At 66.9% G+C, this 57,671-nt stretch carries 50 protein-coding genes and 2 pseudogenes (2 of these 52 only partly in view); 28 read left to right on the forward strand and 24 right to left on the reverse strand.

The features are described 5' to 3' along the window. The 8 genes and pseudogenes from D3H54_RS10065 to iolC all read right to left on the reverse strand — a co-directional run. A protein-coding gene (locus D3H54_RS10065) for a dienelactone hydrolase family protein (protein WP_149378914.1) crosses the window boundary here: on the reverse strand, positions 1-457 show its 5' portion. Its footprint begins 242 nt before the window's first position; 457 of the gene's 699 nt are visible here — the first part of the coding sequence; its start codon is at positions 455-457; the stop codon falls past the left edge of the window. Between the two features lie 25 nt (positions 458-482). After that, the gene (locus tag D3H54_RS10070) at positions 483-1,250 is read right to left on the reverse strand and encodes an SDR family oxidoreductase (protein ID WP_149378915.1); all 768 of its coding nucleotides are present in this window, start codon (positions 1,248-1,250) and stop codon (positions 483-485) included. Positions 1,251-1,328: 78 nt separating this feature from the next. Next, positions 1,329-2,360, reverse strand: coding sequence for a Gfo/Idh/MocA family protein (locus D3H54_RS10075; protein WP_149378916.1), 1,032 nt, complete (start codon positions 2,358-2,360; stop codon positions 1,329-1,331). A gap of 16 nt (positions 2,361-2,376) precedes the next feature. Further along, a complete protein-coding gene (locus D3H54_RS10080) occupies positions 2,377-3,294 on the reverse strand; it encodes a sugar phosphate isomerase/epimerase family protein (protein WP_149378917.1) in 918 nt (305 codons plus the stop codon). Positions 3,295-3,307: 13 nt separating this feature from the next. Beyond that, entirely contained in the window at positions 3,308-5,257 is a 1,950-nt protein-coding gene (gene iolD, locus D3H54_RS10085) for a 3D-(3,5/4)-trihydroxycyclohexane-1,2-dione acylhydrolase (decyclizing) (protein WP_149378918.1), read from the reverse strand. A gap of 2 nt (positions 5,258-5,259) precedes the next feature. Then, positions 5,260-6,166 (reverse strand): annotated as a pseudogene (gene iolB, locus D3H54_RS10090) (5-deoxy-glucuronate isomerase). Positions 6,167-6,172: 6 nt separating this feature from the next. After that, complete coding sequence (locus D3H54_RS10095) at positions 6,173-7,051, reverse strand: Cgl0159 family (beta/alpha)8-fold protein (RefSeq protein WP_149378919.1); 879 nt, start codon at positions 7,049-7,051, stop codon at positions 6,173-6,175. Beyond that, entirely contained in the window at positions 7,044-8,045 is a 1,002-nt protein-coding gene (iolC, locus tag D3H54_RS10100) for a 5-dehydro-2-deoxygluconokinase (RefSeq protein ID WP_149378920.1), read from the reverse strand. Before iolC ends, D3H54_RS10095 begins: the two co-directional genes overlap by 8 nt. 103 nt (positions 8,046-8,148) lie before the next feature. Here iolC and D3H54_RS10105 point away from each other — a divergent pair, with 103 nt between their 5' ends. The 3 genes from D3H54_RS10105 (at position 8,149) to D3H54_RS10115 (ending at position 11,331) form a co-directional block, all read left to right on the forward strand. Next, the gene (locus D3H54_RS10105; protein WP_286199196.1) at positions 8,149-8,931 is read left to right on the forward strand and encodes a GntR family transcriptional regulator; all 783 of its coding nucleotides are present in this window, start codon (positions 8,149-8,151) and stop codon (positions 8,929-8,931) included. Positions 8,932-9,163: 232 nt separating this feature from the next. Beyond that, on the forward strand, positions 9,164-10,579 hold the full coding sequence (locus D3H54_RS10110; protein ID WP_286199197.1) for a DHA2 family efflux MFS transporter permease subunit: 1,416 nt from the start codon (positions 9,164-9,166) through the stop codon (positions 10,577-10,579). Continuing rightward, positions 10,576-11,331 (forward strand): dihydrofolate reductase family protein, encoded by a 756-nt coding sequence (locus D3H54_RS10115; protein ID WP_149378921.1) that lies wholly within the window; start codon positions 10,576-10,578, stop codon positions 11,329-11,331. Before D3H54_RS10110 ends, D3H54_RS10115 begins: the two co-directional genes overlap by 4 nt. Positions 11,332-11,342: 11 nt before the next feature. Here the strand turns inward: D3H54_RS10115 and D3H54_RS10120 are convergent, their stop codons facing one another. Next, complete coding sequence (locus tag D3H54_RS10120; protein ID WP_210419666.1) at positions 11,343-12,116, reverse strand: TIM barrel protein; 774 nt, start codon at positions 12,114-12,116, stop codon at positions 11,343-11,345. 132 nt (positions 12,117-12,248) lie between these two features. On the opposite strand from D3H54_RS10120, the gene D3H54_RS10125 reads away from it, so the two are divergent. Genes D3H54_RS10125 through D3H54_RS10135 form a run of 3 tightly spaced genes read left to right on the forward strand, consistent with a single transcriptional unit; the run spans position 12,249 to position 15,111 of the window. Continuing rightward, complete coding sequence (locus D3H54_RS10125) at positions 12,249-13,235, forward strand: substrate-binding domain-containing protein (protein ID WP_149378922.1); 987 nt, start codon at positions 12,249-12,251, stop codon at positions 13,233-13,235. Further along, complete coding sequence (locus D3H54_RS10130; RefSeq protein WP_149378923.1) at positions 13,235-14,290, forward strand: ABC transporter permease; 1,056 nt, start codon at positions 13,235-13,237, stop codon at positions 14,288-14,290. Before D3H54_RS10125 ends, D3H54_RS10130 begins: the two co-directional genes overlap by 1 nt. 17 nt (positions 14,291-14,307) lie before the next feature. Beyond that, complete coding sequence (locus D3H54_RS10135) at positions 14,308-15,111, forward strand: ATP-binding cassette domain-containing protein (RefSeq protein ID WP_432246582.1); 804 nt, start codon at positions 14,308-14,310, stop codon at positions 15,109-15,111. A gap of 1 nt (position 15,112) precedes the next feature. Here D3H54_RS10135 and D3H54_RS10140 read toward each other — a convergent pair whose 3' ends face one another. From D3H54_RS10140 to D3H54_RS10165, 6 genes are all read right to left on the reverse strand, one after another. After that, entirely contained in the window at positions 15,113-16,099 is a 987-nt protein-coding gene (locus D3H54_RS10140) for an IS481 family transposase (RefSeq protein WP_149378248.1), read from the reverse strand. Between the two features lie 109 nt (positions 16,100-16,208). After that, positions 16,209-16,715, reverse strand: a complete 507-nt coding sequence (locus tag D3H54_RS10145; RefSeq protein ID WP_210419667.1) for a nitroreductase family deazaflavin-dependent oxidoreductase — start codon at positions 16,713-16,715, stop codon at positions 16,209-16,211. Positions 16,716-16,756: 41 nt separating this feature from the next. Then, positions 16,757-17,734 (reverse strand): Gfo/Idh/MocA family protein, encoded by a 978-nt coding sequence (locus tag D3H54_RS10150; RefSeq protein WP_149378926.1) that lies wholly within the window; start codon positions 17,732-17,734, stop codon positions 16,757-16,759. Beyond that, the gene (locus tag D3H54_RS10155) at positions 17,731-18,603 is read right to left on the reverse strand and encodes a sugar phosphate isomerase/epimerase family protein (protein WP_149378927.1); all 873 of its coding nucleotides are present in this window, start codon (positions 18,601-18,603) and stop codon (positions 17,731-17,733) included. Before D3H54_RS10155 ends, D3H54_RS10150 begins: the two co-directional genes overlap by 4 nt. Continuing rightward, positions 18,600-19,604, reverse strand: a complete 1,005-nt coding sequence (locus D3H54_RS10160; RefSeq protein ID WP_149378928.1) for a Gfo/Idh/MocA family protein — start codon at positions 19,602-19,604, stop codon at positions 18,600-18,602. The genes D3H54_RS10155 and D3H54_RS10160 overlap by 4 nt, the downstream gene beginning before the upstream one ends. Then, positions 19,601-20,761: a phytanoyl-CoA dioxygenase family protein gene (locus D3H54_RS10165; protein WP_149378929.1), complete on the reverse strand. Its 1,161-nt coding sequence runs from the start codon at positions 20,759-20,761 to the stop codon at positions 19,601-19,603. Before D3H54_RS10165 ends, D3H54_RS10160 begins: the two co-directional genes overlap by 4 nt. Before the next feature lie 82 nt (positions 20,762-20,843). Here D3H54_RS10165 and D3H54_RS10170 point away from each other — a divergent pair, with 82 nt between their 5' ends. The 7 genes and pseudogenes from D3H54_RS10170 to D3H54_RS10200 form a co-directional block, all read left to right on the forward strand. Beyond that, positions 20,844-21,848, forward strand: a complete 1,005-nt coding sequence (locus D3H54_RS10170) for a LacI family DNA-binding transcriptional regulator (RefSeq protein ID WP_149378930.1) — start codon at positions 20,844-20,846, stop codon at positions 21,846-21,848. 100 nt (positions 21,849-21,948) lie between these two features. Then, on the forward strand, positions 21,949-22,797 hold the full coding sequence (locus D3H54_RS10175) for a PfkB family carbohydrate kinase (protein ID WP_286199198.1): 849 nt from the start codon (positions 21,949-21,951) through the stop codon (positions 22,795-22,797). A 281-nt stretch (positions 22,798-23,078) separates the two neighbouring features. Continuing rightward, positions 23,079-25,025, forward strand: a complete 1,947-nt coding sequence (locus tag D3H54_RS10180) for a 2-oxoacid:acceptor oxidoreductase subunit alpha (RefSeq protein ID WP_149378931.1) — start codon at positions 23,079-23,081, stop codon at positions 25,023-25,025. Continuing rightward, positions 25,022-26,098, forward strand: coding sequence for a 2-oxoacid:ferredoxin oxidoreductase subunit beta (locus D3H54_RS10185; protein WP_149378932.1), 1,077 nt, complete (start codon positions 25,022-25,024; stop codon positions 26,096-26,098). Before D3H54_RS10180 ends, D3H54_RS10185 begins: the two co-directional genes overlap by 4 nt. Before the next feature lie 8 nt (positions 26,099-26,106). Beyond that, a complete protein-coding gene (gene mobA, locus D3H54_RS10190; RefSeq protein ID WP_149378933.1) occupies positions 26,107-26,685 on the forward strand; it encodes a molybdenum cofactor guanylyltransferase in 579 nt (192 codons plus the stop codon). 763 nt (positions 26,686-27,448) lie between these two features. After that, complete coding sequence (locus D3H54_RS31755) at positions 27,449-27,784, forward strand: transglycosylase family protein (protein WP_149378934.1); 336 nt, start codon at positions 27,449-27,451, stop codon at positions 27,782-27,784. Positions 27,785-28,067: 283 nt separating this feature from the next. Then, positions 28,068-28,457 (forward strand): annotated as a pseudogene (locus tag D3H54_RS10200) (transglycosylase family protein); the annotation flags it as partial. A gap of 26 nt (positions 28,458-28,483) precedes the next feature. Here D3H54_RS10200 and D3H54_RS10205 read toward each other — a convergent pair. Further along, positions 28,484-29,650 carry an FAD-dependent oxidoreductase gene (locus D3H54_RS10205; protein WP_149378936.1) on the reverse strand — a complete coding sequence of 389 codons (1,167 nt, stop codon included), beginning with the start codon at positions 29,648-29,650 and terminating at the stop codon, positions 28,484-28,486. Positions 29,651-29,686: 36 nt separating this feature from the next. Between D3H54_RS10205 and D3H54_RS10210 the strand changes: the two genes are divergently transcribed. The 12 genes from D3H54_RS10210 (at position 29,687) to proB (ending at position 45,261) form a co-directional block, all read left to right on the forward strand. Further along, positions 29,687-31,675 carry a S9 family peptidase gene (locus D3H54_RS10210; RefSeq protein ID WP_149378937.1) on the forward strand — a complete coding sequence of 663 codons (1,989 nt, stop codon included), beginning with the start codon at positions 29,687-29,689 and terminating at the stop codon, positions 31,673-31,675. A gap of 24 nt (positions 31,676-31,699) precedes the next feature. After that, entirely contained in the window at positions 31,700-32,959 is a 1,260-nt protein-coding gene (locus tag D3H54_RS10215) for a saccharopine dehydrogenase family protein (RefSeq protein ID WP_149378938.1), read from the forward strand. Between the two features lie 44 nt (positions 32,960-33,003). Beyond that, positions 33,004-33,597 (forward strand): DUF937 domain-containing protein, encoded by a 594-nt coding sequence (locus D3H54_RS10220; RefSeq protein WP_149378939.1) that lies wholly within the window; start codon positions 33,004-33,006, stop codon positions 33,595-33,597. A 62-nt stretch (positions 33,598-33,659) separates the two neighbouring features. After that, positions 33,660-36,311 (forward strand): valine--tRNA ligase, encoded by a 2,652-nt coding sequence (locus D3H54_RS10225; protein ID WP_149378940.1) that lies wholly within the window; start codon positions 33,660-33,662, stop codon positions 36,309-36,311. Further along, positions 36,308-37,738, forward strand: a complete 1,431-nt coding sequence (gene folC, locus D3H54_RS10230) for a bifunctional tetrahydrofolate synthase/dihydrofolate synthase (RefSeq protein ID WP_149378941.1) — start codon at positions 36,308-36,310, stop codon at positions 37,736-37,738. Before D3H54_RS10225 ends, folC begins: the two co-directional genes overlap by 4 nt. Then, a complete protein-coding gene (locus tag D3H54_RS10235; protein WP_115320726.1) occupies positions 37,735-38,127 on the forward strand; it encodes a DUF4233 domain-containing protein in 393 nt (130 codons plus the stop codon). The genes folC and D3H54_RS10235 overlap by 4 nt, the downstream gene beginning before the upstream one ends. A gap of 70 nt (positions 38,128-38,197) precedes the next feature. Next, positions 38,198-38,611 (forward strand): nucleoside-diphosphate kinase, encoded by a 414-nt coding sequence (gene ndk, locus D3H54_RS10240; RefSeq protein WP_102805783.1) that lies wholly within the window; start codon positions 38,198-38,200, stop codon positions 38,609-38,611. A gap of 285 nt (positions 38,612-38,896) precedes the next feature. Next, complete coding sequence (rne, locus tag D3H54_RS10245; RefSeq protein WP_149378942.1) at positions 38,897-41,863, forward strand: ribonuclease E; 2,967 nt, start codon at positions 38,897-38,899, stop codon at positions 41,861-41,863. 159 nt (positions 41,864-42,022) lie between these two features. Beyond that, entirely contained in the window at positions 42,023-42,346 is a 324-nt protein-coding gene (gene rplU / locus D3H54_RS10250) for a 50S ribosomal protein L21 (RefSeq protein ID WP_036344397.1), read from the forward strand. Positions 42,347-42,365: 19 nt separating this feature from the next. Continuing rightward, positions 42,366-42,629 carry a 50S ribosomal protein L27 gene (gene rpmA / locus D3H54_RS10255; RefSeq protein ID WP_036344398.1) on the forward strand — a complete coding sequence of 88 codons (264 nt, stop codon included), beginning with the start codon at positions 42,366-42,368 and terminating at the stop codon, positions 42,627-42,629. An 86-nt stretch (positions 42,630-42,715) separates the two neighbouring features. Further along, entirely contained in the window at positions 42,716-44,164 is a 1,449-nt protein-coding gene (gene obgE / locus D3H54_RS10260) for a GTPase ObgE (RefSeq protein WP_149378943.1), read from the forward strand. Further along, on the forward strand, positions 44,161-45,261 hold the full coding sequence (gene proB, locus D3H54_RS10265) for a glutamate 5-kinase (protein ID WP_149378944.1): 1,101 nt from the start codon (positions 44,161-44,163) through the stop codon (positions 45,259-45,261). Before obgE ends, proB begins: the two co-directional genes overlap by 4 nt. Here the strand turns inward: proB and D3H54_RS10270 are convergent. From D3H54_RS10270 to D3H54_RS10285, 4 genes are all read right to left on the reverse strand, one after another. Further along, positions 45,258-46,094, reverse strand: coding sequence for an NAD-dependent protein deacetylase (locus D3H54_RS10270; RefSeq protein ID WP_149378945.1), 837 nt, complete (start codon positions 46,092-46,094; stop codon positions 45,258-45,260). The genes proB and D3H54_RS10270 overlap by 4 nt on opposite strands. Before the next feature lie 19 nt (positions 46,095-46,113). After that, complete coding sequence (locus D3H54_RS10275) at positions 46,114-46,689, reverse strand: YdcF family protein (RefSeq protein ID WP_149378946.1); 576 nt, start codon at positions 46,687-46,689, stop codon at positions 46,114-46,116. Positions 46,690-46,765: 76 nt separating this feature from the next. Next, a complete protein-coding gene (locus D3H54_RS10280; protein ID WP_149378947.1) occupies positions 46,766-46,960 on the reverse strand; it encodes a hypothetical protein in 195 nt (64 codons plus the stop codon). A gap of 225 nt (positions 46,961-47,185) precedes the next feature. Next, positions 47,186-47,725: a cysteine hydrolase family protein gene (locus tag D3H54_RS10285; protein ID WP_149378948.1), complete on the reverse strand. Its 540-nt coding sequence runs from the start codon at positions 47,723-47,725 to the stop codon at positions 47,186-47,188. Positions 47,726-47,824: 99 nt separating this feature from the next. Here D3H54_RS10285 and D3H54_RS10290 point away from each other — a divergent pair, with 99 nt between their 5' ends. Then, positions 47,825-49,867, forward strand: a complete 2,043-nt coding sequence (locus D3H54_RS10290; protein ID WP_149378949.1) for an NAD(+) synthase — start codon at positions 47,825-47,827, stop codon at positions 49,865-49,867. Here the strand turns inward: D3H54_RS10290 and D3H54_RS10295 are convergent, their stop codons facing one another. The 4 genes from D3H54_RS10295 to D3H54_RS10310 are packed head-to-tail and all read right to left on the reverse strand — an operon-like array spanning position 49,868 to position 52,554. Next, on the reverse strand, positions 49,868-50,482 hold the full coding sequence (locus D3H54_RS10295) for a cation efflux transmembrane domain-containing protein (RefSeq protein WP_149378950.1): 615 nt from the start codon (positions 50,480-50,482) through the stop codon (positions 49,868-49,870). Further along, entirely contained in the window at positions 50,482-50,805 is a 324-nt protein-coding gene (locus D3H54_RS10300) for an ArsR/SmtB family transcription factor (RefSeq protein WP_149378951.1), read from the reverse strand. Before D3H54_RS10300 ends, D3H54_RS10295 begins: the two co-directional genes overlap by 1 nt. Before the next feature lie 42 nt (positions 50,806-50,847). Next, positions 50,848-51,669 (reverse strand): enoyl-CoA hydratase/isomerase family protein, encoded by an 822-nt coding sequence (locus tag D3H54_RS10305; RefSeq protein ID WP_149378952.1) that lies wholly within the window; start codon positions 51,667-51,669, stop codon positions 50,848-50,850. A gap of 33 nt (positions 51,670-51,702) precedes the next feature. Continuing rightward, positions 51,703-52,554, reverse strand: a complete 852-nt coding sequence (locus D3H54_RS10310) for a ribokinase (protein WP_149378953.1) — start codon at positions 52,552-52,554, stop codon at positions 51,703-51,705. 214 nt (positions 52,555-52,768) lie between these two features. Here D3H54_RS10310 and D3H54_RS31470 point away from each other — a divergent pair, with 214 nt between their 5' ends. Both D3H54_RS31470 and D3H54_RS31180 read left to right on the forward strand, forming a co-directional pair. Next, positions 52,769-57,595 carry a beta strand repeat-containing protein gene (locus tag D3H54_RS31470; RefSeq protein WP_149378954.1) on the forward strand — a complete coding sequence of 1,609 codons (4,827 nt, stop codon included), beginning with the start codon at positions 52,769-52,771 and terminating at the stop codon, positions 57,593-57,595. 20 nt (positions 57,596-57,615) lie between these two features. Continuing rightward, positions 57,616-57,671, forward strand: the start of a protein-coding gene (locus D3H54_RS31180) for a beta strand repeat-containing protein (protein ID WP_502707761.1). 4,231 nt of this gene lie beyond the right edge of the window; only the first 56 of its 4,287 coding nucleotides appear in the window; the start codon lies at positions 57,616-57,618; the stop codon falls past the right edge of the window.

The following is a 57,671-nucleotide window of genomic DNA, read 5'->3' on the forward strand; positions in this document are numbered from 1 at the left end:
AACTCGCCACCGTCGGGCACGAGTTCGGGATCGCGGAGATGTCCGAGGGCCATTCCCCGTAATTGGGAGCCGCTGCATCGAAGTGTCCGGTCGGTGCCAGCACGAGGCAGAACCCACCGCCCATACAGAACCCGATGATGCCGACTTTCCCGCTGCACGCCGGATCGGCTGCCAGGTGATCGCGGGCGGCGATGAGGTCGTCGACGGCGGTTCCCTTGCCCTTCTTGAACGCCTGCAAGGTGCGCACCACGCAGAGCAGCCGATTGCCCCGGTGATACAGCGCCGGAGTGATCGCGAGGTAGCCGTTCTCGGCGAACCGGTCGGTGATGCGTTTGATGTCACCCGTCATGCCCATCGCGTCGTGCACGATCACCACCCCGGGCCACGGTCCGTCACCGGCCGGCCGTGCTTGATAGGCCGGCAGCGGGCCCGCTGGAGCGGGAAACGTGGTGTCCATGGAACGGCATCTTGCCGTTAGGTGATCAACTCCGCCAGGGGTTGTTGCCGGCGTCCCAGGCTTTCTGGATGTCCGGGTAGATCGATGTCTGATCGGTGGGCACCGAATTCTTCGTCATCCGGGTGCGCTCGTCGGCCAGGACTTCGGGCGCACCACTTTCGATGGCGTCCATCGTCTGGGCCGCGACATCCTCGGGTGAGATCTTCGGGCCGTCGATCACCGCGGCCATATCGGTGTCGATGAAGCCGGCGTGCACACCGACGACATGCGTGCCCTGGCCGTGCAGTTCGATGCGCAGAGCGTTGGTCAGCGCCCACTCGGCGGCCTTGGAAGCCCCGTAGGACGCGTTGAAGGGGGAGACGAAGAAGCTGACCACCGACAGCATGTTCACCAGTGCACTGCCACCTGACTGTGCGGCCAGGACGGGCGCGAACGCGCGAGCCATCGCCAGCGTGCCGAAGTAGTTGGTCTCCATTTCGACGCGGGCGGCATCGGGATCCTCGACGGTCAGGAATGGCGACTGCAGCATGGCGCCGGCGTTGTTGATCAACACCGACACGTCGGTGCAGGCCTGGGCCGCGGCGCGCACGGCGTCAGCATCGGTGATGTCCAGGACTATCGGTACCACTCGCGAATCGTCGAACGCGACGCTGTCAGGGTTGCGGGCGGCGGCGTAGACCTTGGTGGCGCCGCGGTCCAGCAGTGCCTGGGTGAACGCCCGGCCGAGGCCGCGGTTGGCGCCTGTGACCAGTGCGATGCTGCCGTCGATGGCTTTGCCGTTGGTTGCGGCCATGGTCTGCTCCTCGGTGTCGGGTTCACCGAGATCAACATCTACTCGCAGCGGCGATATTTCGCGACGTGGTCCGTCATCTCAGGCGCCCGCGATCGAATCCCGCGACACCATCGCGACCTCGACGGGCCGACCGCTACCCAGCGACTGCACGCCGGCCTCGCACACCGCTGCGGCGGCGTAGCCGTCCCACGCCGAGGGACCGTCTGTGTAATCTCCGGTTCGGTGTCCTCGCTGAACAGCGTCCACCCAGCGCTGGAACTCGGTGTCGTAGGCCTGGCCGAAGCGTTCCCGGAAGCCGGGGGTGATCTGGCCGCCCCAGTTACCGGGTGCGGTCTTACGGATCAGGCCGACGTCCAAACCGATCATCGCGCTGCCCTTTTCGGCAACAACCTCGGTGCGCACCTCGTAGGCGACGCCGGTGGTGACGAACAGTTCGACGTCGACATGCTTGCCGGAGGCGGTCCGCATGATGGCGATCTGCGGGTCGGCCACCCCTTCGGGCGCACCCGGGTTGGCCGACGGCGTGATGATCTGGATGGAGACGATCTCCTCGTCGAACAGGAAGCGCGTCACGTCGACCTCATGCACCAGCGAGTCACGCACGATCATCGCGCTGTCGAACGACGGCGGCACCGCGGGGTTGCGGTGCGCGCAGTGCATTACCAGGGGGCGTCCCAGCTCGCCCGAGCCCAGCATCGCCTTCAGCGCGACGTACTCGTGGTCGAAGCGGCGCATGAAACCGACTTGGATGAGCCGCTTTCCGAGCTCGGCCTCACGCTTGACCACCTCCAACGAGGTATCCGCATCGGTGGTCAGCGGCTTCTCGCACAGCACCGGCTTACCGTGTTCGAGGCACGCCAGCAGTTGCTTCTCATGGGTAGGTCCCGGCGTCGCCAGCACGACGGCGTCGACATCCGGGTCGGCGATGGCGTCCAGCGGATCGGCGGCCACGCGGCACCCCGGGATACCTGCGGCGATCTGCTCGGCCTTCTCGGTCAGGTAGTCGTTGACGATGGCTACGTGGGCGCCGGAGATCTTCGACGTGAGACGGGCGACATGGTCGGCGCCCATGATGCCGACACCGAGTACGGCGACACGAAGGTCAGACATGGCGGGATCTCCTGAACTAGAACCGGACGGACGGGACCCCGCAGGACCCGAGATAGGCGCGGGTGCGTGTGGCGATGGGCAGCGGAGCGTCGACGTCGCACGGATACATGTCTTGCTCGACGATCGCGAACACGTCGATGCCGAGCTTCTCGATCTCGGCGAGAAGCGGTGGCATGTCCGGGATTCCGCGCGGCGGCTCGGTCATCGCGCCGAGCTTGACGGCCTCACCGAACGGCAGGTCCTCGGCTTCGACCTTGGCCCGCACTTCTGGATCGACCTGCTTGAGGTGCAGGTAACCGATGCGCTCGGGTGCGCGGCGGATGATCGCGATGTTGTCGCCGCCGCAGTAGGAGATGTGACCGGTGTCCAGACACAGGTTCACGAACTCGCCGTCGGTGCCGTCGAGAAAGCGGTAGACGTTCTCTTCGGTGTCGACGTGACTGTCGGCGTGGGGGTGATACTGCGCCCGAACCCCGTACTGCTCGAACATCGCCTTGCCCAGTTCGTTCATGCCCTGGGTCTTCCTGCGCCACTGCTCAGGGGTCAGCGTGCGGTCTTCGAGCACCGCGCCGGACGATGGGTCGCGCCACATCTCGGGAATCACCACGACATGCTTACCGCCCACGGCGGCAGTCAGTTTCGCGACGTCCTCGATCTGCTTCCACACTGAGTCCCAATTTTCAGCCGCAGGAGCTCCGTCTTGGTGCAGGTGCTCGAACACCGTGCCCGCAGACAACTTCAGGTTGCGGGCCGCCAGCTCATCGGAGAGCTGCGTGGGATCGGTCGGCAGGTAGCCGAACGGGCCCAGCTCGATCCACTGATAGCCGGATGCCGCGACCTCGTCGAGGAAGCGGGTGTAAGGGGTTTGTTGCGGATCGTCAGGGAACCACACGCCCCACGAGTCCGGTGCCGACCCGACGAGAATAGTGCTCACGGGTGAAGTCCTTCTAGCGATCTGAGGGGTTGACAAGGGGGCGTTGGACTTTCTTCCAATCCGCATACCGCTGATAGGCCGTCTGGGTGGACTCCAGGCTGGAGACCTCGCTGACCGGCACGTCCCACCAGCTCTGGCTGTCGGGCGCATAGATCAACGGGTCAGTCTCCACATGAATGACGGTGGTGCGCTCACTTGCCTTGGCGACCTTGACCGCGTCGGTGAACTCCGCGGCGGTGCCGACCTTGATGACGTCGGCGCCCAGGCTGGCGGCATTGGCGGCCAGGTCGACCGGCAGCGTGTCGCCGTCGAGCCGGCCGTCGTCGCCCCGGTACCGGTAGGCGGTACCGAACCGCTGCGAACCCAGCGATTCCGAAAGCCCACCGATGGAGGCGAATCCGTGATTCTGCACCAGGACCGGGATGACCTTGATGCCCTCCTGGACGGCGGTCACCAGCTCGGTTGCCATCATCAGGTAGGAGCCGTCGCCGACCATGATGAACACGTCGCGGTCGTCGTCAGCCATCCGCACGCCGATACCGCCCGCGATCTCGTAACCCATGCACGAGTAGCCGTATTCGACGTGATAGCCCTTGCGGTCGCGGGTGCGCCAGAGCTTGTGCAAGTCCCCGGGCATCGACCCGGCCGCGCACACCACCACGTCACGGGGATCTGACAGTGTGTTGACCAGGCCGATGACCTGATTCTGGTTGAGCGGAGCACCGTCTTCGCAGGTGTACGCCGACGACACGGTGTCCTCCCACTCGGCGGCCAGTTCGGTTACCCGGGAGCGGTATTCGGCACTGACGGTGTAGCCCTTGAGTGCGGAACCCAGCGCTTCGAGGGCTTCCCGCGCATCCGACACCACACTGACGCCGCCCTGTTTCACCGAATCCAGCGAGGCGACATTGATGTTGACGAATCGGACATCGGGGTTGTTGAACGCGGTGCGCGATGCCGAGGTGAAATCGCTGTAGCGGGTGCCGATCCCGATGATCACATCAGCCTGCGCGGCCAGTGCGTTCGCCGCGGTCGTTCCCGTCGAGCCGACAGCTCCGACCGATTGCGGATGATCGAAACGCAGTGACCCCTTGCCGGCTTGGCTTTCGGAGACCGGGATTCCGGTCTGGTCGCAGAACGCGGCCAGGGCGTCTTCGGCTTCCGAGTAGTGCACACCGCCCCCGGCGATGATCAGCGGCTTGGCTGCGGCGGCGATGATCTCGGCGGCGCGGGTGATCACCGCATGTTCCGGCAAAGGGCGGGCGATGTGCCATGTGCGTTCGGCGAACAGCGATTCCGGCCAGTCGTGTGCCTGTGCCTGCACATCCTGGGGGATCGACACGGTGGCTGCTCCGGTTTCGACCGGGTCGGTCAGCACGCGCATGGCACCCAGCAGTGCGGCGGGCAGCTGCTCGGGTCGCCACACCCGATCGAAGTAGCGGGACAACGGTTTGAACGCATCGTTGACCGTGACATCGCCGGAGGACGGCAGTTCGAGCTCCTGCAGCACGGGCGAACTGACCCGGGTCGCGAAGGTGTCGGCCGGCAGCAGCAGCACCGGCAGCCGGTTGATGGTCGCCAACGCGGCACCGGTCAGCATGTTGGTCGAGCCCGGTCCGACGCTGGCGGTGACGGCCCAGGCCTCCAGCCGGTCCTTCTGCCGCGCGTACGCGACCGCGGTGTGCACCATGGCCTGTTCGTTGCGGCCCAGCACGTACTTCAGGCCAGGCTGCCGGCCTGCTTCGACCGCCTCGATTTCGTCCTGCAGCAGCGCCTGACCCAGGCCGGCTACGTTGCCATGCCCGAAGATGCCCAGGCACCCGGCGAAGAACTTACGGCGCACCCCGTCGCGCTCGACGTACTGGTTGGCGAGGAACCGAATGGTGGCCTGTGCCACGGTGAGTCGGACCGTGGATTCGGTGTCGGCCAGCTTGTCGCCCGCCTTCGGCGCGGTGGATACCACGGTCAGACTCCTTGCCCGGAGGGGCTGCCCATCGGCAGCCGGGGATCGATCTCCTGGTGTTCCCAGCTGCCGCGCAACCAGGTGTGGTTCGGGTCGTCACAGATCAGCCAAGCCCGGTTCGGGCCGGAGCCGGCCATCACGTTCAGGTAGTACATGTGGTGGCCGGGTGCGGCGATCGACGGACCGTGATAGCCGTGCGGGACCAGCACGACGTCGCCCGAGCGGACCTCTTCGAGCACCTCGATCGGGCGCTGCGGTGTGCCGTAGACGCGGTGATAGCCGAAGCCGGGAGTGCCGGCGGAGCTGTCGGCGATCTCGAAGTAGTAGATCTCCTCGAGCTGCGTCTCGACGTCGGTGTTCTCCTCGTGCTTGTGCGCAGGGTAGCTTGACCAGTTGCCGCCGGGGGTGATGACCTCGCAGGCGATCAGCGAGTCGGCCTCGAATGTCGTTGCGGTGCCGAAGTTGTGCACCTGGCGGCTGCAGTTGCCGGCACCGCGCAGCTCGACGGCCACATCGGCCGCCGCGACCCGGCGGTTCGGGAACGACCGGGCGGCGCGGGCACCGCAGATCGCGAAGCGGCCTTCGCCGGTCAGCGTGTAGGTCTGGTCGATACCGAGGTAGACCATGTCGGCCGGCCCATCGAAAACCGAAGCCCGCGGCGACAACTCATACGTGACCTCGGCGCATTCGATCCTGCCGCCCCGACCAGCGCAGGATCATCACTCGTGCTGCCCCGACCAGCGGCAGGATCATCACCTCGGTGCTGCCGGTGGTGAGTTCAATACTCTGGGTGTCGTCCAGTTCCACCACCTGCAACGAGGACTCAGCCCATCCCGCGGACTCGGGCGTCACGTCGACGACGAACGGCAACTCGGCGCTGCGAGCCGGAATGTAGTACTTGCTGTTCATCCTGTGTCACCTCACCATCGCCACCGCGGTCGCGACCGCGGAGCTCACGTCGTCGTCGGCCGGATACAGCAGGGTGCGGCCCACTATCAAACCCCGCACCGCCGGCAGCGACAATGCCTTCTCCCAACTGGCGAACGCCTCGTCGGGATCGGCGGGGTCGCCGCCCAGAAGCAGCGTCGGCAATGTCGTGGAGTCCATCACCCGTTCCATGTCATCGACGACCGGCAGTTTCATCCAGGTGTACGCCGACGTCGATCCCAGCCCCTGGCTGATGTGGATGGACTTGATCACCGCGTCCGGGCTCAGATCGTTGCGGACCTTGCCGTCGACCCGGCTGGACAGGAACGGCTCGAGCATCGCGATCAAGCCGTGCGCGGCCAGTTCGTCCACGGCCCGGGCGCACGAAGCCAGGGTGGCGACCGTGCCCGGATCGTCGAGATCGATGCGGCACAACATCTTTCCGCCGTTCATCTTCGCCGCGGCAGTCGACGCGGCGGTGGCCGCCGTCATCCGGTCGTCGAGCTCGAAACAGGCGCCGGCCAGCCCGCCGCGATTCATCGAGGAGAAGACGACTTTGTCCTCGAGTGCGCCGAGCAGAAGCAGGTCGTCCAGGATGTCGGAGGTGGCCAGCACGCCGTCGACGCCGGGGTCGGCCAGCGCGGCGCGCAGCCGGTCGAGCAGGTCGGTGCGGCTGTTCATCGCGGTGGGCCGTGCGCCGACGGCCAGCGCGCCGCGGGCCGGGTGGTCGGCGGCGACGATCATCAGCCGTCCGTTGCCGCGCACGACGGGCCGGGTGGTGCGCTCCTGCCATGCCCGCGCGATCGCGGCCGGGTCAGCCGCGCGCAGATCGGTGATGTCCGCGTAGTCCTTGCAGGCGCTAGACATTGACAGCCCCCACCGCCGTCTGGTCGGCAAGCTCGGCCACCTCGTCGGCGGTCGGCATCGCCGTCGAGCATTCCAGCCGGGAGGCGACGATCGCACCGGCGGCGTTGGCGTAGCGCAGCGTCTTCTCCAGCGTCCAGCCGTGCAGCAGGCCGTGGCACAGGCTGCCACCGAAGCTGTCGCCGGCCCCGAGTCCGTTGACAACGTCGACGTCCACCGGGGGCACCGTCACCGAGGCGCTGCGGGTCTTGCCCAACACCCCGCGCGGCCCCTGCTTGACGATCGCCAACTGGACGCCGAGGTCGAGTAGTGCGTCGGCTGCCTTGTGCGGGTTGGTTTCCCCGACGGCGATCTCACACTCTTCGCGGTTCCCGACAGCGACGGTGACGTGGGCCAGTGCGCGCTGAACCTGCGCGGTGGCGGCGGCGGGGGAGTCCCAGAACATCGGCCGGTAGTCGAGGTCCAGAACGGTCAACGGCTTGCGGCTGTGCCTATTCCCCGTCGCTTCGCTCGCCCCACGTGCCTCCCAGGCCGCGAAATGCGCACCGCGGCTGGGCTCTTCGGAAAGACCTGTCACCGTCGACCAGTACAACCGGGCACTGCGGACAGCGTCGAGATCGATGTCGGCGGCGGTGATCTGCAGATCGGGCGCCGACGGCTTGCGGTAGAAGTACAGCGGGAAGTCGTCAGGCGGGAAGATCTCGCAGAAGGTCACCGGCGTCGGGTGGTGCGGGTCGACGGTGACGTAGCGGTTGTCCACGCCGAGGCGGCTCAACTCGTCACGGACGAATCGGCCGAACGGATCTGCGCCCGCTCCGGAGATCAGCGCGGTGCGGTTGCCCAGTCGCGCGGCTGCCACCGAGACGTTGGCTGCGCTGCCGCCGAGGAACTTGCCGAAGGATTCCACGCGTTCGAGACCGACGCCGATCTGCAGCGGATAGATGTCGACGCCACTGCGCCCGATGGCGAGTACGTCGAACGGTGCGTCAGTGGTCACGTCAGCTCTCTTCAGGGCTCGTTGGGGACTTGTGTACGAGGGTGCCCCGCGTCACAGCGCCGTGTCAATACTTTGTCCTGACATTCTATCTTTATCTCAATCGATGCTAGAGTGCAGCTACTGTTGGGTTTTCGAGTTCGAGATCGGAGTCGATGTGCCGTTGGCGGTCGAACTGGACAGGTCAAGCCCCGTTCCTCTGTACTACCAGCTCTCCCAGGCCATCGAGGCGGCAATCCGTAGTGGCGAACTCGCGCCTGGGGACCGCTTCGAAAATGAACTCGCATTGGCCAAGCGGTTGACACTGTCGCGACCCACCACGCGCCGCGCCATTCAGGAACTCGTCGACAAGGGCCTTCTGGTTCGCAAGCGCGGCGTCGGAACCCAGGTCGTCCAGAACCCGGTTCACCGCCGCGTCGAACTCACGAGCCTGTTCGACGACCTGTCCCGGGCCGGACAGGAGCCCACCACCCAGCTGCTGGAGTACCACGTCGGCCCGCCCAGTGAGGACGTCGCGCGCGAACTGAGCCTTGCCGAGGGACGCGAGGTCGCCTGCATCAAACGTCTCCGCTGCGCCAACGGCGAGCCGCTTGCCCTGATGACCAACTACCTTCCTGCCGAGATCGCCCCGGATGCCGAGGAACTGGAACGCAGCGGGCTGTACCAAGCCCTGCGCGGCCGTGGGGTGCATATCCGATTGGCCAGTCAGCGCATCGGTGCGAGGGCGGCCAGTCGAAGTGAAGCCCGGCTGCTCGACGAGAAACCAGGTGCGCCGCTGCTGACCATGGACCGCACGGCGTTCGACGATTCCGGTCGCGCCGTCGAATTCGGTACGCATTGCTATCGCGCTGCCCGGTACTACTTCGACACCACGCTCGTCGACCGCTGACGCGCCTTTGGTGAATTCGGCGAATATCTGCTCGCCGGCTCCCATGCCTCGAACCACATACATTCGCAGCGTTATCGTGAACGCGGCAAACTTTGTGACGGTCGCTCTTCAAGATCAGATCTGAAATCTACTCGCCGCCTTGAGATTTCAAGAATTTTGATTTGATCGGCTAACCCGCTCGACGCGTGTGACAATTTGGCTTTCCGGCTGCGTCGAAAACGGCGGAGGGACAGTGACAGAGAGCCACTCGTTCCGCGCACTATGGGCGCTGATGGTCGGCCTGTTTCTGATCGTGGTCGACTCGACGGTAGTCGCGGTGGCCAACCCCGTGCTCAAGGCCGACTTCGGCGCCGACTACGGCTCGGTGCTGTGGGTGACGAGCGGTTATCTACTGGCGTTCGCGGCACTCCTGCTGATCGGCGGACGGCTCGGAGATCGATTCGGGCCCAAGCGTGTCTACCTGGTCGGGATGGCGATCTTCAGTGCGTCGTCGGTGTGGTGCGGCCTTGCCGCATCGGTGGGAATGCTGACCGCCGCCCGCGTCGCTCAGGGCGCCGGCGCCGCACTGCTGGCGCCGCAGATCTTCACGGTGATCACCCGGATGTTCCCGTCCGACCGGCGCGGGATGGCGATGAGCGTCTGGGGTGTCACCACGGGGGTGGGCCTGTTCGGTGGTCCCATTCTCGGCGGTGTGCTGCTCGATCAGCTTGGCTGGCGGTGGATCTTTTTCGTCAACGCCCCGATCGGGATCCTCGGGCTCGTGCTGGCGGCGTGGCTGGTTCCGGAGCTGCCCGGCCGGCGTCTACACATGGACGTCCTCGGCGTGCTGCTGTCCGGCACCGGTATCGGCTTCATCGTGTTCGGTCTTCAGCAAGGCCAGCGCGACAGTTGGTCTCCGTGGATCGGCGCGATGATCGTCGGCGGACTGGCATTGCTCGCCCTCTTCATCGGGTGGCAGGCCGTTCACCCGAGCGAACCCCTGATTCCGCTGCGGCTGGTTCGTCACCGCGACTTCATCCTGTCCAATGCCGGAATCGCTCTGGTCAGCTTTGCGTTCGTCGCTTTCATTGTCCCGCTGATGATCTTTCTCGAAGAGGGCTACCGACTTTCGCCGGTTCACGCCGCGCTGCTCACCGCGCCGATGGCAGTCGCGACCGTGGTCTTCGCGCCGGTGGTCGGAAAGCTCGTCGACCGCGTTCATCCGCGTCCGGTCGTGATCTTCGGTTTCGCACTGCTGGCGATCGCCTTGTTGTGGCTGGCATCGGAGATGACGCCGACCACCCCGGTGTGGCAGCTGGTGTTGCCGCTGGCGACGGTGGGTGCCGCCAGTGCGTTCACCTGGGAACCGCTGGCTGTCATCGCATCCCGCGCGCTGCCGGACGAGTTGGCCGGAGCCGGATCAGCGCTGTGCAACACCGCACGGCACCTCGGGGCTGCGCTGTCGAGTGCCAGCGTCGCCGCACTGACGGCGAGCCTGCTGGTCGGCGCGAATTCAGATGCTTCGCTTGCCGGCGCCATGTCCTGGTCGATGTTGTTGCCCGCGTTCGCCGCAGCGGTGGGCGCAGTGACCGCACTGTTCTTCGCCGAACGCCACCCCGTGGCCGGCGCGGGAGTGCCGGTGCGCCGCGATGTGAGCGTGCCGCTATGACCGCCCTTGCCGGCGCACCACATTCGACACTGCACGAGGCAGATTCGCTGACCGACGATGCCTTACGCGACCTCCTCGCATACCCCGACGGGCTCCGGCATCCGCTGTTCCGGGCGAACTTCATCGCGAGCATCGACGGGGCGGTGACTCTCGAGGGCTCCGGGCGAAGGCTGGGCACGCCGACCGATCGCCGGGTGTTCTGCCGGTTGCGTGACGTCGCCGACGTGGTGCTGGTGGGTGCGACGACGGCGAAATCCAAACCCTACGAGAACCTTCAGCTCGAGCCGGACGCGCAGGCGTGGCGGCTGTCGAGGGGATTGGCGGCCACCTTGCCGGTCGCCGTGGTGTCCAGTCGCGGCGTGGTCCCGCCCGCGGTGCTCAGTAACGCGGCGTCGCCGCCGGTGGTCTTCGTGTCATCCGGCGCCGACGAGGCAGTCCGGCGTCAGCTCGAGGAGTCCCACGCGCATGTCATCGTGCTCGGGAGCGGCCGAGTGGATTCGGCGGCGATCCGGCACGGGCTCGGCGCACTGGGGTTGCACCGGGTGCTCGTCGAAGGCGGCCCCACACTGTTCTCACAATTGGTGTCGGACAACGAGATCGACGAGCTGTGTCTGACCACCAGCCCCAAGCTGGTAGCGGGCCCGGCCCGTCGCATTGCCGCGGCCGATCACCACGTCGAGATCAACATGGCGCGCCGCGGCATCCTGGTCGGCGGCGACGGGACCGTCATCGTCCGATGGGCGCGCTACTGAGGATCGCGCGGTCAGGAGAAGGCGGCGCGGAACGCCGCCAGCGCCTCCGCACTGTCACCGGCTGCCCACGCCTCCAGGCCGATCGTGCCGCGATAACCCATGTCGCGCAGTGCCGTTGCAATCGCGGGGTAGTGGATCTCGCCGGTGCCCGGCTCGCATCGGCCGGGTACGTCGGCCACTTGGATCTCGCCGATCGCGGAGCCGCACCGGCGGACCAGTTCAACAAGATTCCCCTCGCCGATCTGGGCGTGGTAGAGGTCGAGCATCATCTTGACGTTCGGGTGGCCGACTCCCTCGACCAGTGCGAGAGTGTCCTTGGCGCGGGCCAGGGGGACACCGGGGTGATCGACGATCGTGTTCAGGTTCTCCACACAGAACGTCACGCCCGCGGCGCCGCCGAGGTCACCGATCCGCTCCAGCGTGCGCTGCGCGGTCAGCCACATCTGCCCGCGGGCCCGCTGCCGTGGCCGGGCGGCCTGACCGTCGACGAGTTCTGCGGTATGCAGGTTCAACCGCGGCACGCCCAGCGTCTCAGCGGCTTTGATGCTCAGCTCGGCGGTCTGCACCACCTCGTCGGCGCGGGCCGGGTCGATCAGGTCGCCGTGCAGGTACCCGGTCATCGACGAGAACCGCGCGCCGGTTGCGGCAAGTGCCGTGAGGTCCTTGTCGTGCCAACTCCAGATCTCCACCGCGAAGCCGAGATCGTGGATGCGGCGCACCCGCTCGACGATCGGCAGGTCGGTAAACACCATCTCGGCGCATACCGCCAGGTCAAAGTCACTCACCCCGGCACCCTAGCATTTGACCTGCAGTCCGAATGTCCTAACAAAGTATTGACTTTCTGCTGTGAGCCGTATTACATCGAGGCAAGGGCGTGTCGTGGGCGACGAAGACCGCGATGGAGACAAGGAGTCGGAATGAAGTTCAATCGGCTGGCGGCCGTGGCAGGCGTGAGCGCGCTGGTGATCGGTCTGGCTGCCTGCTCCGCGACCGGAGGCAAACCGCGGGACAACGGCAGCGGTTCGGGCGGCGGCACCGTCGACACGCCACGCATGACCATCGCGATGATCACCCATGAGGCGCCCGGCGACTCGTTCTGGGACTTGGTCCGCAAGGGCGCCGAGACCGCAGCCAAGAAGGACAACATCGAGCTTCGCTACTCCAGCGATCCCGAAGCGCCGAACCAGGCGAACCTCGTCCAGAGCGCGATCGACAGTGGCGTCAAGGGTATTGCTGTGACGCTGGCCAAACCTGACGCGATGAAGGCTGCCGTGCAAAGCGCCGGCTCCAAGGGCATCCCCGTGGTCGCGTTCAACGCCGGCCTGGACGCCTGGCAGGCGATGGGCGTCAAGGAGTACTTCGGACAGGACGGCTACATCGCCGGTCAGGAAGCCGGTAAGCGCTTGCAGTCAGACGGCGCCAAGAAGGTCGTCTGCGTCATCCAGGAACAAGGTCACGTCGACCTCGAGGCCCGCTGCGCCGGCGTGAAGAACACGTTCCCGGCCACGGAAGTTCTCAACGTCAACGGTAAAGACATGCCGTCGGTGGAATCAACGATCACCGCCAAGCTTCAACAGGATGCGGGGATCGACACGATTCTGACGCTCGGGGCCCCCTTCGCGCTGACCGCCGTCCAATCGGTGGCGAATGCGGGCAGCAAGGCCAAGGTCGCCACCTTCGACACCAACGCCGCACTGGTCGACGCCATCAAGAACGGAAGCGTGCAATGGGCCGTTGACCAGCAGCCGTTCCTGCAGGGATACCTCGCGGTCGATTCGCTGTGGCTCTATCTCAGCAACGGCAACGTGATCGGCGGAAACCAGCCGACGCTGACCGGCCCGTCGTTCATCGACAAGTCGAACATCGACGCAGTCGCCGAATACGCCAAGAACGGAAAGCGCTGATGAGCACTCAGTCTGACGTTGCGCCGACGCACAAGGTCGTTCACGACGAACGGGTCAAGGAACGGAACCGGCTGCAGCGACTGCTGATTCGGCCCGAGATGGGCGCGGGCATCGGCGCCATCGGGATCTTCGTCTTCTTCCTCATCGTGGCCGACCCGTTCCGGCAGGCCTCGTCACTGGCCACCGTCCTCTATGCCAGCTCGACCATCGGGATCATGGCCTGCGGCGTCGCTGTACTGATGATCGGCGGCGAGTTCGACCTGTCGACGGGCGTCGCGGTGACGTTCAGCTCGCTGGCGGCATCGATGCTGTCCTACAACCTGCACCTCAACCTGTGGGCGGGTGCCGGTCTCGCGCTGATCCTGGCGCTGGGTGTCGGGTTCTTGAACGGCTTCCTGGTGATGAAGACCAAGATCCCGTCCTTCCTCATCACACTGAGCACCTTCTTCATGCTCGCCGGTATCAACCTCGCCGTCACCAAACTCCTTGCCGGACAGGTCGCCACGCAGAGCGTGAACGACATGCAGGGCTGGGACTCGGCACAGAAGGTGTTCGCGTCGTCGTTCACCCTGTTCGGCGTGAGCATCCGCATCACCGTGGTGTGGTGGCTGGTGTTCACCGCCGTCGCCACCTGGGTGTTGTTCAAGACCAAGATCGGCAACTGGATCTTCGCCGTCGGCGGTGACGCCGAAAGCGCTCGCGCAGTGGGTGTTCCGGTGACCAAGGTCAAGATCGGGTTGTTCATGTTCGTCGGCTTCTGCGCCTGGTTCGTGGGCATGCACCTGCTTTTCGCGTTCAACACGGTGCAGTCCGGGCAGGGCATCGGCAACGAGTTCTTCTACATCATCGCCGCGGTGATCGGTGGCTGCCTGCTGACCGGTGGTTACGGCACCGCCGTCGGAGCCGCCATCGGTGCGTTCATCTTCGGCATGACGAATCAGGGCATCGTCTACGCGGGCTGGAACCCCGACTGGTTCAAGTTTTTCCTCGGCGCGATGCTGCTGTTCGCAGTGATCGCCAACAACGCCTTCCGTAATTACGCCGCCAAGAGGTGAGAGAAGTGACTGCGACCATGGATCGACCCACCGAAGAAGCCCCGTCCGGCGGCAAAGTGCCACTCGTCGAGATGAAGAACGTCGGCAAGACCTACGGCAACATCACCGCGCTCAAAGACATCTCGCTGCGAGTGCATGCCGGTGAGGTGACCGGCATCCTCGGCGACAACGGCGCGGGCAAGTCGACGCTCATCAAGATCATCGCCGGATTGCATCAGCCGACCGACGGTGAGCTGCTGGTCGACGGCGAACCGACGAAGTTCACCTCGCCCGCCGACGCACTCGGCAAGGGCATCGCCACGGTGTACCAGAACCTCGCCGTCGTTCCGTTGATGCCGGTGTGGCGAAACTTCTTCCTGGGTCAGGAAATTCGTAAGAAGTCCTTCCCATGGTCGCTGGACGCCAACGCGATGCGGGCCACCACGTTGACCGAGTTGGCGAAGATGGGTATCGAGCTGCCCGACGTCGACGTGCCGATCGGTTCGCTGTCCGGTGGGCAGCGCCAGTGTGTCGCGATCGCCCGGGCGGTGTTCTTCGGGGCGCGGGTGCTGATCCTCGACGAGCCGACCGCCGCGCTCGGCGTCAAGCAATCCGGGGTGGTGCTCAAGTACATCACCGCCGCCAAAGAGGCCGGCTTCGGCGTCGTGTTCATCACCCACAACCCGCACCACGCGCACATGGTCGGCGATCATTTCGTGCTGCTCAACCGCGGCCGCCAGAAGCTCGACTGCAGCTACGACGAGATCACCCTGGAGCACCTGACCCAGCAGATGGCCGGTGGCGACGAGCTCGAGGCGCTGTCCCACGAGCTGGGCCGCTGACCTAGCTGTACTGACCTGAGAGGTTAGGTACGCGGGTGGCGGGTGGTTGGCCGCCGAGTGCGGTGTGGCCGCGATGGTGATTGTAGGTATGCAGCCAGCGAGGGAACTCCGCGCACCGTTCGGCGTCGCTGGTGTAGAGCCGCGCATATGCCCATTCATCGGCAAGGGTTCGGTGGAATCGCTCCACCTTGCCGTTCGTCTGGGGTCGATAGGGTTTGGTTCGACGATGTTCGATCTGCCCGAGTGCATCTCGGAATGAGTGGGATCGGTAACAGGAGCCGTTGTCTGTCAACACTTTCCGTACGGTGAAGCCGCATGCGTTGAACCATTCGTTAGCCCTTTGCCAGAAGTCAGCAGCTGTGTCTTTGCGTTCGTCGATTAGCAGTTCGGAGTAGGCCAGCCGGGAGTGAGCGTCGATGGCGGTGTGCAAGAAGTGATAACCACGCCGCCCGGAACGGTCGCTGCCAGTTCCTATGCTTCTGTCCTTGCGGGAGTGATGATTTCCTGCGCTGCGGCCCAACATGCGCCATCCGCCGCCAGCCGGGATCTTGCCTACCTTCTTGACATCGACATGCACCAGGTCGCCGGGGCTGGCTGACTCCATCCGCCGGATAACTCGCCCGGTGGGCCGGTCCAGCCACCGCAGCTTGGCTAGGCCGTAGCGCCTCAACACGTTGTGGACAGTCGAGACATTCAGTCCCAGCAGATAAGCAATGCGAGCCGGTCCCCAACGTCGAAGTACTCGGACTTTAATGATGCGCCGCTCGGTGCGTGTGGGGGTTTGATTAGGGCTGTGATGTGGGCGTGAGCTGCGGTCGGCCATGCCGGCTTCGCCTAGTTCGCGGTAGCGGCGGGCCCAGCGCGCAGCGGTAGTGACCGCAACCTGGAACCGCTCGGCCGCCCGTCGCAGCGTCCAGCCATCCTCGACAACGCAACGTGCCAGCCGCAGACGACCGGTTTCGGACAAGGGGGCATTACGGTGGACCATGAAGACCTCCGGAGTGAGTTGGTGCGTTCCTTAAGCAGCTCGCACTTCACTCGGAGGTCTTCGTCATGTCACTACGCCACGCCGTACTTAACGTCCGTGGTCAGTACACCTAGCGCGGCGTCAGCGCGAACAGCCGCAGCTCCCGGTCGGTCCGGGTGCGGTAGGCCTGATACATCGGGTAGGCCAGGAAGCGCGCGAGGCCGGCGTCGCGCTCGGGTCCGGTCACCAAGGTGGCCGTCACAGGGACCTCGATGCCGTTGATGGCGACGGTGGCCTCCGGGTTGGCCAGCAGGTTCAGGCTCCAGGCCGGGTGATGCTGCTGGCCGAAGTTGCTGCCGAGAACCAGCAGGCGCTCGCCGTCGCGCAGGTAGCTCAACGCCGACAACCGCGGCTGACCGGACTTGCGGCCGGTCGTGGTCAACAGCAGTTCGGGCATCGAGGTGGGGCCGAACAAGGTGTATTTGCCCTTGGTCGCCCGCAGCACGCGACGATCAAAGGGCACGAGTGCCCTGATGACACGCGAACCCACTGCCGTCGAGGCAAAGGCGAGTACCGGCTTGAACAGCGGCGAGATGTCTTCTCGGCCCCAGTGACCGTCAGGAAAGCGTTGCGGCATACGTGCCATCGTGCCCGATGGCGGGCCGGCGCAGAACCCGTTCAGCGTGGTGACATGCCCGCCGCGCGGTAGGCCGCATCTACGTAATGCATGTTCTGCACGGCATCGCCGACGCCGATCGGCAGCGGTACGCGATCCAGGACGTGGGCGGCGAACGCCTCGAGTTGGTAGGTGTAGGACGCGCGGGTACCCAGGTGCTCCACCCGCGTTCCGGCCGCCGTGCGGATGGTGATCCGATCATCGGTGTGCGGCTTGATGAAGTCGTGCGCCAGCGCATCTCCCTTGGTGCCGACGACCTTGAGGGTGAACGAAAAGGCCTCGGCCACCATGGTGTTGGCACTGCAGCCGGTGGCTCCGGACGGGAAGCGCAGTTCGACGTCGCACCATTCGTCGACGCCCGGGCTGCGTTGGGAGGCGTGGGCGGCGGTGATCGCCGGACGGCCCAGGCCGCGGCCGCCGAGCTGGCGCATGATGTGCAGGCCGTAGCAGCCGAGGTCCATCAGCGCCCCGCCGGCCAGATCCAGCGACCAGCGCGGGTCGTCGGGCGCCGGCGCCGGCATCGCCATCCGGACCTCCACGTGCCGAATCTCGCCGAGCTCACCGTCGGCTGCCAGCTCGAACATCCGCTGAGTCACGGGATGGAACAGATAATGGAAGCCTTCCATCATGCTCACCCCGGCAACGGTGGCGGCGTCGGCGACTTCCTGTGCCTCGATGTGGTTGCGCGCGAACGGCTTCTCGGTCAGCACTGGTTTGCCGGCCTTGACCGCCGCCAGGTTCCACGGGGCGTGCAGCCCGTTGGCCAACGGGTTGTAGACCACGTCGACTTCCGCGTCTTCGATCACGTCGGCGTAGCTGTCGGCGACGCGCTCCACCCCGTACGTGTCGGCGAACTGGCGGGCGCGCTCCGGATCTCGGGCGGCCACCACCACGAGCCGGTGGCCGAGATCGCGGGCCGGCCCGACGATCGCGTTCTCGGCGATCCGGGATGCGCCGAGCACGCCGATGCGCAGGCTCACGCCGGCACGCCGCCAGAGATCCGCTGGAGGTAGGCAACGCTGGCCAGTACGTCCCGCAGGGGGCCCTGGCCCTGCGGCTCGCCGTCGAGGATGGTGTCCTGTTCCAGGACGAACCAGCCGTCGAACCCGTTGTCCCGCAATGCGGCAACGATGCCCGCGATATCGACGTCGCCGGTGCCCAGCGGGGTGTACATGCCCTGGGACACCGCGTCGGTGTAGGTCAGCTCGCCGGACTGCACGCGGGCGGCCAGCGCCGCGTCGACGTCCTTGAGGTGGGTGTGCGCAATGCGCCCCGGCACCGTGCGGGCCAGCCGCAGCGGGTCGGTGCCACCGATCAACAGGTGCCCGGTGTCCAGGCACAGCGAGATCGACGACCCGGCCAGTACCCGGGCCACCTCGTCGCCCTTCTCGACCATCGTGCCGACGTGCGGGTGCAGCACGGCGGTGACACCGCGCTCGGCGGCGGCGGCGGCCAGCCGGTCGAGGTTGGCGAGCAACGTCGACCACTGTTCGTCGTCCAGATCGGGCCGGGAGTCATACCCGTCGGTACCGGTGGCGGCGGCGAGCACCAGCATCGAAGCACCGCACGCCACAATGGATTCCAGCACGCCGGCGACATCGGGAACCGGATCGTGGTCAGCGTCGTGCAGCACCACTGGTGCGAAGCTGCCGACACAGCTCAGGCCGTGACGGCCCAGCAGCGCGGTCAACTCGCCGGGGTCGGCGGGCAGGAAACCTTCCGGGCCGAGCTCGGTGGCCGACAGTCCGGCGCGTCCCATTTCGGACAGCACCCGCTCGGGATCGAGTTGATAACCCCAGCCGGGCACTTCGCACACACCCCAGGAGATGGGGGCTCCGGCGATCTTCACTGGCGGACCTCCTCGATGCGGACCGGTGCGCCGCGGCGCAGCGATTCGGTGGCGGCTTCGGCGATCCAGGCGACCTCGACGGCGTCGGCCACGGTGGCACCGCGCACCGGTGCGCCCTTGACGACGTCGACGAAGCCGCTCAATTCGGTGCGGAACGCCTCGGTGAAGCGGTCCATGAAGAAGTGGTGCGGCTGTCCGGTCGGAAAGTCGTTGTGGGGATCGGCATTCCGTACCGGTACACCCTGATCCCAGCCGGCGACGACGGTGTCGTTGAACCCGTGCACCTCCAGCCGGCAGTCATAGCCGCGGCCGTTGTACCGGGCGTTGGAGATGACGCCGAGCGCGCCTCCGTCGAACCGGACCACCACGGCCGCCGTGTCGACGTCACCGTATTCGGCGAACAGCGGGTCGCCTTGCGCGGTGCCGGTGGCGTAGACCTCAACGGCTTCCTGGCCGGTGATCCAGCGAACGGTGTCGAAATCGTGGACCGCGCAATCGCGGAAGATGCCGCCCGAACCGGCGATGTAGTCCATTGGCGGGGGAGCCGGATCCATCGTGGTGCTGCGGACGGTGTGCACCGTGCCCAGCGCACCGCGGTCCACCGCGGCCTTGGCGGCTGCGAATGCGGTGTCGAAGCGCCGCTGATAGCCGATCTGCACCGGAACGCCGGCCCGCATGATGGCCTCGGCGACCCTGGCGCTCTCGGCTGCGGTGGAGGCCACCGGTTTCTCGCAGAACGTCGGCAGCCCGCGTTCGGCGGCAGCCAGCGTCAGTTCGGCGTGCGCCGGGGTGGCGGCGGCGACCACAACCCCGTCGATACCCGACGACAGCAGCGCGTCGACCGAATCAACGGATCGCACACCGTATTTCGTCGCCACCTGAGCGACGACATCGGGACGCTCGTCGGTGACGACGAGGCCGTCGATCCCGTCGAGTTGGCTCAATGTGTCGGTGTGGAAGGCCCCGATTCGGCCGAGGCCGATCACGCCGAGGGTGGTCATGGGATTCTCCGTTCGTTCTGGTCGCGCAACGCGACGTCGAGGGCTTCGGGGGACAGATCGTCGGCCAGTGCGGCGAGCACGACGTCGACTTGGCTTGGCGGCGCGAGACTTCCGATCGGCTGGTCGAGGTCGAGGTTGGTGGGGAAGGGGTAACCCTCCGCGGTGGCCACCACGGTGTTCAGCAGCTCCGCGGCCGGTCGGCCCGCGGCCTTCATCGCGCGCAGCGCCGGGTACACCGCACGCACCATCGCGGTGCGGTCCAGGGCTTCCATGGCCCTGCCGAACGGCGACGAGATCTGCAACAGGTTGGCCATCCGACGGACCGCGACTGAGGTGTTGGCGCCCGCCCCGTGATAGAGCGCCGGATTGAAGAACACCGCATCGCCCTTGCTCAGCGGGATCTGCACATGATGGGCGGCGAAGTAGTCGATGAACTCCGGTGAATTGAATGCCACATATCCGCCCTCGAACAGCTGCGAGTAGGGCAGCAGCATGGTCGGCCCGCTCTCGCGCGGCATCGCGGTGTGGGCGACTGCTCCCTGCAGCGTCAGCATCGGCGACAGCCGGTGTACATGCGCCGGATAGTCGGTGAGCTGGCCGGGCGCGATGAATCCGAGATGGTAGTCGCGGTGCGGAACCTGTGCCGCACCACCGGGATTCACGACGTTGACCTGAGAGGTGAGCTGGTATCGCGGCCCGAGCCAAGCCTGGCAGACCAGGGCCAGCAGGTCGTTGGCGTAGTAGTCGGCATAGGCCTCGGGGGAGTGCAGTGCCAGCTTCTGGGCGGCGTTCCACACCCGGTCGTTGGCGCCCGCGGCACCGAAGTGGTCTCCGGCCACGCCGCCGGTGCGGCGCTGATCGGCGATCAGGGCCGTGAACGCCGCGCTGGCGGCGTCGACGACCGCGGCCGAGAAGGCGCCGCTGAACACGACGACGCCGGGACCTTCGGCCAGCGCGGTGATGAGTTCGGCCTGCAGGGCCCGCCGGTCGGCGCGGGTCATCTCCGCGGCGGAGTACACGAGGACGTTCTGCCGGACCTCGGCGGCATGCGGGTACGCCGAGAGATCGGTCTCCCGCTCGGTCAGGCTTACCAACTCGCCGAGTTGGTAAGCCCGCGCCGTCAACCACGGTTGAGTTTCCGCCCGCACATCGGCCATGACGAAAAGTCTTGCTGTGACTCAGGCCGCAATCAACACCAGAAATCCATCAAAAACCCATCAGGGCGATAGGGTGCGAAACATGGCGCACCGCTTCAAAGTCCGCGAGATCGCCCAACAGTCCGGACTGTCCGAAGCCACCGTCGACCGGGTGCTCAACGACCGACCCGGTGTCCGGGCGGCCACCCGCGCCGAGGTGCTGCATGCAATCGAGGATCTGGAGAAACAGCGATCCCAATTGCGGCTCAACGGTCGTCGCTTCCTGCTCGACGTGGTGATGCAGACACCGCAGCGGTTCTCCGACGCCTTCCGCTCCGCGGTCGAAGCCGAACTGCCCGCATTCGCACCCGCGATGCTGCGCGCGCGGTTTCACCTGTGGGAGTCCGGGTCGACAGATCAGATGGTGGACACACTCGCCCGGATCAAGGGCAGCCACGGCATTGTGCTGAAGGCGCAGGACGAACCCGAGGTGGCCGAGGCTGTCGACCGTCTGGTGGCCACCGGCGTCCCGGTGGTGACCTACACGACCGACATCCCGGCCAGTGCGCGCTGCGCGTACGTCGGCATCGATAACCACGGAGCCGGGACCACCGCGGCTTATCTGATGGATCAGTGGCTGGGTGACACGCCGGCAGACGTACTGATCACGTTGAGCCGCACAGTGTTCCGAGGCGAGGCCGAGCGTGAGGTCGGCTTCCGGACCGCGCTGCGCAGATCCGGCCGCGGCATCGTCGAGGTCGGTGACAGCGACGGTATCGACGCGACCATCGAACGTCTGGTGGTCGACGCACTCGAGCGCCACCCCGACGTCGCCGCCGTCTACTCCGTCGGCGGTGGCAACACCGCGACGGTGGCGGCGTTCGACAAGCTGCGACGAGTCTGCAGAGTTTTCATCGCTCATGACCTCGACGCGGACAACCGGCGGCTGCTGCGGGAGGGCCGCATCTCGGCGGTACTGCACAACGATCTGCGTGCCGACGCCCGGCTCGCGATGCGGCTGATCCTGCAGCAGCACCGGGCGTTGCCCGGCGAGCCCGCACGCCCCGTCCCGATCCAGGTGATCACCCCGTACAACCTGCCTGCCTGAACTCGGCGAGTCGTCGATTCGAAGAAACCGCGACTAGCATTCCGCGCCGACGGCGTCGATGGATGGCGCCCAACTGACGAAGCACCCAAGGAGACCGCCCGTGTCACGACACCGCGCTGAGCTCGCCGCCGGCGTGACCGTGCTGGGCAACCTGGCCGTCGACGTGATCAACGGCGGCCCGAAGACACCCGGCGGGTGCGCGTCGTTCTCCGGTGTCGCCATAGCGGCCGCAGGCGGGCCGGGTGGGATCGTCGCGCTGGCCGCCGACGAGGACCACTCGCTGTACGAGCCGCTGCTCGAGAGGTTCGGATCGCTGATCCGGATCCTGCCCGCCGCGTGCACAAGCGCGTTCCGGCTGGACTATGAGGACGTCGATCACCGCCGGATGTCGGTAGAGGCTATCGGCCCGGTGTGGAGTGCGGCCGAGGTGGAGTCGGCGGACCCCGACACGACGTGGGTACACCTCGCTCCGCTGCTGCGGACCGACTTCCCCGCCGAGACGCTGGCTCTGCTGGCTCAGCGCGGCCACCGGGTCGCCTACGACGGGCAGGGACTTGTCCGTGCCGACCAGCTCGGGCCGCTGGTGGTGGATGGTCACTACCCGCCCGAGCTGCTCGATCACCTCAGCATCCTGAAGCTGGCCGAGGACGAGGCCGTCATCGTCGCCGACGGCCCCTTCGACGAATCGACCGCGGCCCGCCTCGGCGTGCCCGAAATCCTGGTGACCTACGGGTCCGAGGGCTGTGACATCTATACCGGTGACACGAAGGTTCGGGTCCCGGCCGCGTGGCGGGTCGACGGCGTGCAGACCACCGGCGCCGGGGACATGTTCACCACCTGTTATGTGGCAAATCGGGCAGCCGGGGCCGACCCGCGCGCCGCGGCCGCGGCGGCGAGTGAACTCGTCGCCGGCGAACTCGAGAAACGCCTCGGGGCGCGCCGTAACTGAGAGCTACCGGCGAGTAGTAACTTCTCTTAGAGAACGTCGTTCTCAGGCAGTGACGAACGACACACTTTTGTCTCACTCCGCCGTCGATCATGTACGTGAGCTGTGACTTCGGTGCAGGCCGCACGGCGTGTCACGATCGAGGCGCGGTCAGCCATGCCTAAGAAAGTGCAATAATCGGTACTGCGAGTGACAGCAACTCCTGGGCTGTCGATTCCGTCGGCGCGTCCACCCGATAGCGACGCGGGATTTTCACCCGGCGGACAGTGACGAAAGGCGGGGACGTGGGTCCGAACGGCAACGGGGCTGCGGGCAACCGGCAGAAGCTGGAAAAAGTCGTCATCCGGTTCGCCGGTGACTCCGGAGACGGAATGCAGCTGACCGGTGACCGGTTCACCTCCGAAGCCGCGCTCTTCGGCAACGACCTTGCGACCCAACCGAATTACCCCGCCGAGATCCGCGCGCCACAGGGCACGCTGCCCGGCGTCTCGTCGTTCCAGATCCAGATCGCCGACTACGACATCCTCACCGCCGGTGACCGTCCCGACGTGCTGGTCGCGATGAACCCCGCCGCGCTGAAGGCCAACATCGGCGACCTCCCGCGCGGCGGTCTGGTGATCGCCAACTCCGACGAGTTCACCAAGCGCAACCTGGCGAAGGTCGGCTATGAGGCCAACCCGCTGGAGAGCGGTGAACTCGACGACTACGTCGTGCAGGCCGTCGCGATGACCACACTGACCCTCGGTTCGGTCGAGGCGATCGGTGCGTCCAAGAAGGACGGCCAGCGCGCCAAGAACATGTTCGCGCTCGGGCTGCTGTCGTGGATGTACGGCCGGCCGATCGAGACCAGCGAGACGTTCATCCGGGAGAAGTTCGCCCGCAAGCCCAACATCGCCGAAGCCAACGTGCTGGCGCTGAAGGCCGGCTGGAACTACGGCGAGACCACCGAGGCGTTCGGCACCACCTACGAGATCTCCCCGGCCAAGCTGGCCCCGGGTGAGTACCGGCAGATCTCCGGTAACACCGCCCTGGCCTACGGTGTCATCGCCGCCGGTCAGCTCGCCGACATCCAGGTGGTGCTCGGCACCTACCCGATCACGCCGGCGTCGGACATCCTGCACGAGCTGTCCAAGCACAAGAACTTCAACGTCCTGACCTTCCAGGCCGAGGACGAGATCGCCGGTGTCGGTGCGGCGATCGGCGCCTCCTACGGCGGCGCCCTGGGCGTGACGAGCACCTCGGGCCCCGGTATCTCGCTGAAGTCCGAGGCCATTGGCCTGGCCATGATGGCCGAGCTGCCGCTGCTGGTGATCGACGTGCAGCGCGGCGGACCGTCGACCGGCCTGCCCACCAAGACCGAGCAGGCCGACCTGCTGCAGGTGATGTTCGGTCGCAACGGTGAATCGCCGGTTGCCGTACTGGCCGCCAGCACGCCGTCGGATTGCTTCGAGGTGGCGATCGAGGCCGCGCGTATCGCGCTGACCTACCGGACGCCGGTGATCCTGCTGTCCGACGGCGCGATCGCCAACGGCTCGGAGCCCTGGCGGATCCCGGACATCGACTCCTTCGAGCCGATCGAGACCAACCTCGCCAAGGCCGGTGAGGACTTCCAGCCGTACGCCCGCGACCCCGGGACGCTGGCGCGCCAGTTCGCGGTTCCGGGCACGCCCGGGTTGGAGCACCGCATCGGCGGCCTGGAGTCGGCCAACGGCTCCGGTGCCATCTCCTACGAGCCGGCCAACCACGACCTGATGGTCCGGTTGCGGCAGGCCAAGATCGCCGGCATCACGGTGCCCGACGTGAAGGTCGACGACCCGACCGGCGACGCGGAGCTGCTGATCCTCGGCTGGGGAAGCTCGTTCGGACCGATTGGCGAAGCCTGTCGCCGGGCCCGGCGCCGCGGCATCAAGGTTGCGCAGGCTCACCTGCGGCACCTCAACCCGCTGCCGGCCAACCTCGGCGAGGTGCTGCGTCGGTACAAGCACGTGGTGGTCCCCGAGATGAACCTCGGCCAGTTGGCGCTGCTGTTGCGTGGCACCTACCTGGTCGATGTGCAGTCGGTGACCAAGGTGGAAGGCATGGCGTTCCTGGCCGACGAGCTGGAGGGCATCATCGATGCCGCACTCGACGGGACGTTGGCTGAAAAGGAAAGCGACAAAGCGAAATTCGCCCGGCTTGCGGCAGCTACCGTGAGTACTGGCACAGATGTTGGCGCAGGAGTGAACGCATGACTGACCTGATCGGCTCGGACCTGCTGGCACCGAGTGTGTCCAAGACGGCGTGGGTGCCGACCACCGACGAGCCGCAGAAGGCCAAGGACTTCACCAGTGACCAGGAGGTCCGCTGGTGCCCCGGTTGCGGTGACTACGTCATCCTGAACACGATCCGCAACTTCCTGCCGGACCTCGGTCTGCGCCGGGAGAACATCGCGTTCATCAGCGGCATCGGCTGCTCCAGCCGGTTCCCGTACTACCTGGAGACCTACGGTTTCCACTCGATCCACGGTCGTGCCCCGACCATCGCCACCGGTCTGGCGCTGGCCCGCCCGGACCTGTCGGTGTGGGTTGTCACCGGCGACGGCGACGCCCTCTCGATCGGTGGCAATCACCTGATCCATGCTCTGCGCCGCAACGTCAACATCACGATCCTGCTGTTCAACAACCGGATCTACGGTTTGACCAAGGGTCAGTACTCGCCGACCTCCGAGGTCGGCAAGGTCACCAAGTCGACCCCGATGGGCTCGCTGGATCATCCGTTCAACCCGGTGTCGCTGGCACTGGGCGCCGAGGCGACGTTCGTCGGCCGGGCACTGGACTCCGATCGCAAGGGTCTGTCGGAGGTCCTGAAGGCGGCCGCCGAGCATCGCGGCGCCGCACTGGTCGAGATCATGCAGGACTGCCCGATCTTCAACGACGGCTCCTTCGACCTGCTCCGCAAGGAAGGCGCCGAGGAGCGCATCATCAACGTCCGCCAGGGCGAGCCGGTGGTGTTCGGTGCCAACGGTGAGTACTGCGTGGTGAAGAGCGGGTTCGGCCTGGACGTCGCCAAGACCGCCGACGTGGCAGCCAGCGACATCGTGGTGCACGACGCCACCACCGCCGACTCGGCCTACGCGTTCGCGTTGTCGCGGCTCAGCGACCAGAACCTCGAGCACACCGTGATGGGCGTGTTCCGCCAGGTCAACCGGCCGACGTATGACGACGCCGCCCGCGACCAGGTTCGGATGGCACGCGAGGCCACCCCGCACGACCGGCACGCGCTGCAGTCGCTGCTGCGCGGTCGCGACACCTGGACTGTGGACTAGATCGAACCGTGAGCACGCCCGCCCCGCTGGCCGCAGTAGTACTGGCTGGTGGGGCGTCGCGGCGTATGGGCCGGGACAAGGCGACCCTGCGGCACCCTGATGGTGGCGCCACGATGGTGGAGTACACCGTCGCCACGCTGAGCTCCCGCTGCGCGCCCGTGTTCGTGATCGCCGCTCCCGGCCAGGCGCTTCCTGCGCTCGACGGGCAGATCTTGCGTGACGAGGTCCGGGGGGTCGGGCCACTGCTGGCCACGGGTCGCGGGCTGCGGGCCGCCGCGGATGCTGGGGTGGAGCGCGCGTTCGTCAGCGCCGTCGACATGCCGTTCCTGTCCACCGACATCATCGACGAGCTCGCCCAGCACCGGGGTGTCGACATCGTGCTGCCGTGGGACGGCCGCGACCACTACCTGGCCGGCATCTACAACACCGCGCTGGCAGACCACATCGACGCCCTCGTTGCCGCGGGCGAACGGAGCATGCGCGCGCTGGCGGAGTCTGTCCTCACTCAGCGGATCGTCATGCCGGCCAGCCGCGCGCTGGCGAACGTCAATTCACCGGCTGATCTGGCGCAGCAAATCGCTGGATAAACGGCGTCCGGAGCGAATTCGGAATCGATCGACACTGTGATCGGCGCCGATTTTCCTCTTCTGAACCGGCCGTCCTCGCGCTGTTCCAGGACTGACTGAGGGACAACACAATTCGGGCGTTCGAAGCGTTCCGTTCGCAGTCCTGTCGGCCCGCCTCGGATCGAGACCGAGCGGTTGTGGAGTCGGGTAAACCCGCCATTGCCACACACTTGCCCGCCAGCTAACGAATTCCTCGATGTCGGGGCCGTTGGGGCAGGTGGGGCGGGTTTTGACGCAAGTGAACGGCCGCGTTCGCAAAGTTCGATGCCTTGCGTTATCAATAATTTGTGTCCGGGGCCACATTTTATACGTGATAAACGTCACGCGATTTACGGGCGTGTCAACAAAATGCCTGGCCGGGAAACTGCATCCTGACCTGCACAGACAACGCATAGCTTTCGCTCGTAACCATCTCGTGATCTAACCGAGATAAGCGTGTCGTTGATGTGACTTCATTTCTTCCGCTTTGTAGCGTCCTACCCGGTCCCGCAAGGGAGCAAACAACTGCAGATATGACTCCACACATTTGAACCCTGCGTGTGAGCGGGGCCGGGGAGGTCGTGACGACCTTCTGTGGATCACCGGCGGAAGTCATTCCGCGGTGATGCCGGCCGCCGCTGTCGTGCCTGACCGAGACGGCACGACCCGATACCCGGCTGTCCCACGGGACTGCATCCGTCCGACGACGGAATGGTCCGGCGCGCGTATGGCGAAAGGAAAACTCTTGAAGAACGTCCGCACAACGCTCGCACGATCCTTCGGCATCGCCGCCATCGGTGGCGCTACCGTCGTCGCTCCGATGGTCCTCGGCACCGCCACCGCTTCAGCGGACGGCATGAACTGGGACGCGGTCGCGGCGTGCGAGTCCGGCGGCAACTGGGCGATCAACACCGGCAACGGCTACTACGGCGGCCTGCAGTTCACCCTGGGCACCTGGCGTGCCAACGGTGGTTCGGGCTCGCCGCACATGGCGTCGCGCGATGAGCAGATTCGCGTGGCCGAGAACGTGCTGCGTACCCAGGGTCGAGGCGCCTGGCCGGTCTGCGGCCGTCGCGGCTGATACAGCGCTGATAAGGGTGGCGCCGGGTCGAAGACCCGGCGCCACCCTTATTTCTCCGGCCACTTCCTTATCAAAATTCTCAGAAAAATCAATCGACACGCCCGTAACAACTGCATCACGCGCTGCGATTCACATCACAGCGGCACACCAGTGCCCCCTTTGTCGGGAAGGGACAACACCAATGAGCACTCTGCGCAGGATCATCACCCTCTCAGTCATCTCCGCAGCCCTGGCCCTCGCCGGGTTCGTTCTGAGCATCGGAAATGCCAGCGCAGACAGCGGGGTGAACTGGGACGCGGTCGCGCAGTGCGAGTCCGGTGGCAACTGGGGCGCCAACACGGGCAACGGCTTCTCCGGCGGTCTGCAGTTCAGCGACGCCACCTGGAAGGCCAACGGCGGTATCGGCAGCGCGGCCCACGCGTCCCGTGAGGAGCAGATCCGGGTCGCCGAGAACGTCGCCCGCAAGCAGGGCATGGGCGCCTGGCCGACGTGCGGCAAGGCCGCCGGAACGCCCGCCTTCGCGACCCCGGTCTCCAGCGGTGCCGCCCCGGCTCAGGGTGGGGCCTGCGCCAACGTCATGAGCGGGCCGTTCAAGTCGATCGACTTCAACAAGATGTGCCAGGCCTTCCACGACCCGAGCCGCGCGATCGCCAACGCCCTCGGCCTGCGCTGATACCTCGCTGACGACGCCCAGCCGGCTCAGGCCGACTGGGCGTCGTCGCGCGTGGGGAGCCGGAAAGCCGACCGCGCGGCGATCGACGCCAGGTGTCGGGTCAGCAGCGCCTCCGGTACCGCCACCGTGGCCCGGCTGGCCAGCGCGCTCAGCACCGCCGGGCGCAGGTTCACCACGCGACCGATCAGCCGCGATTCCCCGGCGATCGCGCGCACCCGGCGGCGGCGGAACGACTCGAACGCGGCGAACGCCCCCGGCAGGTCGGGGGACAGGTCGACGAATGCGCCCAGCACGGCGGCATCCTCCAGCGCCTGGCACCCGCCCTGACCCAGATGGGGTCGCATGGGGTGGGCGGCGTCGCCGACCAGCACCACCGGGCCCGATGCCCAGCGGCGGGCAGTACTGCGGTCATAGAGGTCGTTGCGCAGCACCTCGGCGGGGTCGGTGGCCGCCAGAATGGCCGGGATCGGTGCGGCCCACGAGGCGAACTTGGCGCGCAGATAATCCAGCTCGCCGTGCGGTGCCGACGCACCCTCGGCGGCACGTTCGGTGGCGAACCAGTACGTCCGCTCGCCGCCCATCGGGACATGGCCGACCTCAGCCCCCGCGCCCATCGTCTCGCCGGCCAGGTCGGGGTCGATGGAGATCGACGCGACACCGCGCCACGCCGTGTATCCGGCGTAGCGGTGGTGCAGCGGGCCGTTGAGGTGGCGCGCCACCACTGAGCCGGTGCCGTCGGCGCCGACCACCGCGTCGACATCGCGGGTCGAGGAATCCGTCAGGTGAAGCCGTATCCCGGCAGCCGTCGAACTGAGCTTGCGCACCGCCACCCCGTCCACGACGGTGCCCGGCGGCAGTGCGCCGGCGAGAACGTCGCGCAGCGCGGCACGCTGCAGCACCACCAGCGGCTCACCCAGCGCGGTGACGATGCGCTCACCGGCCGGGCGGCGCAGCCAGCGACCGTCCTTCCAGCGGATCGCGCCCGCGGCGATCCGGCCGCCCGCACCCCGCACCTGATCGCCGAGCCCCAACTGGTCGAGGGCGGCCAGGGCGTTGGGCCAGATACTGATCCCCGCGCCGGAACCGGTATCGGTGCGTTCCTCGATCACGGTGACGGCATGACCGCGCTGGGCGAACGCGGCGGCCGTGGCGAGCCCGGCGATGCCTGCCCCGACGACTGCGATCTCGGCCATGCCCTGAACCTAACCGGCATGTGCTACCAACGGGACATGACCTCGGGCCCATTCGACGATCTCGACGACTACATCGCGCTGCCGCGGGTTTCCGGGCTGGCGGTGTCGGCCGACGGGTCGCGAGTGGTGACATGCGTCGCCGAACTCAACGACGCCAAGACCGAATACATCACCGCGGTGTGGGAACTGGATCCGGCCGGTGCGGCTCCGGCCCGCCGGCTGACGCGCGGTGCCAAAGGCGAAGCCGCACCGGCGTTCACCGCCGACGGCGATCTGCTGTTCACCTCGGTACGGCCCACTGCGGACGACGACAAACCGCCTGCCGCGCTCTGGCTGCTGCCCGCCGCCGGTGGGGAGGCTGTCCAGCTGGCCGAGCTGCCTGCCGGGATCACCGCTGTGCGGACCGCGCGCAGCGCGGACGCCGTCGTCATCGGTGCCCCGTTCTTGCCGTCGGCCGGCACCGTCGACGACGAGCGCCGGCTGCGGAAACTGCGCAAGGACAACAAGATCAGCGCGATCCTGCACACCGGCTACCCGGTGCGGCACTGGGACTCCGACCTCGGCCCGGATGAGACGCATCTGTTCCGCGTCGCAGCCGGCGGTGAGCTCACCGACGTCACGCGTGAGCCGGGACCTGCGCTTGGAGAGGCGGATTTCGCCGTGTCCCCGGACGGCACCTTCGCGGTCGCCACCTGGCGGGTGTCCGCGCCGCGCGCTGCCCTGCGATCGGTGCTGGTGCGCATCGACCTGGGGACCGGTGAGCGTGCGGTGATCGCCGAGGATCCCGCCGCGGACCTGGAGCACCCGGCCATCTCACCGGACGGCACGGCCGTGGTGTTCACCCGTGAGACGGTCTCGACGCCGCGTCAGGCGCCACGAATCACGTTGTGCCACTTGGATCTGCGCTCGGGCGACTGGACGCAACTGGCCGCCGGGTGGGACCGGTGGCCGGCGTCGGCGACCTGGGCGAATGACGGCTCCGCAGTTCTGGTCACCGCTGACGACAACGGCCGCTGCCCGATCTTCGCGATCAGTCTGGACGGCGACGTACGCCAGATCACCGACGACGACTTCAGCTACTCGAACGTCATCGCCGCACCCGACGGCATCCTGTATGCGCTGCGAAGCTCCTACGCCGCGCCGCCGCACCCCGTGCGCGTCGACCGAGACGGTGCGATCGGCGTGCTGCCGTGCGTGGAATTGCCCGAGCTGCCCGGCGAATTGACCGAGACCGTCGCGACCGCCGCCGACGGAACGAGGGTGCGGTCCTGGCTGGTGTTGCCGTCCGGCGGCGGCCAGGGACCCGCACCGCTGCTGCTGTGGATTCACGGCGGACCGCTGGGCAGCTGGAACGTGTGGTCGTGGCGGTGGAATCCGTGGTTGATGGCGGCCCGCGGGTACGCGGTGCTGCTGCCTGATCCGGCACTGTCCACCGGGTACGGCCAGGACTTCATCCAGCGCGGCTGGGGCGCCTGGGGCGGGCCGCCCTACGAGGATCTGATGGCCGCCGTCGACGCCGCGGTGGCCCACCCACGCATCGACGCCGGGCGCACGGCGGCGATGGGTGGGTCGTTCGGCGGTTATATGGCCAACTGGGTGGCCGGCCACACCGACCGCTTCGCGGCGATCGTCACTCACGCCAGCCTGTGGGCGCTCGACCAGTTCGGTCCGACCACCGACGGCGCCTACTACTGGGCTCGTGAGATGACACCGGCCATGGCGCAAGACAATTCGCCGCACCGCTTCGTCGAGCACATCACCACCCCGATGCTGGTGATTCACGGCGACAAGGACTATCGCGTGCCGATCGGCGAGGCCTTGCGGCTGTGGTACGAGCTGCTGACCGACTCCGGGTTGCCCGCCGCCGACGACGGCACCACGGCGCACCGGTTCCTGTACTTCCCGTCCGAGAACCACTGGGTGCTCTCGCCGCAGCACGCCAAGATCTGGTACCAGGTGGTCACCGCGTTCTTGGCCGAGCACGTGCTGGGGGAGACGGTGCAGTTCCCCGAAACGCTGGGCTGACCGGCCCCCGGTAAGTTGGCCATCATGACCTCAGCGGAGCGGGAATTCGACATCGTCGTATACGGGGCCACCGGATTCGTCGGCAAACTTACCGCCGAATACCTGGCCCGTTCCGGCGGTGACGTCCGGGTGGCCCTGGCCGGCCGATCGCCGGACAAGCTGCTGAAGGTGCGTGAAACGCTCGGCGAATCGGCGCAGAACTGGCCGATTCTGACCGCCGACGCCGGCTCCCCGTCATCGCTGGCCGACATGGCCGCGCGCGCCCGGGTCGTCATCACCACCGTCGGCCCCTACAGCCGCTACGGCCTGCCGCTGGTGGCCGCGTGTGCCGCGGCAGGCACCGACTACGCCGACCTCACCGGTGAGGCGATGTTCGTGCGGCAGAGCATCGACGATTACCACAAGCAGGCCGTCGACACCGGCGCGCGCATTGTGCATGCGTGCGGATTCGATTCCATCCCTTCGGATATGAGCGTGTTCGCCCTCTACCGTCGGGCACAGACTGACGGCACCGGCGAACTCGGGGACACCGACTTCGTGCTGCGCGGATTCTCCGGCGGAGTGTCAGGCGGCACGGTCGCCTCGATGATCGAGGTCTTCCGGGCCTCCTCCAACGATCCCAATACCCGGCGCATGCTCGAGGATCCCTACACCCTCACCCAGGACCGGGGTGCCGAGCCCGAACTGGGTCCGCAGCCCGACCTGCCGTGGCGGCGCGGCCGCGAGATCGCGCCCGAACTGGCCGGGGTGTGGACCACCGGCTTCGCGATGGCGATGTACAACACGCGGATCGTGCGGCGCAGCAACGCGCTTCTGGAGTACGCCTACGGACGCCGGCTGCGTTACGCCGAGTACATGAGCGTCGGCTCGTCGGTCGCCGCGCCGGTGGTGTCGGCGGTGGCCAGCGCGGCCAACAACGGTGTCGTCGCGCTGGGCAGCCGGTTCTTCCGGCTGCTGCCGCGCCGGCTGGTCGAGCGCATCGCCCCCAAGCCGGGCACCGGACCCAGCGAGCAGGCCCGCGACCGCGGCTACTACCGCGCCGAGACGTACACCACCACCACGACCGGCGCGCGCTACTGCGCCACCATCGCCCAGCAGGGCGATCCGGGATACAAAGCCACCTCGGTGATGCTCGGCGAATGTGGCCTCGCGCTGGCACTGGACCGTGACAAGTTGTCGGATCTGCGGGGTGTGCTGACGCCCGCCGCCGCCATGGGTGACGCGCTGCTCGACCGATTTCCCGCCGCCGGGATTTCCCTGCAGACGGTCCGCCTCGACGACTAATGTCAGCTGGGCGTGCCGCACATCCAGCAATGAAGGTGGACATCATGGCCGGTCTCGACGATCTCTACCGCCAGATCCCGGTTGCGGATATCGCCAGCAGGCTCGGTGCGCCAGAGGGTGAAGTGAACCAGGCGATCCAGACCCTGGTGCCCACCCTCGTCGGCAGCATCCAGCACAACGTCGTCTCCGACGACATCGACTCCAGCACGCTCGAATCGGCGATCGCCTCGCAGGCCGGTAGCGGCCTGCTCGACGGCGGGGTGAACGTCGACCAGGTCGACACCGGAGCAGGGGAGCAGTTCGTCGCGCGGATCTTCGGCGGCAACGACACCGACCAGGTGGCCTCGGCGCTGGCCGGCTCCGGTGCCGGCGGCGGGGACCTGATCAAGAAGCTGCTGCCGATCCTCATCCCGATCGTGCTGGCCTACCTGGGCAAGCAGGCCGGCGGCGGCTCGACCCAGGCCGGGCCGTCCGGCGGCGGGCTCGGTGACGTGCTCGGCAGCATCCTCGGTGGCGCCACCGGCGGCGCCGGGGGCGGCGACAACCCGCTCGGGAGCATTCTGGGCAACGTGCTCGGCGGTAAACAGGGCGGCGCCATCGGCGATATCTTGGGCGGCCTGCTGGGCGGCAAGAAGTAGCGCAGGTCACGAGCACACAGGTCGCTCGCCGGGCCGGTCTGCGGCGTTCCTAGACTTGTCGGGTGACCACGACTGACGACTCCCGCGCCGACGCCCTGCCCAAGTCCTGGGATCCGGGTGCCGTAGAGGCGGAGATCTATCAGGGCTGGGTCGATGCCGGCTACTTCACGGCCGATGCCACGAGCGACAAGCCCGCGTATTCCATCGTGCTGCCACCGCCGAACGTCACCGGCAGTCTGCACATGGGGCACGCGCTGGACCACACGCTGATGGACGCGCTGACCCGGCGCAAGCGCATGCAGGGCTACGAGGTGCTGTGGCTGCCGGGAATGGATCACGCCGGGATCGCGACCCAGAGCGTCGTCGAAAAGCAGCTCGCCGTGGACGGCAAGACCAAAGAGGACTTCGGCCGCGAGTTGTTCGTCGACAAGGTCTGGGATTGGAAGCGCGAATCCGGCGGCACCATCGGCGGCCAGATGCGTGCGATCGGGGACGGCGTCGACTGGAGCCGGGACCGCTTCACCATGGACGACGGTCTGTCGCGGGCGGTGCGCACGATCTTCAAACGCCTCTACGACGCGGGCCTGATCTACCAGGCCGAGCGGCTGGTCAACTGGTCGCCGGTGCTGGAGACCGCGATCAGCGACCTCGAGGTCAAGTACGAGGACGTCGAGGGCGAGCTGGTGTCCTTCCGGTACGGGTCCTTGGACGACGAAGGTCCCCATATCACCGTGGCCACCACCCGGCTGGAGACGATGCTCGGCGACACCGCGATCGCGGTGCACCCCGACGACGAGCGGTATCGGCACCTGGTCGGTCAGACGTTGCCGCATCCGTTCCTGGACCGGCAGATCATCATCGTCGCCGACGCGCATGTCGACCCCGAATTCGGTACCGGCGCAGTCAAAGTCACCCCCGCGCACGACCCGAACGACTTTGAGATCGGCCTGCGACACCAGCTGCCGATGCCGACGATGCTGGACACCAAGGGCCGGATCGCCGACACCGGAACGCAATTCGACGGTATGGACCGTTTCGAGGCGCGTGTCGCGGTGCGCGAGGCACTGGCCGCCCAGGGTCGCATCGTCGCCGAGAAGCGACCGTACCTGCACAGCGTCGGACATTCCGAGCGCAGCGGCGAGCCGATCGAACCGCGCCTGAGCCTGCAGTGGTGGGTGAAGGTCGAATCGCTGGCCAAGGCGGCCGGCGATGCGGTGCGCCAAGGCGACATCGTCATTCACCCGAAGAGTCTCGAGCCGCGCTGGTTCGGCTGGGTCGACGATATGCACGACTGGACCATCTCTCGGCAACTGTGGTGGGGTCACCGCATTCCGATCTGGCACGGCCCCAATGGCGAACAGGTGTGCGTCGGGCCCGACGAGACCCCTCCGGAGGGCTGGGAGCAGGACCCCGACGTGCTGGACACGTGGTTCTCGTCGGCGCTGTGGCCGTTCTCCACGATGGGCTGGCCCGACCGCACGCCCGAGTTGGAGAAGTTTTATCCGACAAGCGTTTTGGTGACCGGATACGACATCCTGTTCTTCTGGGTGGCGCGCATGGTCATGTTCGGCACGTTCGTGTCGGGCGACGAGGCGATCACGCTGGACGGCGCGCGCGGGCCGCAGGTGCCGTTCGAGAACGTCTTCCTGCACGGGCTGATCCGCGACGAGCACGGCCGCAAGATGAGCAAGTCGAAGGGTAACGGCATCGATCCGCTGGATTGGGTCGAACAATTCGGTGCCGACGCGCTGCGATTCACCCTGGCCCGCGGTGCCAGCCCGGGCGGCGACCTGTCCATCGGTGACGACGCCGCTCGCGCGTCGCGCAACTTCGCCACCAAGCTGTTCAACGCCACCCGTTTCGCGCTGATGAACGGCGCGGCCCCGGCGCAGTTGCCGGCTATCGCCGAGTTGACCGACGCCGATCGCTGGATTCTTGGCCGCCTGGAAGAGGTTCGCGCCGAAGTGGATTCGGCACTCGACGGCTACGAGTTCAGCCGAGCCTGCGAGTCGCTGTACCACTTCGCCTGGGACGAGTTCTGTGACTGGTATCTCGAATTGGCGAAAGTGCAGCTCGCTGAGCAGCTTTCGGATACCACCGCAGTGCTGGCCGCGGTGTTGGACACGCTGCTGAAGCTGCTGCACCCGGTGATGCCGTTCGTCACCGAGACGCTGTGGAAGGCGCTCACGGGCGGGGAATCGCTTGTGATCGCGCAGTGGCCGACCTCCTCGGGCCTCGCACTGGATACTGTTGCCGCCCAACGCATTGCCGATGTGCAGAAGCTGGTGACCGAGATCCGGCGGTTCCGTAGCGACCAGGGCCTGGCCGATCGGCAGAAGGTGCCCGCCCGGCTGACCGGTCTCGACGCGGCCGGCCTCGGCGGCCAGGTTGCCCCGGTCGCCGCGCTGGCGTGGCTGACCGATGCGAGCGCGGACTTCAACGCCAGCGCGCACATCGAGGTGCGGCTGTCGGCCGGCACCGTCACCGTGGAGGTCGACACCTCCGGCACCGTCGACGTGGCCGCCGAACGCCGCCGGCTGGAAAAGGACCTGGCTGCCGCGAACAAGGAATTGGCCGGAACCACAGCCAAACTCGACAACGAGGCGTTCCTGGCCAAGGCGCCCGACGACGTGGTCGCCAAGATCCGCGGTCGCCAGCAGCTGGCTGCCGAGGAAGTCGAGCGGATCACCGCCCGGCTGGCTGCACTGGCATGACCGAGCCGCTGGACTGGCGACACGAGACCCCGTCGCCCACACCCGACGAGATCGCCGCACTGCTGCAGGTGGAGCACCTGCTCGACCAGCGTTGGCCGGAAACAAAACTGGAGCCCAGCACCGCGCGCATCGAGGCGCTGATGGAGATGCTCGGCTCACCGCAGCTGAGTTACCCGTGCATCCACATCGCCGGGACCAACGGCAAGACGTCGGTGGCCCGCATCGTCGACGCCCTGCTGACCGCGTTCAGCCGCCGGACCGGACGGACCACCAGCCCGCACCTGCAGTCGGCGGTCGAGCGCATCGCGATCGACAACGAGCCGATCAGTCCGGCCCGTTACGTCGAGGTCTACCGCGAGATCGAGCCGTTCGTGCAGCTCGTCGACGCTCAGTCGCAACAAGACGGTGGCCCCGCGATGAGCAAGTTCGAGGTGCTGACCGCGATGGCGTTCGCCGCCTTCGCCGACGCGCCCGTCGACGTCGCCGTCGTCGAGGTGGGGATGGGCGGCCGCTGGGACGCCACCAACGTCGTCGACGCACCCGTCGCCGTGATCACCCCGATCGGCATCGATCACGCCGAATACCTCGGTGACACCATTGCCGAGATCGCGGCCGAGAAGGCCGGCATCATCGGGGCGCCGCGCGGGGATCTGGTGCAGACCGACACCGTCGCGGTGATCGGTCGCCAAGTCCCCGAGGCGATGGAAGTGCTTCTGGCCCAAGCCGTGAAGTCCGATGCCGCCGTCGCGCGGGAGGATTCCGAATTCGCGGTCCTGGGCCGCCAGGTCGCCATCGGGGGACAGGTGCTGCAACTACAGGGCCTGGGTGGGGTGTACTCCGACATCTTCCTGCCGCTGCACGGCGAGCATCAGGCTCACAACGCTGTCGTCGCGCTCGCCGCGGTCGAGGCGTTGTTCGGCGCCGGAGCCGACCGCCAACTCGACATCGACACGGTGCGGGCCGGGTTCGCCGCGGCCGCCAGCCCGGGCCGCCTCGAGCGGATGCGCAGCGCGCCGACGGTGTTCCTCGACGCCGCCCACAACCCGGCCGGCGCCGCCGCGCTGGCCGACGCGCTCGCGTCGGAATTCGATTTCCGGTTCCTGGTCGGCGTGCTGTCGCTGATGGGAGACAAGGACGTCACCGGCATCCTCACCGCGCTGGAGCCGGCCTTCGACCAGGTCGTCGTCACCCACAACGGGTCACCCCGCGCGCTCGAGGTCGATGCGCTGGCGCTGCGGGCCGAGGAGATCTTCGGGCCGGACCGGGTGGCGCGGGCCGACACGCTGGCCGACGCCATCGAGGTCGCCACCGCGATGGTGGAGGATTCCGCCGCCGATGAGGGGTTGTCCGGGGCCGGAATCGTCATCACCGGGTCGGTGGTGACCGCGGGCGCGGCGCGCACCCTGTTCGGGAAGGACCCGCAATGACCGAGACCCCGGCGGCTCCACCGGATCCGTGGAAGAGCTTCCGCGGGGTGATGGCCGGCACCCTCATCCTCGAGGCGATCGTCGTGCTGCTGGCGCTGCCGGTGGTCAGCATGGTCGGCGGCGGGCTGACCGGCTGGTCGACCGCCTACCTGGTGGGGTTCGCGGTTTTCCTGGTGCTGCTGGCCGGTGTCCAGGGCAGGCCGTGGGCCATCTGGTGCAACCTCGCGGTGCAGCTGATCCTGGTCGCCGGGTTCTTCGTCTATCCGGCGGTCGGCATGGTCGGCCTGTTGTTCGTGGCGGTGTGGGCGATCCTCGCCTACCTGCGCGCCGAGGTGCTGCGCAGGCAGCGCCGCGGCCTGCTGCCCGGCCAGCAGCAACCTCCGGAATGACGGGTACGCTGTGCGCCGTGTCTGCGCCGGCGACGGTGCGGAGCGAAGCGATGAGGAGGAACGGCGCCAGATGACGACCGAGCGGACCCTGGTTCTGATCAAGCCTGACGGCGTGCAGCGGCAGGTGGTCGGGGAGATCATCAGCCGAATCGAGCGCAAAGGCCTCACCCTGGCTGCCCTGGAGCTCAAGCAGGTCAGCGACGAGCTGGCCCGCGCGCACTACGCCGAACACGACGGCAAGCCGTTCTTCGACTCGCTGCTGGAGTTCATCACCTCCGGCAAGGTTGTCGCGGCCGTCCTGGAGGGCCCCCGCGCGATCGCGGCGTTTCGGCAGCTCGCCGGTGGTACCGACCCGGTCGAGAAGGCCACGCCCGGCACCATCCGCGGCGACTTCGGCCTGGAAACCCAGTTCAACCTCGTGCACGGGTCGGACTCCCCGGAGTCGGCCGAACGCGAGATCAACCTCTGGTTTCCCAACTTCTGAAGACACTTCCCACGCCACTGTCGTCCGAACCGCCCCCGCGGTGTGGGATACTGGCTGCGGGTGAGCCCTTAAAGCCCATCCGGATGAAGACTTACGACGTGCGCGACCACCACCAGGTGAGGCGCCGACCGTCACAGCCGTCATTCAGCCAGGCACCGAATTCGTTCGTTATGAGCCGTTCGGAGCGAGACCAATAAACAAGTCCGGGGAAAGTTACCGGGCACATAGCGGAAGCCCTCGCGTGGCCGCGTCGAAATGACGCGCCCGGGGGCTTGAGGAGAATACGTGGCCAACGATGACCTCTATCAGGATCTACCCGAAAACCCCACCTCGCCAGAGTGGGAACCCCCGGCGCCAGCCGCGGGTGACGAGTTGCCCGAACGCTTGAGAGTCCATTCGCTGGCTCGGGTGCTCGGCACCACCAGCAGGCGGGTGCTCGACGCCCTCAGCGAGCTCGACGGCCGCACCCGCAGCCCACACTCCAGCGTCGACCGCACCGATGCGGTACGCGTGCGCGACGTGCTGGCGGCGGCTGCTCCCGAGGACACCGCCGCTGAGCCCGTCGAGGCCGCTGCCGTCGTGGCGGAGGAGACCACCCCCGAGGCGGCTTCCGGCGCTCCGGAAATGCCCGACGTCCCCGAGACACCCGACACGGCTGAGGAGCCGGAGTCGCGGCTGATCCTGGAGACCACCGTCGTCGAGACGGTCGAGACTGTCGAGCAGGCGGCCTACATGCCGCTGTTCGTCGCCCCGCAGCCGGTCGAGGTCGAACGCAAGCCCCGGGTCGTGGTGGACGACGACGAGGACGACGAGGACGACGACGAGGACGACACGGACGAGTCCGGCGGCGAAACCGACGGTGACCAGTCCGAACGTCCCGCCAACCGCCGCCGCCGTCGCGGCCGGCGCGGCCGCGGCCGTGGCCGGGGTGAGCAGGGCGGCGCCGACGGCGAGAACGGCGACGACTCCGAGGCGGCCGACGAGACCGCGGAGTCCGGTGAGGAGTCCGAGAGCGACGACGACGACAGCGACGACGAGGCCAGCACCGGTGAAGGCGCGACCCGCCGGCGCCGTCGCCGCCGACGCCGCAAGACCGGCGGCGGCGATGATTCCGACAACGGATCGTCCGACGACCCGCCGAACACCGTCGTCCACGAACGTGCCCCGCGCGCCAAGGCCGAGCGTGACCCGGACGCGATCCAGGGCATCAGCGGCTCCACCCGGCTGGAAGCCAAACGCCAGCGCCGCCGCGACGGCCGCGACGCCGGTCGCCGGCGTCCGCCGATCCTGTCCGAGGCCGAATTCCTGGCCCGACGGGAGGCCGTCGACCGCGTGATGGTGGTGCGCGACAAGATCCGCACCGAACCGCCGCACGAGGGCGCCCGCTACACGCAGATCGCGGTCATGGAAGACGGCGTCGTCGTCGAGCACTTCGTGACCTCGGCCGCTTCGGCTTCTCTGGTCGGCAACATCTACCTCGGCATCGTGCAGAACGTGCTGCCCTCGATGGAGGCGGCGTTCGTCGACATCGGCCGCGGCCGCAACGGCGTGCTCTACGCCGGTGAGGTGAACTGGGAAGCCGCCGGCCTCGGCGGCGCGCAGCGCAAGATCGAACAGGCCCTCAAACCCGGTGACTACGTCGTCGTCCAGGTCAGCAAGGACCCGGTCGGCCACAAGGGCGCCAGGCTCACCACCCAGGTGTCACTGGCCGGGCGCTACCTCGTCTACGTGCCGGGCGCGTCGTCGACCGGGATCAGCCGCAAGCTGCCCGACACCGAACGTCAGCGGCTCAAGGAAATCCTGCGCGACGTGGTGCCCGACGACGCCGGCGTGATCATCCGGACGGCATCGGAAGGCGTCAAGGAAGAAGACATCCGCGGCGACGTCACCCGGCTGCAGGAACGCTGGAACACGATCGCGGCCGAAGCCGAGCGGGTCAAGGGAAACAAGGCCGGCGCTGCGATCGCGCTCTACGAAGAGCCCGACGTGCTGGTCAAGGTCATCCGCGACCTGTTCAACGAAGACTTCTCCGGGCTGATCGTCTCCGGCGACGACGCCTGGCAGACCATCAACGATTACGTCAGTTCCGTTGCGCCCGACCTGGTTTCGAAGCTGACCAAGTACGAGCCCGCGGGCGGGCCGGACGGTCCGGATGTGTTCGCCGTGCACCGCATCGACGAGCAGCTGGCCAAGGCGCTGGACCGCAAGGTGTGGCTGCCCTCGGGCGGCACGCTGGTGATCGACCGCACCGAGGCGATGACGGTCGTCGACGTCAACACCGGCAAGTTCACCGGCGCCGGCGGCAACCTCGAGCAGACGGTCACCAAGAACAATCTCGAGGCGGCCGAGGAGATCGTGCGCCAGCTGCGGCTGCGCGATATCGGCGGCATCGTGGTCATCGACTTCATCGACATGGTGCTGGAGTCCAACCGCGATCTCGTGTTGCGGCGTCTCACCGAGGCGCTGGGCCGGGACCGTACCCGCCATCAGGTGTCGGAGGTGACGTCGCTGGGCCTGGTCCAGCTGACCCGCAAGCGGCTGGGCACCGGCCTGATCGAGGCGTTCTCCACCACCTGTACGCACTGCAGTGGCCGCGGCATCGTGCTGCATGCCGATCCTGTCGACACCACCCAGGCGGCCGGGCGTAAGTCCGAGTCCGGCAATGGCGGTGCCGGCGGCGGCGGTGGACGGCGCGGCAAGCGGGGCAAACGTGGCCGCGCCGAAGAGGCGCCGGTGGCGAAGGTGCCCCAGCACAGCACTGAGCATCCGATGTTCAAGGCGATGGCAGCCGCCAACGGCAAGCACGAGGATGACGAGGCCGAAGAAGAACTGGCCGACGAGATCGAGCGGGAGACCGAGGCCGACGACCTCGACGCATCGGACGATACCGCCGAGCAGGTCGCCCAGGAGGTCGCCGACGAGGATCTCGATGACGACTCCGACGACGACGATGATTCCGATGACGACGACGAGTCCGATGACGACGAGTCCGATGACGACGACGAGGACGAGGACGACGAGATCGACGTCGACCTGGACGAAGACGACGAGGACCTCGACGAAGTCAGCCTGGATGTCGACGATGACGAAGACGACGACGAGTCTGAGGATGACGACGACGACCTCGACGACGAGGACGACGCCGACTCCGACGACTTCGGCCAACCGGTCGTGACCTCGGCACCTGCGGCGTCGGCACGCCGGCCGCGGCGCCGGTCGGCGGCCCGACCAGCGGGCCCGCCGACCTCCTAGGGTGGCGGTTTGACCCTCCCGGTGCTGGTCACGTACCCTTGACCAGTTGTCGCCAGGCGTCCGTCGCCGGTGGCAGCGGGCTCAAGATCCCGCACCCCAAGACCCGCGCACGCAGCTTCGGTTAGCGCGCGCCCGCAGAGCAAGAGCGAAGGACCCACAATGGCAGGCGATAAGGTCACGTACGCAATCGTCAAGACCGGCGGCAAGCAGTACAAGGTCGCCGTCGGCGACATCGTCAAGGTCGAGAAGCTCGAGGTCGAGGCCGGCGCGTCCGTTTCGCTGCCCGTCGCCCTCGTTGTCGACGGCGCCACGGTGACCACCGACGCCAAGGCCCTGGAGAAGGTCGCGGTCACCGGTGAGGTGCTCGAGCACACCAAGGGCCCGAAGATCCGCATCCACAAGTTCAAGAACAAGACCGGTTACCACAAGCGGCAGGGGCACCGTCAGCCGCTGACCGTGCTCAAGGTCACCGGAATCAAGTAGCGACAGGGAGCAATCTGACATGGCACACAAGAAGGGCGCTTCCAGCTCACGCAACGGTCGCGACTCCAATGCTCAGCGCCTTGGCGTCAAGCGCTTCGGCGGTCAGCTCGTCAAGGCCGGCGAGATCCTCGTCCGCCAGCGTGGCACCCACTTCCACCCGGGCGTGAACGTCGGTCGCGGCGGTGACGACACCCTGTTCGCCACGGCCCCCGGCCTGGTGGAGTTCGGCGTCAAGCGCGGCCGCAAGACCGTCAACATCGTTCGCGCCGCGCGACCGGAGTAGGTCTGCATCGCGAGTGTGAATCCACTGCGAGGTCCAGACCCATAACTCGCATCAGATTCACACTCGACGATTGAAAGGACGCTCCGATGCCTCGTTTCGTCGATCGCGTCGTCATCCATGCCCGCGCGGGCAGCGGTGGAAACGGCTGCGCCTCGGTCCACCGGGAGAAATTCAAGCCACTCGGTGGGCCTGACGGCGGTAACGGCGGGCGCGGCGGCAGCGTCGTGCTCATCGTGGACCCGCAGGTGCACACCCTGCTCGACTTCCACTTCCACCCGCATGTCGCGGCTCAGTCCGGCACGCAGGGGATGGGCAGTAACCGCGAGGGCGCCAACGGCGCCGATCTCGAGGTGAAGGTTCCCGACGGCACCGTCGTGCTCGATTCCGACGGGCGGCTGCTGGCCGACCTGGTCGGTGCGGGCACCCGTTTCGTCGCCGCCGAAGGCGGCCGCGGCGGGCTGGGGAACGCCGCCTTGGCCTCGCGGGCCCGCAAAGCTCCGGGGTTCGCGCTGCTCGGCGAGAAGGGTGAGGAACGCGAACTCACCCTGGAACTCAAGACGGTCGCCGACGTCGGTCTGATCGGGTTCCCGTCGGCAGGCAAATCCTCACTGGTGTCGGTGATCTCGGCGGCCAAGCCCAAGATCGCGGACTACCCGTTCACCACCCTGGTGCCCAATCTCGGTGTCGTCTCGGCCGGTGACCACACGTTCACCGTCGCCGACGTCCCCGGCTTGATCCCCGGCGCCTCGGAAGGTCGCGGTCTCGGCCTGGACTTCCTGCGCCACATCGAACGCTGCGCACTACTGGTGCACGTGGTCGACTGTGCCACCCTCGAACCGGGTCGCGACCCGATCTCCGACATCGACGCCCTGGAAGCCGAGCTGGCCGCGTATCGCCCGACGCTGCAAGGTGATACGACGCTGGGTGACCTGGCCGACCGGCCGCGGGCGGTGGTGCTCAACAAGATCGACGTTCCCGAGGCCAGGGAACTGGCCGACTTCGTGCGCCCCGACATCGAGGCGCGCGGCTGGCCGGTCTTCGAGGTGTCGACCGTGAGCCGGGAAGGCTTGCGCGAGTTGACTTTCGCGCTGTGGGACATGGTGGCGGCCTACCAGGCGGCCCAGCCCGAGGTGGTGCCGCGCCGCCCGGTGATCCGGCCGGTCCCGGTCGACCAGACCGGGTTCACCGTCGAGGCCGACCCGCACAACTCCGGCGGTTTCGTGGTGCGTGGTGTGCGGCCCGAACGGTGGATCGCTCAAACGAACTTCGACAACGACGAAGCCGTCGGCTACCTCGGCGACCGGCTTGCCCGCCTCGGGGTGGAGGACCAATTGCGCAAACTCGGCGCCAAACCGGGTTGCGCGGTCACCATCGGCGACATGACGTTCGACTGGGAGCCGCAGACTCCGGCGGGTGTCGACGTCGTACCGACCGGCCGTGGCACCGATGCCCGGCTTGAGCAGACCGACCGGATCGGTGCCGACGAGCGCAAGGAGGCGCGCCGCCAGCGTCGTGAGCACGAGGGCGAAGCGTGAGCCAGTACCGCGACGCCGTGCGCTCGGCGCGCAGCGTCGTCGTCAAGATCGGCACCACGGCACTGACCACGAAATCCGGGTTGTTCGACGCCGGCCGGCTGGCGAAGCTGGTCGAGGCGATCGAGGCACGGATGAAGGCCGGCTCCGACGTGGTGATCGTGTCCTCGGGTGCGATCGCCGCCGGGATCGAGCCGCTCGGGCTGAACCGGCGCCCCACCGATCTCGCGACCAAGCAGGCTGCCGCCAGCGTCGGGCAGGTCGCGTTGGTCAACGCGTGGAGTGCGGCCTTCGCCCGCTACGACCGCACCGTCGGCCAGGTGCTGCTGACCGCGCATGACATCTCGATGCGGGTGCAGCACACGAACGCTCAGCGCACCCTGAACCGGCTGCGCTCACTGCACGCGGTGGCGATCGTCAACGAGAACGACACGGTGGCCACCAACGAGATTCGCTTCGGCGACAACGATCGGCTCTCGGCGCTGGTGGCCCACCTCGTCGGCGCCGACGCGCTGATCCTGCTGTCCGACATCGACGGGCTGTATGACGCCGACCCGCGCAAGTCGGACGCCCGCTTCATCCCGGAAGTGACCGGGCCCGACGACCTCGGCGGAGTGGTGGCCGGTGAGGGCAGCCGGCTGGGCACCGGGGGGATGCGCTCCAAACTGTCCTCGGCGCTGCTCGCCGCAGACGCCGGAGTTCCGGTGCTGCTGGCCGCGTCGGTCGATGCCGACGCCGCCCTGACCGACGCATCGGTGGGCACGGTGTTCGCGCCGCGGCCCGACCGGATGTCGGCGCGGCGATTCTGGGTTCGCTACGCGGCCGAAGCGTCCGGTGCACTCACGCTCGATCCCGGGGCGGTCCGCGCGGTGGTCAAGCAGCGCCGGTCACTGCTGGCTGCGGGGATCACCGGGGTGTCGGGCCGGTTCTTCGGCGGCGACGTCGTCGAACTGCGCGACACCGACGGTGAGATGGTCGCCCGCGGGGTGGTGGCCTACGACGCCGGCGAGCTGACGACCATGATCGGCCGCTCGACGTCGGACCTGCCGGCCGACATGCGCCGTCCCGCAGTGCACGCCGACGATCTGGTGGCCGTCTAGGTCGCGGAGGTCAGGCCGGACAGTTCGTCGGCCAGCAGCGCCAGCATCGGCGAGCAGCCGCTGTCCACGGTGACGGAGGCCAGCGCGTCCCCGCGGGTGGCGCCGCGGTTGATGATCGCGATCGGCATGCCCAGCGCGGCGGCGTGCCGCACGAACCGGTAGCCGGAGAACACCGTCAGCGAGGATCCGGCCACCAGCAGTGCATCGGAGTCGTCGACCAGTGAATATGCCTGGGCCACAACATCTTTGTGCACGCTCTCGCCGAAGTAGACGATGTCGGGTTTGAGCATGCCGCCGCACGACGGGCAGTCGATGAACCGGAACGACTCGGTGTCGGTGACCATGGCGTCCGCATCGGGTGCGACGGCGATACCGCCGAGCCGCTCGGCGCGTTCGGCGAAACCCGGGTTGGCTGCCTCGAGTTCGTCGGCCAGCGCCGCGCGCGACATGGTGTACCCGCAGTCCAGGCACACCACCTGCGCGTAGGTGCCGTGCAGGTTGATGACATTGCGGCTGCCCGCCTTGGTGTGCAGCAGGTCCACGTTCTGAGTAATGATGCCGGCGACCACGCCGGCGCGCTCCAGATGGGCCAGCGCCCGGTGCCCGGCGTTGGGCATGGTCTGGGCCATATGCCGCCAGCCCAGGTGATTGCGCGCCCAGTAGCGCTGCCGGAACGCCTGACTCGAGGTGAATTGGCGAATCGTCATCGGATTGGCCGGCGGTGAATCCGGGCCGCGATAGTCGGGGATGCCCGAGTCGGTGGAGATCCCGGCACCGGTGAGCACGGCCACGCGCCGGCCCGCCAACAACGAGACCAGTTCGGGGCTTTCCACGCCCTCCAGAGTATGCGGGCTAGCCGAAGTTGGTGAGCGGGCTCAATACGTCGTGAGCGAACTGCGTGATGTTCAGCGTCGGGTTGCCGTCCGGATAGCTCACGGTGGCCAGCAGATTGGCGCCGGCGTCGACGAAATCGCCGTCGGCGCGGCCCTGGTGGGTCGACGACGTCACCAGAATGATGCCCGAGGTGCCGGCTTTCTTGGCCAGCGGCACCGAGAACTGTGCGTTCTGCACCGTGCTGTTGGCCCGGTCCTCGACGATGATCCGGCTGTCGGGGAAGTTGAGCATCAACAGCATCCGGCGCATCTGAGCGGCTTCGGTCACACCGTTCTGCGGGTTGCCGCCGGTGACGATGATCGGGGAGTGCGGGTACATCTGCGCCACCGCGAGCCCGGTCAGCACCCGGCGTCGCAGGATCATCCGCATCGAGCCGTCCGGCAGCAGGCCGTAACCCAGAACGACGATCGCCGGATTGGAGAAGTCCTTGGCGGCTACCGGTTCAGCCTGGGCGGCAGCCGGCACGATCTCACCGATCAGCGTGGCGACGACAAGGAGCAGGGCGCCGCAGGCGGCTTTCCATCGACGTCGCACTCTTCCTCCGACCCAGGTCAACTTGCTGCTTGCCTCATCGTGCGGGCGCGAACGGTCGTTACGGAAGCGTCAGGCTTCATAGCCGTTCCATAGCCCGGGCCATGGCGGCGTACTCCAGGAAGTCGTAGTGGGCGACAAGTCGACGATGGCTGACATGAGCTTCGTGAGCCGCCCGGTGCGCCGCGATCCAGCGCGAGACCATGCCCGACTTGGGGTGCGCGGAGATGGTGGCAGCCGTCAGCATCCTCACCTCGTGTTCGGTGATCAGCACGGTCGGCCTGGTGTCGACGACTCGCGGCGACGGGTGAACAGGTGCGTGAACAGAAAGCGCAGACAACATTTCGATCCCCCGATCTGGCTGGCCGGCGATATCCGGCCGATGACGCAAACCTACGACCGGTTCGGCACGGATGAGCGCGTAGAGCTCTACTCGAAACGGCCCCTGCTCAACCTCTTTGGCGCACCAGCCGTGGCCGGCGGTGTCACGGGAGATCGCTCAGGGCAAGCACTTCGCCGCCGAGACGATCTCGGCGCTCATGTTGCGTTCCATCATCGACAGAGCGGCCTGGCCGAGGTCGGTGTCGATGTGGGCCACCGCGTCTTTGGGCACCATCACCGAGTAGTGGCGGACGTAGGCGTCCAGCGCGCTGTAGAGAATGCACTGCTCGGTCACCTGTCCGGTGAGGACCACCTTGTCGACTTCGAGCCGGGTCAACAGGTATTCCAGCGGGGTGGCGTAAAAGGCGCTGTGGCGCACTTTCGTCATGATCCGGGCCCCGTCGTGGGGTGCGATCGGGCGGACCAGATCCGGCCGGGCACCGTCCAAGGCGTTTCGAACGAGGTCACTGGGTTCGGCGGTGAAGTCGCCATAGTTGTCGTTGACGTAGATCAGTTCGACGTCGTCGCGGTCCTTGGCCTCGTTGATGAGTTCGGCCAGGGGCTGGACGATGTCGGCGACGTTGCCGGCCAGCACGTCGGCGTCGGGATGTTGGTAGGCGTTGAGCATGTCGACTACCAAGAGTGCGGTATTGGACATGTCGCGGCGTCTACCCGTTTCGGGCCGAACAACACGTCGGAGGCCTCCGAACGGGTGGTTCGGCGTTCCGCCGCGGGAGTGACGGGCGACAATGGGGCCATGGATTTCTACTCCGCCTACCGGCACGGGTTCGTGCGGGTCGCTGCCTGCACACACCACACGGTGCTGGCAGACCCCGCCGCCAACGCCGAGTCGGTGCTGCGGATCGCGCGGGACAACCACGATGACAGCGTCGCGGTGACGGTGTTCCCCGAGCTCACCTTGTCGGGCTACTCGATCGAGGACATCCTGCTGCAGGACTCGCTGCTCGACGCCGTTGAGGACGCCCTGCTCGAGGTGGTGGCGGCGTCGGCCGATCTGTTCGGCGTGCTGGTGGTCGGCGCGCCGCTGCGGTATCTGCATCGCATCTACAACACCGCGGTGGTCATCCACCGCGGGGCGGTGCTCGGGGTGGTGCCGAAGTCCTATCTGCCGAACTACCGCGAGTTCTACGAACGCCGTCAGGTCGCCGCCGGTGACGACATGGCGGGCACGATCCGCATCGGCGGTGCCGACGTGCCGTTCGGTCCTGACCTGTTGTTCACCGCCGACGACGTGTCCGGGCTGGTGTTGCACGTCGAGATCTGCGAGGACATGTTCGTCCCGATTCCGCCGAGCGCCGAGGCCGCGCTTGCGGGTGCGACGGTGTTGGCGAATCTGTCCGGCAGTCCGATCACGATCGGCCGGGCCGAGGACCGCAAGCTCCTGGCCCGTTCGGCATCGGCGCGCTGCCTGGCCGCCTACATCTACGCCGCGGCCGGCGAGGGGGAGTCCAGCACCGACCTGGCCTGGGACGGCCAGACGATGATCTACGAAAACGGCCGTCTGCTGGCCGAATCCGAGCGATTCCCGAAGGGGGAGCGACGCTCGATCGCCGACGTCGACCTGGACCTGTTGCGCTCTGAGCGGCTCCGGATGGGTACCTTCGACGACAATCGCCGCCACCATCAGGATCGGTTGACGTCGTTCCGGCGCATCGGGTTCCGCCTCGACCCGCCGAGCGGGGACATCGGATTGATGCGCGAGGTGGAGCGGTTCCCGTTCGTGCCGAGTGATCCGCTTCGGCTGGAGCAGGATTGCTACGAGGGCTACAACATTCAGGTCGCCGGTCTCGAGCAGCGGCTGCGTGCGCTGAACTATCCGAAGCTCGTGATCGGGGTGTCCGGCGGCCTGGACTCGACGCACGCCCTCATCGTGGCCGCCCGGGCGATGGACCGGGAAGGCCGCCCGCGCAGCGACATCCTGGCGTTCACCCTGCCCGGATTCGCCACCGGCGAGCGCACCAAGAGCAACGCGATCAAGCTGTCGCAGGCGTTGGGAGTCACGTTCTCCGAGTTGGATATTCGGGACACCGCCACGCTGATGCTGACGGAGATCGGGCACCCGTTCTCTCGCGGCGAGAAGGTGTACGACGTGACCTTCGAGAACGTGCAGGCGGGTCTGCGCACCGACTACTTGTTCCGGATCGCCAATCAGCGCGGCGGGATCGTCCTGGGCACCGGTGATCTCTCCGAACTCGGCCTGGGCTGGTCGACGTACGGCGTCGGCGATCAGATGTCGCATTACAACGTCAACGGCGGAGTACCCAAAACTCTTATCCAGCACCTGATCCGGTGGGTGATTTCGTCCGGAGAGTTCTCCGACGAGGTCGGCGAGATCCTGCAGTCGGTCCTCGACACCGAGATCACCCCCGAATTGGTGCCGACCGGTGAGGACGAGGAGATCCAGAGCAGCGAAGCCAAGGTCGGCCCGTACTCGCTTCAGGATTTCTCGCTGTTCCAGGTGTTGCGGTACGGCTTCCGGCCGTCCAAGATCGCGTTCCTGGCCTGGCACGCCTGGAGCGATCCCGCCGGCGGAGCCTGGCCACCGGGCTTCCCCGAAGGTAAGCGTCCGGCGTACTCGCTCAAGGAGATTCGGCACTGGCTGAGTGTCTTCGCGCAGCGCTACTACTCGTTCAGTCAGTTCAAGCGGTCGGCTCTGCCGAACGGGCCCAAGGTGTCGCACGGCGGGTCGCTGTCGCCGCGCGGTGATTGGCGGGCGCCGTCGGACATGTCGGCACGGATCTGGCTGGCCGAAATCGAGCAGGAGATTCCCGAGGACTGATCACCGGCAGCAGTCGTCCCCGCGCCATGCTTCGCGGCCTTCGCGTGCCGCCACACCGGCGATGACGAGGGCGGCGATCGGGTCGGCCCACCACCACCCGGCGACCGCGTTGAGCAGCAGTCCGGCGAGTAGCACCGCCGACAGGTAGGTGCACAACAGGGTCTGTTTGGAGTCGGCCACCGCCGACCGCGAACCGAGTTGCCGGCCGGCCCTGCGTTGGGCCCAGGACAGCAGCGGCATGATCGCCAGGCTGACGGCGGCCAGTCCGATGCCGATCGGGGAGTGCCGGGGTTCCTGCTGCCCGGCCAGCGCCAGGATCGCGTCGACGGTCACATAGATCGCCAGCGCGAAGAATGAGAATGCGACGATCCGCAGCGCGGTCTTCTCACGCGCCTCAGGGTCTTTCGCGGCGAATTGCCAGGCGATCGCGGCCGCCGAGGACACCTCGATCAGCGAGTCCAGCCCGAAGCCGATCAGCGCCGCCGACGAGACGCGGGCGCCCTCGGTCAGCGCGACGGCCGCTTCGACGAGGTTGTAGGTGATCGTGGCGGCGACCAATAGACGGATCCGCCGCCCGAGTTGCGCACGGCGCGTTGCGGATAGCGCGTCGGTCATCAGCAGCAGTCGTCGGCGGCCGGGCAACACGCCGGGTCGACGGTCAGCACGAGCCCGATCAGATCGTCGAGGGCGTTGGCGATCCGGGCGTCGGCCAACTCGTAGCGGCTTCGGCGCCCTTCGGGTTCGGCCACCACCAGTCCGCAGCCCCGTAAGCAGGCCAGGTGGTTGGACAGGATCTGACGTGAGACGCCGATCTTCTCGGCCAGGTCTGACGGGTACCCGGGACTGTCCCGCAACAGAAGGAGGATCTCCGCCCGCGCCGGATCGGACAGCGCGGCGCCGAACCGGGCGAGGACATCGCTATGGGTGACGCTCTGCATTCCCAGATCGTACAGCGAGGGCTGTATTCAGAATATGCTGAACTACAGCCTGCCCTCGATACGCAGATCCGGATGTACCCAGTCGGGCGAGCGGCGTTCCTTGAACGCCATGAAACCTTCGATGGACTCCGGCGATCCGAGACTGCGCTGCATGCCGATCCGGTCGTAGAGCCCCAGATAGTTGTCGATGCTGGACTTGACCACCGACCGTGCGACCGGCGCGGTGCGGCAGCACTGAGCGAGGATGCCCCGCGCCGTCTCGGCCAGGTCATCGTGTGGAACCACTCGGGCGACCATGCCCCAATCCAGCGCCTCGTCGGCGGTCAGCGTGCGGCCGGTGAACATCAGATCGCGGGTCCGGACCGGGCCGATCAGCCGGGCCAGCATCTGGCTGTAGTAGGTGTCGGCGATCCCGCGGTACAGCTCGGGGACGCGGAACGTCGCGCGGTCACTGACCACCGCCATGTCGGCGCACAGTGCGATTTGCAAACCGCCGCCCTGGCACAGTCCGTTGACCGCGGCAACCACCGGCTTGGCGGACTGCCGCAGCGTGTCGAACGGCAACGCGTCCATGCCGAGCGCCGCCCCGAACGTCAGCCAGTTGTCCACGCCGCCGCCGCCCATGTCGCCGCCGGGGGCGAACACGTCGCCGGTGCCGGTGATCAGCAGGCCGGCCAGATCCGGGTCTGCCCCGACGTGATTGACCGCGTATTTGATGCCGAAGTACATCGCCGGTGTCATGGCGTTGCGCGCCTCGGGACGGTCCAGGGTGCACACCCCGAATGCGCCCTCCCGGGTGAATTTCAGAAACGGGGTGCCGAGCCAGTCGCCCTCGGGCGGCCGCGGACTGTCGCTGTGTGTCATCGGGTGCACACTATCGCCCCAACCGTAACGAATTCAGTACTGGGTGAGGGCGTCGTCGATCGCCTCGCTGCGCGGCGCGCAATCGCCGGCGCCGGCGACCAGTGTCGCCAGCGCGCCTGCGGTGCAAGCCCGCCGAAGGGCGCGGTCATGGCCGGCCGCCCAGCCGGCGGCGAGCACGCCTGCGAAGACATCGCCCGCACCGGTGGTGTCGATCGCCTCGACCTCGGGACTCGGGACGTCAACAGCGCCGTGCGGCCCACGGTAGGTCGCACCGCGGGAGCCGCGAGTCACCACGAGATGTTCTGTGGGCCAACGCCAGTGTGGTTCCTCGGCTTCGTTGACGATGACGACGTCGGTGACATCGGCCAGCTCGGCCAGACCCGGGTCGGTGCTGACCGGGGACGCGTTGACCATCACCGTCGCCCCGACGGAGCGCGCCTCCCGGGCGGCAGCCACGGCCGTCGCGACCGGCACCTCCAACTGGACGAGAAGCACCTCGCAGTCGGCGATCACAGCGCGGGCGGCCGCGTTGAGCGTCAGGTGCCCGTTGGCTCCGGGCGCCACCACAATCATGTTCTCGCCGTGATCGTCGACCAGGATGACGGCCCTACCGCTGGCAACCGACAGCTCCTCCATACCGTCCAGCCGGACGCCGTTCGTGTCGAGATGGGACCGCAACTCGTCGCCCTCCCGATCGGTACCGACCGCTCCGACGAACTGCACATCGGCGCCGGCGCGAGCGGCGGCCACCGCCTGGTTGCCGCCCTTGCCGCCCGGGGCACTCACCACCGACGAACCCAGGATCGTCTCGCCGGCGCGCGGCATCGCGCTCACCCGAAAGAACTCATCGACGTTCACGCTGCCTACGACGCACACCCGTGTCACGGCGTCCACGGTAGTTTGCTGATCGCCGTCGTAGAACGGTTGGCAAAATTTTGCGGGCAACTTGAAAAGTCGGCGACTTCAGTACTGGCAGCCGTGTTAATTTAGCGCCGTGGCCGGCTGCCATCACGCCAAGAAGAGCCCTAAACCGCGCTCGGGTCGGCACCGTAGACGGTCACAGCCCCGTATCGAGCCCTACGCCTGGCTGGGGGCCGGGGTGGCCACCGTCGCCCTCGGAGCCGCCTTTGCTGCCGGCCCCGCCGTCGCTTTTGCGGACAGCGCCGGCTCCTCCTCGGGTCCGGGCTCAGCAGGCAACAGCGCGACCGGACACCAGGCTTCGCGCACAGCGACCCCGGTCAAAACCGGACCTCAACGCCCGGGCAGCACGCCCGCAGCCGGAGCGACCGCCGCGACAACGCAGGACCAACCCGGTACGACGACGTCGGCGCGGCGCCCCGGGCTCGGACAGTCCGGACGAGGACGGCACCCCTCCGAACCGGACTCGCCGGACAGTGAATCGTCGGCCTCAGGCGCCGACGGCGCATCAACCGGCGGTCCGGCGCCGGCCGCGGCGAAAGTCGCTGCCACGCACCATTCGACACCGTCAGCGACCGCCGATCCGGTCGTTGACACCGGTCCCGGGACGATCGCGGATTCGGGGCCGGCCGAATTCACGGTCGCAGCCGTCCAGGTCCCCGCCGCCCCGGCCGCCGCAGCCGTGACCGACGCCCCCGTGATGGCCGCCGCGTCACGCGCCGCCGCAGCCGATCTGGCCGGCGGCTATCAGGCGCTGGCTGCCGCACTGAACGCCTGGGCGGCGTCCATCTCCAGCCAGCTGGCCGCGGGCACCTTCCAAGCGGGGTTACGCACGGCGCTCGGAATCCCGCTGATCACATCGGCATTGAGCCTCGCTGGCGTCAACTTCGGGTTCGGCAACATCGGCTCGCCCAACCTCGGCAGCGGTAACGTCGGCACCCTGAACCTGGGCTCGGGCAACCACGGCAGCTCCAATGTCGGCGACGGGAACGTCGGCAGCTCCAACCTCGGGTCCGGCAATTCGGGCAATCAGAACGTCGGGTCGGGCAACAGCGGCAGTTCCAATGTCGGCTTCGGAAACCTGGGCAACTCCAACTTCGGTTGGGGGAACCTGGGAGACTTCAACTTTGGGTTCGGCAATGTCGGGTCGGGCAATATCGGGTTCGGCAACTCGGGGACCGGCAATATCGGGATCGGTCTGACCGGCAACAATCAATTCGGGTTCGGCGGCTGGAACACCGGCAGCGGCAACATCGGACTGTTCAACTCGGGCAACAACAACATCGGGTTCTTCAACTCTGGTGACGGCAATGTCGGGTTCTTCAACTCAGGCAACAACAACTGGGGCTTCGGCAACGCAGGCAACCTGAACACCGGCTGGCTCAACGTCGGCAACACCAACACCGGCGTCGCGAACGTCGGTCACTCCAACACCGGCTACGCCAACGCGGGCAACCGGAACAGCGGCGCCTTCAACATCGGCAGCACCAACACCGGGTTCGCCAACGCGGGCAACACCAACACCGGATTCGCCAACACCGGTAACTCGAACACCGGCATAGCGAACTCGGGCAACCTCAACACCGGTGCGTTCATCTCCGGAAACTCGAGCAACGGATTCTTCGTCACCGGCGACAACCAGAACCTCATCGGCGTCGATCTGTCGATCGGCATCCCCGCCATCCCGATCAACTTCCAGATCAGCATCCCGATCAACGAACAGATCGTCATTCAGGCGCAGGACATCACGATCAACGGGGTCACCGTCCCCGCCTTCACCTACTCGGTGACGGGATTCTCGGCCTTCTTCGGGCCGATCACCATCCCGGCGTCCGTGTTCGCCACCCCCGGCGTCACCATCAACATCGGCTCGGCCACCACCTCGATCGACATTTCGATTGTCGGACAAGCTGATCCGTACACCATCACCTTCCTCAAGATCGCGCCCGCACCCGGCTTCTTCAACTCGACCACGAATCCGACGTCCGGCTTCTTCAACGCCGGTACCGGCGGCGGCTCCGGATTCTTCAACTTCGGCGCCCTGTCGTCCGGCTGGGCCAACCTGGTCACCGGTGCCGGCTCAGGTCTGTCCGGCGCGCTGAACACCGGCTCCCTGTCGTCCGGTTTCGCCAATCTCGGCAACACGGTGTCCGGCTGGTTCAACACCAGCACGCTGAGCTCGGCCACCCCTGCGCTCATCTCCGGCTTCGGCAACGTGGGCGCCAACCTCGCCGGCGCGCTGCAAGGCATGGCCGTCAATCTCGGGTTCGGCAATGTGGGGTCGTTGAACGTCGGGTTGGGCAATGTCGGCAACCTGAATCTGGGGTCGGGTAATCAGGGCAGTGCGAATGTCGGTGACGGGAACGTGGGTGGCTCGAACCTGGGGTCCGGCAATGCCGGCGACGGCAATATCGGGTCGGGTAATCACGGTAGTTCCAATGTCGGGTTCGGGAATCTGGGTAACTCGAACTTTGGTTGGGGGAACTTGGGGGACTTCAACTTTGGGTTCGGCAATGTCGGGTCGGGCAATATCGGGTTCGGTAACTCGGGGACCGGGAATATCGGGATCGGTCTGACGGGTAACAATCAGGTTGGGTTCGGTGGGTGGAACACCGGTACGGGGAACATTGGGTTGTTCAACTCGGGGAACAACAACGTCGGGTTCTTCAACTCTGGTGATGGCAATGTCGGGTTCTTCAACTCGGGCAACAACAACTGGGGTTTCGGCAATGCCGGCAACCTGAACACCGGGTGGCTCAACGTCGGCAACACCAACACCGGCTTTGTGAACGTCGGTCACTCCAACACCGGGTACGGCAACGCGGGCAACCGGAACAGCGGCGCCTTCAACATCGGCAGCACCAACACCGGGTTCGCCAACGCGGGCAACACCAACACCGGATTCGCCAACACCGGGAACTCCAACACCGGATTCGCCAACTCCGGCAACGTCAACACCGGCGCGTTCATCTCCGGAAACTTCAGCAACGGCCTGTTCTGGCGGGGCAACTACCAAGGGTTGTTCGGTGCCACCTTTGGCCTGAACCTCGACCCGTACACCGTGCACGCCGTCATCACCGCGCCGATCAACATTCCCATCACCACCACCCTCGGCGACGGCACCTTCACGATGCCCACCATCCCGAGCATCCCCTACGGCATCACACTTCTCGGGATCCTGGAACTCACCGGCCAGTTGACCTCCGTCACCATCCCGCCGGTCACCGTCATCGCCAACGGGGCGGCGCCCCAGTTGCTCATCGGCGGCCCGGACACCACGGTCGTCGTCAACGTTTCAGCGGCCATCGGGCCGCTCAACATCCCGTTCATCGACATCCCCGCTGCGCCCGGCTTTTTCAACTCCACGACGAATCCGACATCCGGCTTCTTCAACAGCGGCGCCGGCGGCGGGTCGGGCTTCTTCAACTTCGGCGCAGGATCGTCCGGGCTGTTCAACATGGTGCCGATGTCGATCATCGGCGGTGCCGGTCTGTCCGGAGTGCTGAATTACGGTGCGCTCTCGTCAGGTCTGGCCAACTTCGGCAACACCGTTTCGGGCTGGTTCAACACCAGCACCGCCGGCTTGTCCACCCCAGGCCTGGTATCCGGCCTCGACAATGTCGGCACGCAGGTGGCCGGGTGGTTCCGCAACGGCCTCGAAACCCGACTGAACCTCGGCATCGGCAACATCGGCGGACTGAATCTCGGCTTCGGCAATGTCGGCAACCTGAATCTGGGGTCGGGTAATCAGGGCAGTGCGAATGTCGGTGACGGGAACGTGGGTGGCTCGAACCTGGGGTCCGGCAATGCCGGCGACGGCAATATCGGGTCGGGTAATCACGGTAGTTCCAATGTCGGGTTCGGGAATCTGGGTAACTCGAACTTTGGTTGGGGGAACTTGGGGGACTTCAACTTTGGGTTCGGCAATGTCGGGTCGGGCAATATCGGGTTCGGTAACTCGGGGACCGGGAATATCGGGATCGGTCTGACGGGTAACAATCAGGTTGGGTTCGGTGGGTGGAACACCGGTACGGGGAACATTGGGTTGTTCAACTCGGGGAACAACAACGTCGGGTTCTTCAACTCTGGTGATGGCAATGTCGGGTTCTTCAACTCGGGCAACAACAACTGGGGTTTCGGCAATGCCGGCAACCTGAACACCGGGTGGCTCAACGTCGGCAACACCAACACCGGCTTTGTGAACGTCGGTCACTCCAACACCGGGTACGGCAACACCGGCAACACCAACTCCGGTGTGCTCAACGTCGGCAACACCAACACCGGCGGCTTCAACCCCGGTGATCTGAATACCGGTTTTGCGAATACCGGCAACTCCAACACCGGATTCGCCAACTCCGGCAACGTCAACACCGGCGCCTTCATCGGCGGAAACTTCAGCAACGGCCTGTTCTGGCGCGGCAACAACCAAGGACAGTTCGGCGGAAGCATCGGCCTGACCATCCCGGAAATCCCGTTTACCTTGGATGTCAACGCCCCCATCAACATTCCGGTCACCGGCACGTTGGGTACCGGGGCGGCCGGAACCATCACCATCCCCGGCATCTCCATCGGGACCATCAGCGCGCAGATCAACATCATCGGCTTCCCGGTCACCGCCGCCTCCGTCGGACCCATCAGCATCCCGACCATCACAGTCAGCGGGCAGAATCCGTTCATCACCGCGACCATCGGCGGGCCGACGACGGCAATCCACATCACCGGCACCGGCGGTATCGGGCCGATCGTGATCCCGGTGTTCGATCTTCCGAAGGGGCCGGGTTTCTTCAATTCGACGACGAATCCGACGTCGGGGTTCTTTAACACCGGTGGTGGTGGGGGTCGGGGTTCTGGAACGCCGGCGCGGGTGCGGCGTCGGGGTTGTGGAATGTGGCGGTGTCGCAGTTGGTCGGCTCCGGGGTGTCGGGGTTGTTCAACTATGGGGCGTTGTCGTCGGGTTTCTCGAACTTGGGTAACACGGTCTCGGGATTGTTCAACACGAGCAGTCTGAATCTGGCGACGCCGGGACTGGTGTCCGGAATCGGTTCGGTGGGAACGAGTTTGGCGGGTTGGTTCCGTGACGCCAC

The sequence above is a fragment of the Mycobacterium sp. ELW1 genome (genome assembly GCF_008329905.1).
Classification (GTDB): Bacteria; Actinomycetota; Actinomycetes; order Mycobacteriales; family Mycobacteriaceae; genus Mycobacterium.

Coding starts and splice junctions, on each gene's coding strand:
- rplU (WP_036344397.1), top strand. CDS start 42,023: ATGGCAGGCGATAAGGTCACGTACGCAATCGTCAAGACCGGCGGCAAG.
- D3H54_RS10125 (WP_149378922.1), top strand. CDS start 12,249: ATGAAGTTCAATCGGCTGGCGGCCGTGGCAGGCGTGAGCGCGCTGGTG.
- D3H54_RS10290 (WP_149378949.1), top strand. CDS start 47,825: ATGGATTTCTACTCCGCCTACCGGCACGGGTTCGTGCGGGTCGCTGCC.
- D3H54_RS10285 (WP_149378948.1), bottom strand. CDS start 47,725: ATGTCCAATACCGCACTCTTGGTAGTCGACATGCTCAACGCCTACCAA.
- D3H54_RS10235 (WP_115320726.1), top strand. CDS start 37,735: ATGACCGAGACCCCGGCGGCTCCACCGGATCCGTGGAAGAGCTTCCGC.
- rpmA (WP_036344398.1), top strand. CDS start 42,366: ATGGCACACAAGAAGGGCGCTTCCAGCTCACGCAACGGTCGCGACTCC.
- D3H54_RS10165 (WP_149378929.1), bottom strand. CDS start 20,761: ATGGCCGATGTGCGGGCGGAAACTCAACCGTGGTTGACGGCGCGGGCT.
- D3H54_RS10070 (WP_149378915.1), bottom strand. CDS start 1,250: ATGGCCGCAACCAACGGCAAAGCCATCGACGGCAGCATCGCACTGGTC.
- D3H54_RS10215 (WP_149378938.1), top strand. CDS start 31,700: ATGACCTCAGCGGAGCGGGAATTCGACATCGTCGTATACGGGGCCACC.
- ndk (WP_102805783.1), top strand. CDS start 38,198: ATGACGACCGAGCGGACCCTGGTTCTGATCAAGCCTGACGGCGTGCAG.
- D3H54_RS10170 (WP_149378930.1), top strand. CDS start 20,844: ATGGCGCACCGCTTCAAAGTCCGCGAGATCGCCCAACAGTCCGGACTG.
- D3H54_RS10115 (WP_149378921.1), top strand. CDS start 10,576: ATGACCGCCCTTGCCGGCGCACCACATTCGACACTGCACGAGGCAGAT.
- D3H54_RS10295 (WP_149378950.1), bottom strand. CDS start 50,482: ATGACCGACGCGCTATCCGCAACGCGCCGTGCGCAACTCGGGCGGCGG.
- D3H54_RS10160 (WP_149378928.1), bottom strand. CDS start 19,604: ATGACCACCCTCGGCGTGATCGGCCTCGGCCGAATCGGGGCCTTCCAC.
- D3H54_RS10210 (WP_149378937.1), top strand. CDS start 29,687: ATGACCTCGGGCCCATTCGACGATCTCGACGACTACATCGCGCTGCCG.
- D3H54_RS10095 (WP_149378919.1), bottom strand. CDS start 7,051: ATGTCTAGCGCCTGCAAGGACTACGCGGACATCACCGATCTGCGCGCG.
- D3H54_RS10205 (WP_149378936.1), bottom strand. CDS start 29,650: ATGGCCGAGATCGCAGTCGTCGGGGCAGGCATCGCCGGGCTCGCCACG.
- D3H54_RS10185 (WP_149378932.1), top strand. CDS start 25,022: ATGACTGACCTGATCGGCTCGGACCTGCTGGCACCGAGTGTGTCCAAG.
- folC (WP_149378941.1), top strand. CDS start 36,308: ATGACCGAGCCGCTGGACTGGCGACACGAGACCCCGTCGCCCACACCC.
- D3H54_RS10300 (WP_149378951.1), bottom strand. CDS start 50,805: ATGCAGAGCGTCACCCATAGCGATGTCCTCGCCCGGTTCGGCGCCGCG.
- D3H54_RS10130 (WP_149378923.1), top strand. CDS start 13,235: ATGAGCACTCAGTCTGACGTTGCGCCGACGCACAAGGTCGTTCACGAC.
- obgE (WP_149378943.1), top strand. CDS start 42,716: ATGCCTCGTTTCGTCGATCGCGTCGTCATCCATGCCCGCGCGGGCAGC.
- D3H54_RS10305 (WP_149378952.1), bottom strand. CDS start 51,669: ATGACACACAGCGACAGTCCGCGGCCGCCCGAGGGCGACTGGCTCGGC.
- D3H54_RS10145 (WP_210419667.1), bottom strand. CDS start 16,715: ATGCCGCAACGCTTTCCTGACGGTCACTGGGGCCGAGAAGACATCTCG.
- D3H54_RS10135 (WP_432246582.1), top strand. CDS start 14,308: ATGGATCGACCCACCGAAGAAGCCCCGTCCGGCGGCAAAGTGCCACTC.
- D3H54_RS10220 (WP_149378939.1), top strand. CDS start 33,004: ATGGCCGGTCTCGACGATCTCTACCGCCAGATCCCGGTTGCGGATATC.
- D3H54_RS10140 (WP_149378248.1), bottom strand. CDS start 16,099: ATGGTCCACCGTAATGCCCCCTTGTCCGAAACCGGTCGTCTGCGGCTG.
- D3H54_RS10075 (WP_149378916.1), bottom strand. CDS start 2,360: ATGTCTGACCTTCGTGTCGCCGTACTCGGTGTCGGCATCATGGGCGCC.
- D3H54_RS10105 (WP_286199196.1), top strand. CDS start 8,149: ATGCTAGAGTGCAGCTACTGTTGGGTTTTCGAGTTCGAGATCGGAGTC.